This is a genomic window from Sphingomonas sp. KRR8, from assembly GCF_023559245.1.
Taxonomy (GTDB): domain Bacteria; phylum Pseudomonadota; class Alphaproteobacteria; order Sphingomonadales; family Sphingomonadaceae; genus Sphingomicrobium.
The window spans coordinates 1,569,558-1,625,701 of record NZ_CP097462.1 but is presented as its reverse complement, the minus strand read 5'-3'; the positions used below and the strand labels follow the sequence as shown (position 1 = coordinate 1,625,701).

Genomic DNA, 56,144 nt, shown 5'->3' with positions numbered 1-56,144 from the left:
CGGCACGAGCACCACGTCCGTCTCCTTGCCCAAGTGACCTTCGCACGCTTCGGAAAAGCTCTTCGCGATGCCCTTGAAGATGTCCCAGTCGCTGCGCGCGCCCCAGGCCGGGTCCACCGCCTTGGACAGCGGGTGGATGAAGGGGTGCATGTCCGAGGTGTTGAGGTCGTTCTTCTCGTACCAGGTCGCGGTCGGAAGGACGATGTCGGCGTAGACGGCGGTGGTCGACATGCGGAAGTCGATGGTGACCAGCAGGTCCAGCTTTCCTTCGGGAGCGTCCTTGTGGAACACGACCTCCGTCGGCAGTTGCGCGCCTTCCTGACCCAGGTCCTTGCCCTGCACACCATGCTGCGTGCCGAGCAGGTGCTTGAGGAAATACTCATGCCCCTTGCCCGACGAGCCGAGCAGGTTCGACCGCCACACGAACAGGTTGCGTGGGAAGTTCTTGGGATTGTCCGGGTTTTCGCAGCTCAGCTTGAGCTCGCCGGACTTAAGCTGGCGGGCGACCTTGGTGCCGGCTGCCTCGTCCTTGAGGTTGCGGCCGATCTCCAGCGGGTTCGTTTCCAGCTGCGGCGCGGAGGGCAGCCAGCCCATCCGCTCGGCCCGGACGTTGAAGTCGATCATCGTGCCGGACACGTCGACATCGCTGGTCGGCGACGCGATCTCTGACGTTGCCAGTTTCTCGTAACGCCACTGGTCGGTGTGCGCGTAGAAATAGCTCGTCGCGTTCATCTGCCGCGGCGGGCGGTGCCAGTCGAGGGCGAAGGCGAGGGGCGCCCAGCCGGTCTGGGGGCGAAGCTTCTCCTGCCCGACATAATGCGACCAGCCGCCGCCCGACTGGCCGACGCATCCGCAGAACACCAGCATGTTGATGATCCCGCGGTAGATCATGTCCATGTGGTACCAGTGGTTCACACCGGCCCCGAGGATGATCATCGACTTGCCGTTGGTCTTCTCGGCGTTGGACGCGAAGTCGCGGGCGGTGGCGATGATCTGGTCGCGCGGCACGCCCGTGATCTGCTCGGCCCAGGCCGGCGTGTAGGGTGTGTCGTCGTCAAAGTCCTTGGCCGCCAGGCCGCCGAAGCCCCGATCGACGCCGTAGTGCGCGATCAGCAGGTCGTAGACGGACGCGACCAGCGTCTCGCCTTCGACCAGTTGAAGCTTCTTCACCGGCACCTTGCGGCGCAGCACGTCGCCGTGCGTGGTGGAGGTGAAATAAGGGCTCTGCGGGCCTGACCCGAAGTAAGGGAAATCGACCTCCGCGAGCTCGTCTGCCCGCTCCTTCAGGCCGAGTGCGAGCTTGACCTCACGCCCATCCTTCCCGTCGCGACTTTCGAGGTTCCATTTGCCCTTTTCACCCCAGCGGAAGCCGATCGAGCCGAGCGGAGAAACAATCTCGCCGCTCTCCTCGTCGATCGCGACGGTCTTCCACTCGGCGTTGTTGGTCTCATCGAGGGAGCCGTCGAAGTCCGACGCGCGGACAAAGCGTTCCGGCACATAGCCGTCGCCGCGCTCCACCAGGCGGACCAGCATCGGCATGTCGGAGTAACGGCGGCAGTAATCGTCGAAGTAGGCCGCCGTCCGATCGACGTGGAATTCCTTGAGAATGACGTGGCCCATGGCCATCGCCAGGGCGCTGTCGGTGCCCTGCTTGGGCGCCATCCACAGGTCGGCGAACTTGGATGCCTCTGAATAATCGGGGCACACGACCACCGACTTCGCGCCCTTGTAACGGACCTCCGTGTAGAAATGCGCGTCGGGCGTGCGGGTCTGGGGCACGTTCGAACCCCACAGCATCAGGAAGGTCGAATTGTACCAGTCCGCGCTCTCGGGGACGTCCGTCTGCTCGCCCCAGGTCTGCGGGCTTGACGCCGGAAGGTCGCAATACCAGTCGTAGAATGACAGCGGGGTACCACCGATCAGCGACAGGTAGCGGGCGCCCGCCGCATAGCTGATCATCGACATGGCGGGGATCGGCGAGAAGCCGGCGACCCGGTCGGGGCCATAGGTCTTGGTGGTGTAGACGTTGGCGGCGCCGATGATCTCGTTCGCTTCCTCCCAGGTCGCGCGGACGAAGCCGCCCATGCCACGCGCCTTCTTGTACTCGGCGGACTTGACCGGGTCCTCGACGATGGCTTTCCAGGCGAGCACCGGATCCGGCTGCTCGCCTCTAACCGTGCGCCACATCTTCAGCAGCCGCTTGCGGATCATCGGGTGCTTCACCCGGTTCGCGCTATACAGGTACCAGCTGTAGCTCGCCCCGCGGGCGCAGCCGCGCGGCTCGTGGTTGGGAAGGCCCGGGCGGGTACGCGGATAGTCGGTCTGCTGGGTCTCCCAGGTGACGATCCCGTCCTTGACGTAGATCTTCCACGAACAGCTGCCGGTGCAATTCACGCCATGCGTTGAGCGTACGATCTTGTCGTGGCTCCAGCGTCCGCGATAGCCGTCCTCCCAGCTGCGATCCTCATTGGTGACCACGCCGTGGTTGTTGGAGAAGGTCCCCACGTTCTTCCGGAGGAAGGTCAGGCGGTCCAGGAAATGGCTCATGTACGTCCCCACTCGGAAGTCGAAATCGCGATTGTTTCGCGCCGCTTCTATGAGCATGAAGGGCTAGGCCCGTTGATCTGGATCACCGATACGGAAATGTCCCTATCAGCGGTCCGGCCTGGCTTTCCGGCCCATGCACAAAGGGCGCTCCCACCTTGCGGTGGAAGCGCCCTGTTCGTCGACGCTCAGAGGCCGCGACCCGCGGCGCCGCCGAAGCGATTGTGCGGTCAGGCCGGGACCGGCTCCGGCACCGGCGGCCTGGAGGGGGCCTTCGGCTTGGCGCTGGTCCGAGCCACCGACATGGGCTGACGGCGCAGATAGAACAGCCAGGTCACGGCCGCGCAGCTGGCGTAGAAGGCGACGAAGCCCCACAGCGCGGAGGTCGCCGATCCAGTCAGTGCGATGGACGAGCCGTACGCCTTCGGAATGTAGAAGGCGCCATAGGCCGCGATCGCCGAGGTGAAGCCGATCACCGCTGCCGACTCCCGCTCGGCCTGCTGCTGGCGATGCGCGGCGGGCAGTTCCGGCGCCGATTCATCCACCGCCCGCCGCATGATCCCGGGGACCATCTGGAAGGTCGAGGCATTGCCGACACCACTGACCAAGAACAGGGTCACGACCATGGCGAAGAAGCCAGGGAAGCTGTGCGCGCCAAGGAAGTAGACCATCCCGATGGTGGCCGCGATCTGGGCGACGAACACCCACAGGCTGACCACGGCGCCTCCCAGCCGGTCGGCAAGCCAGCCGGTGCCTGCCCGCGACAGGGCTCCGACCAGTGGTCCGACGAAGGCGTACTTGAGCGCATTCACCTCGGGGAAGGCCAGCTTGGCGAAGAGCGGGAAGCCCGCCGACATGCCGATGAAGGTCCCGAATGTGCCGGTGTAGAGCCAGCACATGATCCAGGTGTGGGCGCGGGCGAAGATCGTCGACTGGTCGGCGAAGCTCGCCCGGGCCGAGACGATGTCGTTCATTCCGAACCACGCCGCCAGGGTTCCAGCCAGGATCAGCGGAACCCACACGAAGCCGGCGTTCTGCATCCACAGCTGGGTGCCGGCAGCTGCGCTCTGGGAGTGACCGCCGAGTGCGCCGAACAGGCTCATGGTTATCGCCACCGGCACCAGGAACTGCATGACGCTGACGCCAAGGTTGCCCAGCCCGGCATTGATCGCCAGCGCGTTGCCTTTCTGCGACTTGGGGAAGAAGTAGCTAATGTTGGCCATGGAAGAGGCAAAGTTGCCGCCGCCCAGCCCGCACAACAGCGCCAGCACCAGGAAGATCAGGTACGGCGTCTGCGGGTTCTGCACCGCATAGCCGATGCCAAACGCCGGCACGAGCAGGGAGGCGGTGGAGAGGGTGGTCCACAGCCGCCCGCCGAAGATCGGCACCAGGAAGGCGTAGAAGATCCGCAGCGTCGCACCGGACAGACCCGGCAGCGCGGCCAGCCAGAACAGCTGGTCGGTGGTGAACTTGAAGCCGATGGCTGGCAGCTTGGCCACGACCACGCTCCACACCATCCACACCGCGAAGGACAGCAGGAGGTTGTAGGTCGATATGGCAAGGTTGCGCCGCGCCACCGGACGGCCCTTGCTCTTCCAGAAGGCCTCATTCTCCGGCTGCCAGTCGGCGATCGGTCCGGCGACGGGGGCCGGCAGCTTCACGCCAGCCTCGCCCAGGCCCTGCATCTCGGGAAGCTGGGGAAGTGCGGCCTCGTTGCCTTGACGAGCCGCCGAATTCTCCATCGTACGGATCGAAACATGCATCCAGATCAGCGCGACCGTGACGATGGCGAACAACAGGACGAAGCAGCTGGTCCACACGCCCGTAACGTCCAGGAGGACGCCGAAGGTCAGTGGCAGGACGAAGCCGCCAAGCCCGCCGACCATGCCGACCAGTCCGCCGACCGACCCGACATGGCTCGGGTAATAGACGGGGATGTGCTTGAAGACGGCGGCCTTGCCCAGGCTCATGAAGAAGCCGAGCGCGAACAAGGTGATCAGAAAGGGGATCAGGCTCATCTCAGTGTGAAAAGTGATCGGTCCCTTCACGCCCTGGATGAGGTAGGTGGTCGGCGGATAGGACAGCATGAACAGGCAGACGACGGACACCGCGAAGGTCACGTACATGACCGCCCGCGCGCCGTAACGGTCCGACAGGGTGCCGCCGTAGATGCGGAACAGGCTGGCGGGGACCGAATAGAATGCGGCCAACATGCCGGCGGTCTTCACGTCCAGGCCGTAGGCCCCAATCAGGTAGCGCGGCAGCCAGAGGGAAAGACCGACAAAGGCGCCGAAGACGAAGAAGTAATAAAGGGCGAAGCGCCAGACCTGGAGATTGGCGAGGACTGCCAGCTCCCCTTTCATGGTCTTGCGGGCACGCACCTTATTCGCCCCAGCGCGGTGGTCGGGATCCTCCTTGGTGAAAAGCAGGAACAGGCCCGAGGTGACGATCAGTGCCCCGGCCCAGATCTGCGCAACGGACTGCCAGCCCGCAGCAACCATCACGAATGGAGCCAGGAACTTCGTCACGGCCGCGCCAACGTTGCCGGCCCCGAAGATGCCGAGCGCGGTTCCCTGCTTTCCACTGGGGTAGAAGCTCGACACATAGCTGACGCCGACGGAGAAGGCGCCCCCCGCGATGCCCACGCCCAGGGCAGCGATCAGCAATTGCGGATAGGTGTGCGCGTAAGATGTCAGGAAGGTGGCGACGGCGGCGAGCACCATGACGCCGGCCATGACCTTGCGGCCGCCAAACTGGTCGGACCAGATGCCGAGGAACACCCGGGTGAGCGAACCGGTGAGGATCGGCGTGCCGACCAGCAATCCGAACTCCGTCTCGGAGAGGCCGAGCTGCTGCTTCAAGCCGAGGCCGATGATGGAGAAGATGGTCCAGACCGCAAAGCAGACGGTGAACGCAGCCGTACTCGCGCCCAGAGCCATCTTCCGCTCGGAGTTGGTGGTCACCTCGTGCCTGTTCATCGCTGTTCCCCGATAAGGGTCATGGCCCCGCGAAGAAGTCGCGGGAGTCTCTCGCAGCATGACCTCTCACCTTCGGCCTTTCATGCTGTTGATCTGCATCAAACGTTGAGTCAGGGATGTTACGGATAGGGAGTCGGTCGGCATGAGCAGCGACGGAAGCGAGATGAGCGAAACGCCCGAGGTACCGCTTCCCGGAACGGCCGGTCAGATCGCTCAGGAGCAGCCCGACCTCTGGGCAGCCTTCCAGGCGCTCGGCGCCGCGACCAGCAACGCGGGTCCGCTGGACGAGCGCACGCGCCGCCTGGTCAACCTGGCACTGGCCATTGGTGCCGACAGCGAGGGCGCGACCCACAGCCATGCGCGCCGGGCGCTCACCGAAGGAATTGGTCCGGAGGAGATGGATCAGGTCGCGTTTCTGGCGATCACCACGTTGGGATGGCCCCAGGCGGTTCGCGGGCTGACCTGGATCCGTGACGTCACCTGCGACGGCCACCGCGGCGGAAGGCAGCGCGCCTAATAGAGGTGAAGCAGCTTGGTCCCGGCGACCAGCAGCACCACGCCCAGTGCCTTCAACACGACAGGCGCCCTGAACCTGATGCCCAACGTCGTGCCAATGGCTGCCCCGGCCAGTACCGCCCCGGCGTAGAGCCAGAGGTGAGGCGGCAGGGTCTTTACCGCCGCCATGTTACCCAGCAGCCCTGCCGTCGAGTTGCACAGGATGAAGACGGCCGCGATGCCGCTGGTCGGCTTGGGCGCGGACCAGGCGAAGAACAGCAGCAGCGGTGACAGGAAGATGCCGCCGCCCGTTCCGGTGAGGCCACTCAACAGCCCGATCACGCAGCCGAGCAGCACGCCAAGCCAGATGGGCGGGTCGTGGGTTTCATTAAGCGCCCGGATCTCCCGCGGCCACAACAAGCGCACCGCGGAAACCAGCAACACCCCCCCGACCAGCAGCTTGTAGGTCTCACCCGGAAGCTTGAGCCAGCCGCCAAGGAAAGCGAACGGCATCGCCCCAATCAGGAACGGCCACAGCGTCCGCCAGCGGAACTGTCCCGCGCGAATGTAGCGAGCAGAGCCGAGCCCGGCGACGATCAGGTTCAGCACCAGCGCGGTGGGCTTCATCACCGCTGGAGGCACGCCGAACAGCGCCATCAGCGCGAGATAGGCCGACGCCCCGCCGTGACCGACACTGCTGTACAGCGCCGCACCCACCAGCATCAGAAAAGCAAGCAGCCATACGCTATGATCGATGGCGGCCGGCACTGCTCTGCTCAGCCCCCAGTGACGCTCATGTGCCGAGCCAACGCCGGCTTCGCTGCCGCGATGTTGAAGTCATGTCCCTTGGGCTTGCCGGCGAGCAGCACGTCCAGCGTGGCATTGACCCGCTCGGTCCCTCCATCCCGGAGGAGGTCGCGCAGCTCGACCTTCTGGTCATGGCCGAGGCAGCCGTAGACCGTGCCCGTCGCGGCGACGCGGATGCGGTTGCAGCCGGCGCAGAAGTTCTCACTAAGCGGGGTTATCAGGCCCAGCTTCACGCCGCGTCCGTCCACCTGCCAGTAGCGCGCAGGCCCACCCGTACGATGGAACGACGGGTGCAGCGTGAAGCGTTCCTCCAGCCCTCGCCGGACCGCGTCGAGCGGCAGGTAATGGTCCGTGCGGTCGGCCTCGACCTCCCCCAGCGGCATGGTCTCGATTAGCGTCAGGTCGTGACCTTGCGCGTCGCACCACAGCAGCATGTCGGCGATTTCGTCCTCGTTCAGACCGGCCAGTGCCACCATGTTGATCTTGACGTGCAGGCCCGCGTCCCGCGCGGCGGCAATCCCCCGCAGCACCTGACTCAATTCGCCCCGCCTGGTGATGTGAGCGAAGCGCTGCGGGTCGCGCGTGTCCAGGCTGACGTTGACGCGCCGCACGCCCGCCTCCGCCAAGCCGCCCGCGACTTTCTCCAGCTGGGTGCCGTTCGTGGTGAGCGTGAGTTCCTCAAGCCCCTGGCCGATCCTCCTTCCCAAGGCGCGCACCAGGTCCATGATGCCTCTGCGCACCAGTGGCTCGCCGCCGGTCAGGCGAAGGCGCTTGACCCCCCGCGCAATGAAGATGTCGGCCAGCTCGACGATCTCCTCCAGGCTGAGGATGTCCTTTTTCGGAAGGAAGACCATCCGCTCCGCCATGCAATAGCGGCACCTGAGATCGCATCGATCGGTGACGGATAGCCGGACATAGCTGATGCGCCGCCCGAAGCTGTCGATCATACCGGCCTGGCTCATGAGACGCCTTCTAACGCAAACGAACGACCGCGATAGGCGCGGTCGTTATCCAACGGCTTGATGGGGATCGAACAGATTTGGGGCTGCCTCACCCGCACTTGGAATAGCCGCATTCAAGGCAGGTGTTGCACCCTTCGCTCTTCACCAAGCTGGCGGATCCGCATTGCGGACACGCGGGCCGAGGCGCGGCGGCCGCGACCTCCGGCTCGGGTCGGGGCGCCACCACGGTCTCCCGAGGCGAAAGTCCGGCAAGGTGGCGCTCGATGATGTCGCCGATAGCCGCCAGCAGCGATGGGACGTATTTGCCGTTCATCCACGCCCCTCCGCGCGGGTCGAACACAGCCTTCAGCTCTTCCGCGACGAAGGCAACGTCGGGCGAGCGGCGGAAGATGGCGGAGATCATCCGGGTCAGCCCGAGTGTCCAGGCGTAATGCTCCATGTTCTTGGAGTTGACGAAGATCTCGAACGGCCGCCGCTCGGGTCCTTCGCCGACATCGTTGATGGTGACGTAGACGGCATGGGCACTGTCGGGCCACTTGAGCTTGTACGTGGTGCCATGGAGCGCTTCCCCGCGGGGCTCCAGCGGCGGGTGAATCGCAAGGCCTTCCGCCTTTTTCTCGCTGACGGTCGAAAGGATCGAGCCGGTGATCGCGTTGGGCCGGTAAGTCGTCATACCCTTGCAGCCGAGCCGGTAGCCTTCGATGTAGATTTCGGCGAAGTCCTCAAAGGCGATGTCCTCGGGGCAGTTCACCGTCTTGGAAATGCTGCTGTCGATCAGCTCCTGCGCCGCCGCCTGCATCGCCAGGTGATCGGCTGGCTTCAGTGTCTGTGCGCTGACGAACAGGTCGGCCGGCGGAATGGCGTCGCCCTTTACCGAGCGCCAGACGTGCATGGCATAATCCTCGACCTGCTCCGTGCGGGTCGAGCCATCCGGATTGCGGATGCGCCGCTCGTAGCTGTAGGCGAACACCGGCTCGATGCCCGACGACACGTTCCCGGCGAGCAGCGACGTCGTGCCGGTGGGTGCGATGGACGTCAGGCAGCCGTTGCGAAGGCCATTCGCCTCGATCAGCGACCGGGTTTCATCATCAAGCGACAGCAGGTTGGGCGTGTCGAGCATCGCCGGGTCCCAGACCGGACACGCACCCTTGTTGGCGGCAAGAAGCGCGGACGCACGATAGGCCTCGCGTTTGATCACGCTCAGCCAGCGTTTGGTCAGCGCCACCGCCTCCGCACTGCCATACACGGCGCCGGTGAACAGCAGGGCGTCGGCAAGGCCCGTGATCCCCAGGCCGATCCGTCGCTTGGCCTTTGCCTCCGCCTCCTGCGCCGGCAGGGGATAACGGGAAATGTCGATGACATTGTCCAGCAGGCGGACTGCCGTGCGCGTGAGCTCGCCCAAATGCTCCTCGTCGAGCACAGCGTCGGGCTCGAACGGCCGATTCACCAGCCGCGCAAGGTTGAGCGAACCCAGCAGACAGGCGCCATAGGGCGGCAGCATCTGCTCCCCGCACGGATTGGAGGCGCTAATCGCCTCGCAATGGGCCAGGTTGTTGGCCAAGTTCACCCGGTCGATGAAGATGACTCCGGGCTCCGCACAGTCGTAGGTCGCACGCATCAGACGCTCCCAGAGCGCAGTTGCACCAACCATCCGGTAGGTCCTTCCGCCGAACACGAGCGGCCATTCGGCGTCCGCCTCTAGCGCTTGCATGAAGGCGTCCGTCACCAGCACCGAGATGTTGAAGTTGCGAAAGCGGGCGGCGTCGCGCTTGCTGTCGATGAATGCCTCGATGTCGGGGTGGTCGATGCGCAGACAGCCCATCATGGCGCCGCGCCGCTGCCCGGCGGAGATCACCGTCCGGCACATGGAATCCCAGCAGTCCATGAAGGTCAGCGGACCGGACGCTTCCGCTCCCACGCCAAGCACGGGCGCACCGCTCGGCCGCACCGTGGAGAAGTCCATGCCGACGCCGCCGCCCTGCTGCATGGTGACGGCGGCTTCCTTCAGATGTTCGAAGATGCCGTCCAGGCTGTCGGGCACGGTGCCCATCACGAAGCAGTTGAACAACGTCACGGTGCGCCCGGTCCCGGCGCCCGCGAGTACCCGTCCGGCGGGGATGAAGTGAAAGTCGCGGATCGCCTCCTCGAAGCGGGCGGCCCAGGCCTCGCGCACGCCGGGCTCCTCTGCCTGCGCAACAGCTTCCGCCACCCGCGCGGCGGTCTCGCCAAAGCTCGAGTCTCCGTCGCCCTCGATCGGTCGGAAGCGGTACTTGGCGGTCCAGATTTCCTCGGCGATGGCGATATCGAACATGGCGCTTTCACCCAATATCTTGTGTCTGAGCGTCATACTCACCGCAACATGAAGGATGAATGATCCAGATCATTGCGCGTCTCGGCAAGGCTCACTTCTCGCCCTTCCGAGGACTCGCGAGAACCGGCAGATAGGCCAGCAGGAACAGGGCAAAGGCGGCGATGAACAGCAGGGCACTCGCCCGGATGAGCTCGGTGTAGTGCTCACTGAGGAGTGGCGCCGCGACCCGGGTCACCGCCGCTGCGGTGATCAGTCCGAACAGCAGCTGAGTCGGCCCATTCGCCTTCAGTGCTCGCCCAGTATGGCCCAGGCTTGCCCGGGTCATCACCGCCAGAATCATCGAGGCCGCGGCCCCAACCATCAGCGCATGGATGGCCACCGACCGTGGCAGCTGGTCTGTCAGGATGCTCGCCCCCAGCAGGGCCAGCCCCACCGGCACCCACAGGAAGGCCACGTGCAGGATCAGCACCAGCCGGTCCGCCGCTGTCCGGCTGCCCTGCCAGCGTAGCAGCCGCAGCAGCTGCAGCGCCGCCGCGAACAGCAGCAGCAGGCCGGTCAGCTTGAACTCGGGCGCCGCCGCCCAAAAGAGAAACGCTATCGCCGTCGCGCCGATCGTGACCAGATCGAAGGGGCCTGGCTGCGTCGGCAGGTCCTTGGTCTCGCCGCGCTTGGCGAGCCAGTTGCGGGTGAAGCTCGGGATAATTCGGCCCCCGATCAGGCTGATCAGCAAAGTGATCAGCCCGATCCCCAGCCGCACACCAAGGAGCGGGTCCGCGACCAGGCCCGCCATTCCGGCGTGGTCCAGCCCGCTCGCGACCGCCAGCAGCAGCATGGCCGCGGCCACCGGCACATTGCGGTTCTTGGCCGCCAGCACCTCTTGCAAGGCAATGAGGCCCAGCACGAGCGGGAAGCTCACATCCACCGCCGCCGCCGCAGCCGGTCCAATCACCCCCGACCCAAGCATCGCCGCCCGCCCGGCCAGCCACAACAGCACCAGTCCCGCGAGCGGCGAACCGGCGATCGGGAGACGGCCGGTCCAGTTGGGAATGGCGGTAAGCATGAAGCCGGCCACGGCCGCAACGACAAAGCCGAACAGCATCTCGTGCCGGTGCCAGGCGAGCGCGTCTGGAACAGGCAACGTGATCGCTCCCGCCAGGCTACAGAGCCACAGCACCAGCGCCACCAGCGCCCATGCCGCGCTAACGAGGAAGAAGGGCCGGAACCCACCGCGCAGGAACGCGGGGGACTCCGCCATGCGCCGCTGGCGTAAGGCCAGCATCTGTTCGCCACGGGTCAGCATCGTCGATGAATGGCAGGAGGGGCGAAGTGGCGTGATGCGGAGTTGTACCTAATTGCCGGAGCAATGATTCGGAGCAGACATCCTCAGCCCGGCTGAACTAATTGCTGGAAGGCTGTTTCGGCGCCCGAAAGCAGACCGTCCGCTCACGGCCATTTGCCGACGCTCAGGCCGCAGACACTCCGCATGCCTGCTGTTGGTGGGAACAGGACCGACTGCTCCCCGGCGACCACTTACGATTTGCCGACGTTCGGCCGTGGCGACCTTGGTGAACGAACGTCCGCTCACCTTTTCAATTCGGTCATTCCCGATCGACCGTCGCGCGTCGGTAAACGTGCCGCCACCCATCATGGTGGCGCCGCGCTTCGATCGAAGGAGCCTGCCCAAATGACATGCAGCTCACTTGATCTTGCGAGTTATTCGCAATAACATGTTTGACCATCGGGGGGGTAAATCTTGCGTCATCGTCATTTGGCCGGCCTCGCGTCGGCCCTCTTGTTTGCAGCCTCGCCAGCTTGTGCAGGTGAGCTTGCGACCAAGGTCTACTCACCGGTGCTGGAGCCGGGGCAAACCGAAATAGAGTCCCGCTATGGCCGCCTGGTCGGTGGCGAGGATGCTCGCGAAGATGACCTTCTGGTCGAAGTGGCACACCATCTTTCCAAGCGCTTCTACGGTGGCTTCGAACTTGCCACCCACCGCGACCCAAACGGCTCGCGCGAGATCGAGTCCTTCGGCGTCGAAGCCATCGTCAGCTTCGGCAAAGTCGCGGGAATTCAGTCTGGTGTGCTCGTCGAATATGCCGCCAATCGACATGGTCGCGACGCCCTCGAGACCAAGTTGCTGCTTGAAAGGCCGATCGGAGAGTTCGACGCGCGCTTGAACCTCATTGCGGAGAAAGAACTCAGGGCAGGGGGTCCGCTTGAATTCGCTTACGCTGCGTCGGCAGACACCGAAGTCGCCGACGAGTTTCGGCTCGGTGTGATGGCGCTCGGCGAACTAGGCTCGTCCAGGCACCTGACCACTCACGGCGAGCATTTCGTTGGCCCCAACCTCAAGTACGAGCTCGAACCCAAGGAGGGTGGGGGAGAGCTTGGATTCGAACTCGGCTACCTGTTTGCCCTCGGCGAAGCCCGCGACGACGCGCGCGGACTGCTCCGGCTGCAGGTCGAGTACGGCTTCCGCTTCTAGGCGCCGGCCAGAATCAGTCGCGTTCACCCGTCTGCGCGAGCAGCGACGCATCCCCGAGAAAGCGCGTGCCCAGCAGGCCCGCCGCCAGCGCGCTGAGCGGGCCGCCGCGCGCCTCGTCGGCATCGAAGCTGACGTCGGCCACGTTGATGACTGGCTTGCCGCTCTGCTGCAAAGCGCCGTTGAGGCGCTGGAGGTCACCGGACTGAAGCGCCGCGAAGTCCCGTTCCACGTCGGTTAGTTCGCGCTCGAGGGCTTCCACTCGCGCAAGCTGATAAGCGGTCGGGGCGCCGTCAGTGGTGGTGATCGCACCGTAGACCGTATCGGTATGTTCGCGCAGCCGCTCTTCACCCGTGATCGCGCCACCCTCGGTGGTCGCCGCGATCTGCTTGCGTAGTACGTCACCGCGCTCCGCTACTTTCTCGGCAAGCTCCCGCGTGGGGGCGGGTGCACCCTTGTCGTCAGCGATCCGCTCGGCACCCTCACGAGCGGCGGCGATCTTGGCGGCAAGAGTACTCATCCGCGAGAAAAGCGACTTCACCCGCTCGGCCGCGTCATACTGTGCCTTGCGATCCGCGAGCGTGTAGGTCGCGCGGCGATCGAGCACGACGTCGAGCGGCATCGTTTCCGCTACGCCATTCTTGGTGATCCGCACCGTGTAACGACCCGGCATGACTCGCTGTCCCTGCGTCGAAGCGCCCGCGATGGAGGCGGCCGGCGGGACCTGCGGCGGCTTGGTCAGCATCGACCAGCTGATGCGGTTCAGCCCCTTGCGCCGAGCGGCCGGCAATTCGTCCACCACCGCGCCATTCGCGTCCAGGATTTCGACCTTCATCCGACCGATGACGTGCCGGGCGCGCTGATAGTAGCTGATCTGCGCGCCGTCCGGCGGGTTCTGACCGGCGTAGGTGGCATCCCCCTCGGCCCAGCCACCGCTGCCGCGCAGGCGCTGTTCGACCGGCCGGGACGGAATGAGCTTCAGGTCGGCCGCCAGTGTGGATGCATCGAGGCTGCGCAGCGGTGAGATGTCGTCGACGATCCAGATCCCCCGCCCGTGCGTCGCCAGCACCATGTCGTCGTCGCGAGTCTGGAAGGCGATGTCGCGGACCGCGACGTCCGGGAAGCCGGTTGGCTTGAACCGCGCCCAGGTCGTACCCCGATCGATCGAAGTGAAAAGACCCTTCTCAGTTCCAAGGTACAGGATCGACGGACGCCTGGGATCTTCCTTGATCACCCACGCATGGCCCGTCACGGCGTTGGTTCGGGCGCCGACGATTGGCTGCCAGCTCCGGCCGTAATCGGTGGTCCGGAACACGTAGGGGGCAAAGTCGCCATAGGTGTGGCGATCGATTGCGACATAGGCGGTCCCGGCGTCGCTCCGGCTCGCCTCGACCCACGAGACCCAGCTGCCGGCGGGCACCTTGAGGTTGCGGGTGAGATTGGTCCAGTGCGCCCCGCCATCACGGGTCAGCTGGACATTTCCGTCGTCCGTTCCGACCCAGATCTGCCCGGGCGAGAGCGGACTTTCGGAGATGGAGTAGATGGTGGCGTTGGTTTCCGCGGCGCTGTTGTCGACGGTGATCCCACCCGACTGCTCCTGTTTTTGGCGCATCGGGTCGTTGGTCGTGAGGTCGGGCGAGATGCGATCCCAGGTCGCACCATGATCACGCGTGCGGAACAGGAATTGCGACCCGATATACAGCACGGACTTGTCGTTCGGAGACAATGCGATCGGCGTGTTCCAATTGTACCGGAGCTTTTCCTTGTAGCCCGGTAGCGGCTGGATCGACCGCCCCGTCAGTGTCCGCCGGTCGATGCGCGCAATCGTCCCGCCCTGATATTCGGCGTAGACGAAGTTGGGATCGGTCGGATCAGCGAACGTCCACATGCCGTCGCCGCCGTACACATTCTCCCACCGCGAGTTGGTGATGCCGCCGGGATATTCCTGATCGCCGACCCAGCTCGAATTGTCCTGAAGCCCGCCGTAGACCTGATAGGGATCACGATCGTCGACGCTGACGTGATAGAACTGGCTGATTGGGAGGTTATACCCCTTCCACCATTTGTTGGCGCCATCATGGCTGAACCAAAGTCCGCCGTCGTCCGCGCCAACCAGCTCCTTGCTGTTGTTCGGATTGATCCAGACGTCGTGCCAGTCGCCATGGCTGGCGCCGGCCGCGTTCGCGAAGCTCTTGCCGCCGTCCTCCGAAGCGATGACCGAGAAGCCCATCTTGTAGAGCTTCTGGTCGTCCTTGGGATCGACCACCAACCGGCTGAAGTAGAATGGTCGCCAGACCATGCCCTGGCTGCGGTCCCGCTCCTCCCAAGTGCGCCCACCGTCGCTCGACGCGAACAGCGCCGAACGGACATTCTCGATGAAGGCGTAGATCATCTTCGGGTTGGACGGTGCGAAGACCACCTCCACCCGGCCCCACGGACCTTTCGGAAGGCCCGATCGGGTGGAGGAATCAAGCGGGACCCAAGTCGCGCCGCCGTCCTGGCTTTCCATCATGCGGCTACCGGACGGAGCGGTCGGCCCTTCACCGCCAGAACGGAAGGTCCAGCCCTTGCGCCGGAAGTCCCACAGGCCCGCCAGCAGGTGCCGCGGGTTCGCGGGATCGAGCGTCACCGACGAACAGCCGGTCGAAAGGTTCGAGCCCTTGAGCACCAGGCTCCAGGTCGCACCACCATCGAGGGTGCGGTAGAGGCCGCGATCGGCACTGTCGCTCCACAGGGCGCCGGGCGCGCAGGCATAAACGATGTTGCTGTTCGTGGGATCGATCGCGATTTTCGTGATGCGTTCGGTCCGGGGGAGCCCCACGCGGGTCCAGTTGTCGCCGCCGTCTGTCGACTTCCAGATGCCGTCACCGATCGAGACGGAATTGCGTGTCCACGATTCTCCCGTGCCCACCCAGATGGTCTTCGGGTCCTTGGGATCGATAGCGATGGCGCCAATCGACTGCGACCCGGCCTTGTCGAATACAGGGCGGAAAGTCGTTCCGCTGTCTTCCGACTTCCATACGCCGCCAGAGGCCGCGCCGACATACAGCGTGACTTTTCCGTCAGCCTCCTGGTGACCAGCAAGCGCGGCGATGCGCCCCGACATGGTCGCCGAACCGATGTTGCGGATGCCAAGGCCGGAGACGGTGCCCGAGTCCACGGTCGGCGTGGGTGCGGCTGGGCTGGCGGCCATCGCGGCGGTGCTGCTGGCGGCGAGAAGCAGCGCGGTGATCGAAATGCGCATGGGCATCATCCTTCTCAGTGCGCCGGGGAGGACTTGGCCGGGCTTGCCGGGGTTGTCGGTTGGGGCGGTTGTGGCGTTTGCGACGGTTTCTGCTCCGACGCATCGGGAGCGGCCGGCGCGGCTCGGGCTGCGCTTCCGCCGGGTTGTGCGAAACTCGCCGGGTCGACCTTCGGGTTCGCCACCGCCGACGCAATCAGGATCCGCACTCGCTGGCCGGGCTGAGTCGGCTGCCAGCTGTCGATCGCCATCGGGAAGTAGACACCGCCGACCTTCTCATAGTCGCCATACTCATAATCGGTGACGGTCTGCGCCCCGCGCACCTGCCGAGTCTCGGTCGCCCGGATCTCAAGGAAGGTGTCCGGATCAAGGAGGTAATCATATTGATCGCCGTCCTTCTGCCGGACCTGCAACTTGTAGGCGTTGGTTCCATCGAAGTCTTCGCGACCGAGGTAACGAACGGTCGAGCCGTCGCGTAGCGATGCCAGCAGCACGCCGTCGATCAGGGCTGCGTCGGCCTGCGCGCGGGCCTCGTCGGTGGACATCCGCTCGGCATCTTTGCGGCCCTGGAAAGGATTGATCTTCCAGGCCGACTGACCGTCATACGCTTGCACCACCGTGAGACCCTGGACGCTGAGGTCGTCACGCACCCGGTCGCCGCCTGCTCCACCCCGGGCGCGGACCTCGTGATAGGTGAGCTGGAAGTCGCCAGGGGCAATGAACTTGCCGTCGAACTGGAGCGCGTTGATCGCGGCCAAGGCCGAGGCGCCCCCACGAGCGGCCAAATTCTTGGCGACAAGGTCTGCGGCGCTCGGCTCAACCGCCGAAGCTGGAGCCGACATGGCCAGCAGGAAACAAGCTAAACCAGCAGCGCGAGCGTTCATGCGGCGTCCCCCTCGATGTCGGCGAAGAGTGCCCATCATCCACGGCTAGAGCAAGCAAACTCTCGTTAACGACCGGCTCGGACGAAGCCGTACCCCATCGGCCCCTGCTGCCGCCTCCGATCCGCCGGCAAACGCTTGCCCATCGTGCTGAGGCTCGCCAAGGCAAAAGCATGTTTGAACTCGATCAACGCCGGTTCAACCGACTTGCGCTTGGCGCGATGCTGCTCGGCTTCCTGTTGCTTGCGGGGGCTTTTGGCGCCGCCCTCGTCAGCCAGGCAATTGACCAGCGCAGCAACCAGTGGGTTCAGCACACCTTTCGCGTAGTTGATGAACTTAGCCGGCTCGACCTGGCTGTCGAACGCAGCGAAACGGCGGCTCGGGGCTACGTCATCCGCCCCGATGTCAAGCGACGCCAGACCTTCCAACAGAACCGCGACCTTTTCGCGCCGGCGCTCGACAGCATCGGCCGCGAAACCAGCGACAATCCCGTCCAGACAAGGACGATCGCGCGGCTCATCCCCATGCTTGCCGATGAACGCGACACCCTTAATCGGATCATCGCCCTGACCGACCAGCGCGGTGCCGACGCGGCGCAGGCGGCGCTGGGGATTGAAATGGACAAGCGGCGGCTCAACGCCATTCGCGCCGTGCTGGCGGAAATGCGAGCGGAAGAACTTCGCCTGCTCCGCATTCGGATCGGGGACGCTAAGCGCGCGTCGGGCTGGTCCCAGCTCGCGTTGCTAGTCACCGGGCTACTGCTCGGCTTGCTTGGCCTCGTGACCTTCCTCACTGTTCGCCGCTATACCGGACAGCTCGAGGGCGCCCGCGCGCGGGTCGACCAGCTAAACGCTGGCCTCGAAGCACGCGTCCGGGAACGCACCGCCGAACTGAGACGGGTGAACGCCGAGTTGCAGCGCTTTGCCTACATCGTGAGCCACGACCTGCGCTCACCTCTCGTCAACATCATGGGTTTCACCGCCGAGCTCGACACTTCGGCCAAGGCGCTCACGGGATTGATCGACAAGGTCGATGCCGAGGCGCCCCAACTGGTCGATGAGCCTGCGCGGCTGGCGGCGCGGGAGGACCTGCCCGAAGCGGTGAGTTTCATCCGTGCCTCGACCCAAAAGATGGACCGGCTCATCAACGCGATCCTGCGCCTCTCCCGAGAGGGTCGCCGCAATCTTCGTCCCGAGCGGCTGGACCTAGGTGAGGTGATCCCCGGAATTGCCCGGACCTTCGAACAGCAACTGAGCGCCCTCGACGCAAGTGTGGAGGTCGGCAAACGGATGCCTGTCATCGAGCAGGACCGGGTGGTGATCGAGCAGATCGTCTCCAACCTCGTCGACAATGCTCTCAAATACGGCGTGGAGCGCGGCGGCCACATCCGCGTCGGCGCGGTGACCAGGGGTCCAATGACCGAAATCAGCGTCAGTGATGATGGCCGGGGAATCGACCCCAAGGACCATGAGCGTATCTTCGACCTGTTCCGGCGTGCCGGAAAGCAGGACGTGGCCGGCGAGGGGCTCGGCCTTGCCCACGTCCGCGCGCTCGCTTACCGGCTCGGAGGTTCGATCGACGTCAGCTCGCAGGTTGGCCAAGGTGCGACTTTTCGTTTAGTTATCCCAACGATTTACCGCGAACAGGAGCCTGAAGCTTGAACCAGCAGCGACCCGTCAGCATCGTCATGATCGAAGATGACGAGGGCCATGCGCGGCTGATCGAGAAGAACATCCGGCGCGCGGGCATCTCCAACACGCTGAAGCACTTTCTCGATGGCGGAAGCGCGCTCGACTATCTGTTCAACGACCCCGAGGGGCCGTGCAAGAACGGACCGGCGCTGGTCCTGCTGGACCTTAACCTGCCCGACATGAGTGGGACCGAGATCCTCGAGCGTATCAAGAGCGACCCCGCGCTGAAGCGGACGCCCGTGGTCGTTCTCACCACGACCGACGACAAAGTCGAGATCGAGCGCTGCTACGACCTGGGTGCGAACGTCTACATCACCAAGCCGGTGAACTACGAGAGCTTCGCCGACGCCATCCGTCAGCTTGGGCTGTTCCTGTCGGTGATACAGGTCCCGGAACCCGACGCCGCGTGAAGCAAGCGCGTCGCATCCTCTACATCGACGACGATCCCGGTCTGTGCCGCCTGGTGCAGAAGTCGCTCGAGCGTCAGGGCTACCGGGTCGCTACGGCGAACACCGGCGATGAAGGCCTCGCCCTGGCCGCGGCTGGCGGCTTCGACGTGATCGCCGTTGATCATTACATGCCGGGGCAGGACGGGCTGGAAACGCTCACCGCCCTGCGCAAGCTGCGTGACTGTCCGCCGGTGGTCTATGTCACCGGATCCGAGGAGAGCCGGGTCGCAGTGGCGGCGCTCAAGGCGGGTGCTGCTGACTATATCGTCAAGTCGACCGGCGGCGACTTCGTCGAACTTCTGGAGCAGAGCTTCGATACGACGCTGGCAGCGGTTCGGCTGCAGCAGGAGAAGCTCGCCGCCGAGCAGGCGCTGAAAAGCTCGAACGAGCGGCTTCAGGCGCTCCTTCGGGAGGTCAATCACCGGGTCGCCAACTCGCTGCAGATGGTGTCCGCCTTCGTCCACATGCAAGCGCGCGACGTCACCAACGAGGCCGCACGCGAGGCACTGCGTGACACCGACAGCCGGATTAAGGCGATCGCCCAGGTGCACCGCCGGCTCTACACGTCGGACGACGTCGAAAGCGTGGCGATGGACGAATATCTAGCGGCCATCGTGGCTGAGCTGCAGGATACCTGGTCGACCCCTTCCGCGCCGCGCCCGATCCGGCTGCAAGCCGACCAGCTGGTCATGAAGACGGATCATGCGGTCTCGCTTGGCGTCGTGGTCAATGAGTTGGTCAGCAACGCCTGCAAGTACGCCTATCAACCCGAGGAGCCGGGCGAGATAAGGGTCAGGCTTGCCGGCAAGGTGCCGAGCGGCTTCCGCTTGGAGATCGAGGACGACGGTGTCGGCATGCCGGCGGGTGCCAAGCCAAAGGGCAGCGGCCTAGGCTCCAAGATTATCCATGCGATGGCTCGCAGCCTGTCGGCCAGCTTCGCCTACGAAGCCTCACCCGCCGGTGTCCGGGCGGTACTCCAGGCCGCCTGATTCAGGCTGGCAAGCCGCCGGTCTGCCGCAGGGCTTCACCCAGTGCCAGCGCCGCCGATGTCGCGAGATTGAGCGAACGCACCTCCGCCCGCATCGGCAGACGCACCCTGGCATCGCAAGCCTCGGCAACGATCGCGGGAACCCCTGCGCTCTCCTTGCCGAACAGCAGCACGTCGTCTGCTTCGAAGTGGAAAGTGTAGGCATCTTCCGCCGCTTTGGTGGTGAAAAGGATCAGCCGGCTGCCCGCGAGTGTTTGCTTGAAAGCGTCGAAATCCTGATGGCGAGTGACGCTGACATGATCGATATAGTCCATGGCGGTCCGCCGGACTCGGCGGTCATCCCAGGCGAAGCCCATCGGCTCGATCAGGTCGATTGCCGCGCCCAAGCAAGCGCCGAGCCGCAGCACCGAGCCGACATTGCCAGCGATTTCAGGTTCGAACAGCGCGATCCGCATCAAGGCTGACTGGCCAAGGAGCGGGTCGCGCGCAAGTCCGGCCGCTAGGCGACCGTTGCGCTCGACGCCGTGAGGGTGCGTTGAACCAGCCCCTTCAGATCGACCCGCGCCTTCAGCCGCGCGGCGAGCAGGGCTGTGCCGCTGACCTTGCGCTGGACAAACAGCAGCGTGGCGGGCGGCAGGTGCCAGCTGTCCCGGTCAGCGGCGATCGCCATCCCTTGCTCGCGCAATGTGGCGACAAAGGCGCGGTCGCCAAAGTCAAAGGGTCCGGGACGCTCGAGCACCTCGAGGATGACGCGAATCATCTGGTCAATGAGCGCGCCATGGCGCTCCACGGCCAACGCTCCTAGGAATCCGGCCGCGACCGCCGCCTCGCGGATACGCGGGACGTCGCCATCGAGCAGCGCCGCCAAAAGCCGGGCGTAGCCGGCGGACACCGGCGCTTCGACCTCTTGCGCCGCTCCGAAGTCGAGCAGCACGAGGCGGCCCGTATCAGGCTGTACGCGGTAGTTGGCGAAGTTGGGATCGGTCTGCATCAACCTGAATTCGAACAGCTCGCGCAGAACCAGTTCGACCAGCTCCGCAACGGCGGTGTCCCGTACGCTTTGGTCGGCTTCTTCCAGCGTCTCGATCGGCTTTCCCCCGACAAAACTCATGGCGAGCACGTGACCATTACTGAATTCCGGATCGAGCGTTGGCACCACAAAGCGCCCATCGTTCGCCAGCAGCCGGCCGTAGCGCTGCAGATAATTGGCTTCGCGCCGATAGTCCGCCTCGCGCGCCAGCTGCTCCTTGGCCGCGGTCAGCAGCGGGGCAATGTCGAGCGCGGACGGCAGCAACCCCGATAGCCGCAGCAGGGTGGCGACATTCTCGACGTCGGCGTCGATGCTGTCCGCGACGCCGGGATATTGCACCTTGATCGCCAGTTCGCGGCCGTCCCGTGTCGTGGCCCGATGCACCTGCCCAATCGAGGCGGCGGCGATTGGAGTGGCGTTAAACTGCCGGAACTGTGGCCGCCAGGGCGTGCCCCACTCCCGGTTCAGCACCTGCTGCAACTGCTGAGGCGGCATTCGATAGCCCTGGTCGCGAAGCCGGGCGAGGATGGCGCCAAGCTCGTCGGGCAGGAACTCGCCGGCGTCGAGCGAAATCATCTGCCCCAGCTTCATCGCGGCACCGCGCAGGTGCGCCAGCCGGTCGGCCAGCCGCCTCGCGTTGGCGGGGGTAAGCAGCATGTCCTGCACGCTCGGCCGCTGTCCATCGGCCAGCCGCCGCGCGCCTTCGGCGATCATCCCGCCAGCGACCCCGCCAGCCAGCCGCCCGAACTGGCCAAAACGCGCCAGTCGGCCGCGCGGCACGGATCGATAATCGTCGTCGCTCATCCGGCGGATATGGGGCGGGAGCGATCAACCGCTACCGGGTCTTAAGTCCCTAGTTGCGGTGCCTCCGGCGCAATACGTCGGTGACGGCCGTCCAATCGGTGCCGCGCGCCTGCAGCAGCACGGTCAGGTGAAACAACAGGTCGGCGATCTCCTCGGCGACACCGGTCTCATCTCGGGTGACCGCCGCCAGCGCCACTTCGACGCCTTCCTCGCCGACCTTCTGCGCGATCCGCTCGACGCCTTCCTTGAGCAGCCAGCGGGTGTAGCTGGTGTCAGGTCCCGCCTTGGCGCGGTCGGCCACGACGGCGGCCAGTTCAGCCAACCAGCCTGGTCCGATGGGCTCGCCGCCGAAGCAGCTTGGAGTACCTTCATGGCAGGTGGGGCCACTCGGCTCGGCCAGCACCAGCAGCGCGTCAGCGTCGCAATCCTCGTGCACGCCCACGACGGTTAGCCTGTTGCCGCTCGTTTCACCCTTTTGCCACAGCCGTCCCTTGGACCGGCTGAAGAAGGTCGCGAAGCCAGTCTCCAGCGTGGCCGCCAGCGCCTCCCGAGTCATGTATCCGAGCATCAGCACCCGTCCGCTTGCGGCATCCTGCACCACGGCGGGCAACAGGCCGTCCATCTTCGCCCAGGCAAGCCCGTCGAGATCGGCGGCGGTCAGGGGCGAACGTCGATCCCGCACGTCGTGAGATACTCCTTGAGTTGAGGGATCGCGATTAAGCGATCGTGGAAGACGGTGGCGGCCAGTGCGCCGCTCGCGCCGGCGGCAAGCACGTCGCGAAAATGCTCGGGTGCACCAGCTCCACCGCTGGCGATCACGGGCACCGGCACCGCTTCGATCACTGCGGCCGTATGTTCCACATCGTAACCAGTGCGTACGCCATCGCGGCTCATGCAGTTGAGCACGATCTCCCCCGCGCCTCGGCTGGCGGCTTCGCGGACCCACTCCTGGGTGCGGCGGCCTGCCGCGCGGCTCATCGACGGATCGCCGGTGTATTGCTTGACCTGATAGTCTCCGTGCTCATCCCGCAGGCTGTCGACTCCGACCACCACGCACTGGCTGCCGAAGTCGCGCGCCAGTTCCTCGATCAGCTCCGGCCGCTCCAGCGCAGGTGAGTTGACGGACACCTTGTCGGCTCCGGCCTCGAGCACGGCGGCGGCCTGGTCGCGCGTGCGGATTCCGCCCGCCACGGCGAACGGGATGTCGATCAGCCGAGCCACCCGCCGAACCCAGTCGAGATCGACGCTGCGTCCCTCTGGGCTGGCCGAGATATCGTAGAACACCAGTTCGTCGGCCCCCGCCGTGACATAATGAGCGGTATGCTCCTCGATAGAGCCCATGTCGCGATGGCCTTCGAAGCGCACGCCCTTGACCACGCGGCCGTCGCGTACGTCCAGGCAGGGGATGATGCGGCGGGTGGGCATGGCGTTAGGCGAACAGCTCCTCGGGCGCGATCCGACCTTCCCACAGGGCCTTCCCCACGATCACGCCATCGGTGGGGAGGTCGGCGATGTCGCCGAGCGAGGAAATACCGCCACTCGCCTGTATCGCCAGGTGCGGCAATTGCTCGACGGCCTGTTCGTAAAGCGCCTCGTTGGGGCCCTGAAGCATGCCATCCTTGCCGATGTCGGTCAGCAGCAGGTGACGCGCCTCGGGGAAGCGTGCGGCGACGTCCCACAGACTGATTCCGCTCGCCGCCTGCCACCCGTGCGTCGCAACCAACGGCGTGCCATTCTCGACCCGAACGTCGAGGGCCAGCGTGATGCGGTCCGGCCCGAAGCTGTCGAGCATTGCGGCGACGAGGTCAGGCCGGGTGACGCACAGGCTGCCGACCACTGCTCGCTCCACCCCCGCGTCGAAGAGCCGGGCGACATGGTCGGTCGAACGGATGCCGCCGGCGACCTGCAGCTTGAGGTCACCCGCGCGCGCCAGCTTGCCGATCAGGTCGTGTTGCACCGGTTCACCCACGCGAGTGCCGTCGAGGTCGACGATATGAGCCCAGCTTGCTCCGGCCGCGGCGAAGCGGGCGAGGGCGGCGGCGGGCGCCTCGTGGTAGAAGGTCGATTCCTCGAATTGCCCCTGACGCAATCGCACCGGGCGGCCACCCATCAGGTCCATGGCGGGATAGATGATCATGCGGCGAGCCAGCCTTGCAGGAAGCGGGCACCGGGTTCGCCTGAGCGCTCGGGGTGGAATTGCGCGCCGGTCAGCCGGCCGGAGCGGACGACCGCCGGAATGGCGCGGCCGTATTCGGCGCTCGCAACGGTGGCCGGACCATCGTCGCAGGCAAAGCTGTGCGCGAAATAGACGTGGTCGCCGTTCTTGAGACCGCAGGCATCGCCGCGCACCTCCAGCGGGCTCCAGCCCATGTGGGGCACCGGGCGGCCCGCAGCGGGCGCGAGCTTGCGCACGCGCCCGGGCAGCAGGCCAAGCCCTGCGGTGTCCTCCTCCTCCGTCGCTTGGAATAGCAATTGCATTCCCAGGCAGATGCCGAGCAGTGGCTGCGGCAGTTGGACGAGCAACCGGTCGAGCCCACGTGCTCGCGCCTGACGCATGGCATAGCCGGCGTGTCCCACCCCCGGCAGCACAAGCTTGTCCGCCAAGCGCAGCACCTCGGGATCGCCGCTGATTTCCGGAGTCACGCCCAGCCGCTCGAAGGCGATCGCCACCGAGCCAAGGTTGCCGTAACCAAGGTTGACGCAGACCAACCTCACAGCACACCCTTGGTGCTCGGCAGCGCGTCGCCGGAACCTTCGCGCGCAACCGCCTGCCGCAGCGCCCGGCCGAACGCCTTGAAGCAGGCCTCGACCTTGTGATGGTCATTGTCACCGTCGACCCTGACGTGGATGGCCGCGCGCATCGAGTCCGCCAGGCTGCGGAACAAGTGGGGCGTCATCTCGGTCGGATAGTCGCCGATGTGGCTGGAGGAAAAGCTGCCCTCGAACCGGCAAAAGGGCCGACCGCTGAGGTCGATCAGCACTTGTGCCTCGGTTTCGTCCATCGGGAGTGCAAAGCCGAACCGCCCGATCCCGCGCTTGTCGTCCAGCGCTGTTCCGAGCGCCTGGCCAAGCGCGATCGCGCAATCTTCCAGGCTATGATGAGGATCGATCTCCAGGTCGCCGTCGCAGGCGAGCACCAGGCTGAAGTTGCCGTGGGCGGCGACCTGGTCGAGCATGTGGTCGAAGAATGGAACGCCCGTTGCGATCCGCCGCGGCTCGGCCCGGTCGAGGTCGACGGCGACGGCGATTCTGGTCTCCTTCGTGTCGCGCACCAGTTCCGCCCGGCGCGCCGGCCGCTCGACCCCAACCGGAACCCCGAACGCCCGCAGCGCGGCGTCATTCTCCTCACGCGTGCCGATCGTGAGCCGGACTCCGCCCGGCGCCGCATTCTCGCGGAAGCGCACGCGAATGCCGAGCGCGTCGAGCCGCCTGCTGAGCCCCGCGGCATCATCGACCTCCACGAACAGGAAATTGCCTTGGCTCGCGTGCAGCCGGCGAACGATGGGTGAGCGTTCCAGCAGTGGCGCCAGCCGTGCCCGCTCGGCCTTGAGTTCCTCTATTCGCTCAAGATGGATCGCCCGCCGCGCCGGTGCCAGGGACGCCTCGGCGGCCTCGATGCAGAGCGTTGGAAGCGGGTAGGGTGGCGCCGCGCGGCCGACCATGGCGATGATGTCCGGCGGACCGATCAGTCCGCCGACTCGCGCACCGGCCAGGCCGAACGCCTTGGACAAGGTCTTCAGCACGACCAGGTTGGGACGCCGATTGGCTTCACTGGCCAGGCTCGGAGTGTCACTGAACTCCAGATAGGCCTCGTCGAGGACGATCAGCGTGTCGGGCAGCGCATCCGCTACCCTCAGCACATCGGCCGGATCGACTGGCGTGCCCGTGGGATTGTTGGGCGAACAGATGAAGGCGAGCTTGAGGTCGGGCTCCCCGGCCACAGCGGCGATCAACCGCTCCGGCTCGAAGGCGAAATCATTGCCGAGCCGCGCCTCGATCACGCGCGCACCCTGCAACCGGGCGAAATGGGCATAGGCAGAAAAGGTCGGGAGGCAGACGCTGACCGCATCCTGGCCGCCGCGGCAAAAGGCACGGATCAGGAGGTCGATCGCATCGTCGCCGCCGCGCGTAACGAGGAATGATGCGGGCGCCACACCGTACAGTGCCGCCATTGCCGCGCGCAGCCGGGCCGGCTGCGGCTCGGGATAACGATTGACCCCTTTGGGTCCGAGCGGCGGGTAGGGGTTCTCGTTCGCGTCGAGCTTGATCGCGTTCGCGCCGAACGGATCGGCGGCGCGCCCGCCAAGGTCGAAGGCGGGTAGCGAAAGGATTTCCGGCCGGGCGAGGCGTTCGGCCAGGCTCATGCGACGACCTTTGCCAGGCGCGCATCCGCCGCCCGAGCGTGCGCCTCCAAGCCCTCCAGCCGTGCCAGCGCAGCCGCCGCGGGCGCGATAGCGCGGGTCGCTTCCTCGGTCACTTCCTGCACGGTCATCGCTTTCATGAACGTCAGCACCGACACACCGCTCCATGCCCGCGCCGCGCCGTCGGTCGGGAGGACGTGGCTCGAGCCGGCGCAGTAATCGCCAAACGTCTCGGCCGCCCGCCGCCCGGCAAAGATCGATCCCGCGTTGCGGATCAGCGGCAGCAGCGCGGCTGGGTCCGCTACATTCAGCGAAAGATGTTCGGCGGCATAGGCATTCGCCACGTCGGTTGCCTCAGCTAGGCTATTGCAGAGGATCAGGCGGGCGGCCTCGAGCGAGCGTTCGGCGATGGATCGCCGGGGCAGATCGGCCACCTGGCGCGCGACTTCCCGCTGGACCGCCGCCAGCAGGTCCGCCGAAGTCGCCGCCAGCAACACCTGCGCCTGAGGGTCATGCTCCGCCTGGCTCAGCAGGTCAGCCGCCACTACCGCCGGATCAGCCTCGTCGTCCGCAATCACCATCAGCTCCGACGGGCCCGCCGGCATGTCGATTCCCGGGCCGCCGGGCAGCGCGCTGACCTGGGTCTTGGCTTCGGCGACCCACGCATTGCCCGGTCCGCAGATCTTGTCGCAGCGCGGGATCGGCCCCGCACCAAAGGCCAGCGCTGCCACCGCCTGTGCGCCACCGACCGTCCAGACCGCCTCGATGCCGCAATAGTCGGCGGCCAGAGCGACCAGCGGGTCGAGGCTTCCGTCGGTGCGCGGCGGAGTTACCACTAACAGCTCCCGCACTCCGGCCGCCCTTGCGGGCAGCGCCAGCATGAGCAGCGTGGAGAAGAGCGGCGTCGCGCCGCCGGGCACATAAAGGCCGACCCGGTCGATGGGCCGCCACAGCTTGCGCACTGCCAGCCCTGGCATGGTCTCGACCGTCAGGTCGGCCGGCCGGCTCTTGGAATGAAAGGCGCGGATGTTGGCGACCGCAAGCTCGATCGCGGCGAGCTGCTCATCAGACAATTGCCGACGGGCCTCCGCCGCCGGTGCAGCCACCGGCACTAGAAAGGGCGGCGCGCCGTCGATACTCTCCGCCACCCGGCACAGCGCGTCCCAGCCGCCGGCACGAACGTCCGCGACGATGGCGCCGACGCGTGCCTTCAGCGCCTCGTCCGAACGACCGCCCGGCCGCGCCAGCAATGTCGTGCGCTCCGCCGGCGAAAGATTGCTCCAAACTGCCTGCTTCACAGCATCATCTTCTCGATAGGCAGGACCAGGATGGCCGATGCTCCGGCCGCCTTGAGGTCGTGCAACGTCTCCCAGAACACCGATTCCTGGCACACCGCGTGGACCGCGAAATGCCCCGGCCGCCCATGCAACGGCAGGATGGTGGGGGCTTCCGCGCCGGGCAGCAGGCGGGTGATCGCCGGCAATGCCGTGCTCGGCGCGTTGAGCATGATGTACTTGGCGTCGCGGGTGCCGATCACGCCCTGTAGTCGCTTCCACAGCCGCTCCGCCTGGTCCTGCTTGGGTCCGGTGATAGGGCGGCGGGTGCGGATCAGGACCGCCTCGCTCTCCAGCACCGTCTCAACCGCCTTCAAGCCATTTGCCTCCAGCGTGGCGCCGGTCGAGACCAGGTCACAAATATAGCCGGCGATCCCCAGCCGGGGCGCGAGCTCCACCGCACCATTCATCTTCACGGCTTCCGCGTCGATCGCGCGTTCGGCCAGCCAGGCCTCGACGATGTTGGGGTAGGACGTCGCGATGCGCTGGCCCGCCAAGCTCTCCGGACCGCGCCATTGCGCTCCCTCCGGCGCTGCCAGCTTGAGCGTGCAATGGCCAAAGCCCAGCTGCGCGATTTCCTCGCAGCGCTCCTCGCCTTCCTCGAGTGCGAATTCCCGAAGGACATTCTGGCCCACGATCCCGAATTCGCACGCGCCGTCCGCGACGAAGGTCGGAATGTCGTCGTCGCGCACGAACATGAGGTCGGCAGGAAAGTTCTCGATCCGAGCCGCGAGCGCGTTCTTGCCGTTGGCGATCCGCAGGCCGGCATGCGTCAGTAGCCCGCGCGACAGGTCGGACAACCGGCCCGACTTCTGGATGGCAATATGCAGCCGCTCCGCATCAACCAGCATTGGTCGCCTCCAGCGCGTCAAGAGTTTGACGGTAGCCCTGATGGGGCTCCTGCCGCAGGAAACGCGCGACGCGGACAATCGTCGTCGTGCTGACGCCCGTGGCGTCGTGGATGTCGCGATAGCTCATGGGCGTGGAGTCGAGCAGTCGCGCGACGTGCCACCGCTCGGCCAGCGTTCGCACCTCGGCGGGCGTGCACAGGTCGGTCAAAAAACGGCGCATTTCCGCTGCCGTGCGCGGCACCATCAAGGCTGCGCACAGGTCATTGGTCAATTCGGAGAGGTCGCGGCTAGGGTTCATCTTGTTACAACGTGCTAGAACAGTAGCACGCATCTAGGCAGGTCGGAGCGGCGGTTCAACCCCCCGTCCGGCCGCGTCCAGCCGCCGAGAATAAGATTGTCAGGCCGCCTGCTTCAGCTGCGCCGAGACATGGTCGAACACCGCGACATGCATCGGCTTCTCGAATTCGAGGCCCGCATCCCACTCCTCGTGCCAGCGAACCCAGCTTAGTAGCGGTTCGATGCCGGGCACGGTGATCCACAGCAGCTGCCCGTCCTGCACCCGTTCGCGAAGTGCGATCCGGCAGCCATGCTGCGACAGGTCCTGGAGCGGAACCTCATAGGCCATCTCCCTAGGCTTGCGGAAATAGACGTGCGCGGGCAGCGGCTCACGAAGCCCGCGCCGATGTTCCTCTTGTTCCATGATTTGACCCCGTCAGACTCGGCTTACTGGTTTCTGAAATGCCGGAACTCTGCCGATTTCCACAGCGCGGAGTCGGGGCCGTCCGAGTTCGGGACGGATGACGGCGATGCGACCTCGCGCTAAGCAGGGCCCATGCCGCTCTATGCTCTCGACGATGTCGCCCCGCAGCTTGCCTCCGACGCCTGGGTCGCGCCATCCGCCGACCTGATCGGCGACGTCCGCCTCGGAGCACGCGCCAGCGTCTGGTTCGGGGCCGTGATCCGCGCCGACAACACGCCGATCATACTGGGTGAGGAAAGCAATATCCAGGATGGCGCTGTCTGCCATTCCGATCCCGGTGCACCGCTCACCATCGGGCGGGGCGTCACGATCGGGCACCAGGCGATCCTGCATGGCTGTACTATTGGGGCCGGCGCGCTGATCGGGATGGGGGCGAGGGTGCTCAACCACGCGCTGGTCGGCGAACGCTGCCTCGTCGGCGCTGGTGCACTGGTGACCGAGGGCAAGACCTTCGAGCCCGCCATGCTGATTGTCGGCTCACCGGCGCGCGCCGTCCGTCCGCTGACCGACGCCGAACTCGCCATGCTGGCGGGCTCGGCTGCTCATTACGCGCAGAAAGCGGCCGTTTACGCGGCGGGCCTCAGTCAAGTCCGCTAGGTCACAAGCCTGACACTTGGCGGCGGGCTCCGCCTTGCCCACCTTGGCGGACATGATCGACATTCGCCCCTTCAGCTCGCTCGGCCACGCCAATCACGGCTGGCTCGACGCCCACCACCACTTCTCCTTCGCGAACTATTACGACCCCGCCCGCATGGGCTGGGGCGCGATCCGCGTGTGGAACGACGACTGGATCGCCGCCCAGAGCGGCTTCCCGCCGCACCCGCACAAGGACATGGAAATCGTCACCTACGTCCGCACTGGCGCGATCACGCACCAGGACTCGATGGGCAACAAGGGTCGCACCGGCGCTGGTGACGTGCAGGTGATGAGCGCGGGCACGGGCGTCACTCACGCCGAATACAACCTGGAACAGGAGCCGACGACTCTGTTCCAGATCTGGATCGAGACGGACCGCAAGTCAGCGCCGCCAAGCTGGGGTGCCATGCCCTTTCCGAAGGACGCCCGCGCCGGCAATTTCCAGCTTCTCGCCAGCGGCAACGCCGATGACGGCGTGCTCACCATCAACGCCGACGCAAAGATCCTCGGAACGACGCTCAGCGCTGGAAGCACGATCGAGCTGGAGGCCGACTCCGCTCGTCACCTCTACTTGGTCCCGTCGGGCAAGGTGCGGGTCAACGACGTGGCCGCCAGTCCGCGTGACGGCGTGGCGATCACCGGCGAGGCCCGTGTGACCATCACCGCCGAGGAAGACGCCGAGCTGGTGCTGGTCGACGCCCGCTGACGGCTGCGCGCGCTTGTCTGACGGCGGATTAGCGGGCATTAGGCGCCGCTGATCCGCCGGCCCGGACGCGGGGGCGTCCGTGGGGGTTCCGGCGACCCACTTGCAAGGTTGTTCCAAGTTGCCCGTGTCCGGCGTCCGTCGCCTGTTCCTGTTCCTGCTGCTGAGTGGCCTTGCGTCCGTTGTCACGGCGCAAAGCAACGTGGTCGCGCCGCCGCCACCGTCCCGCGCGGATACCGTCGGGCCGGAGCAGCTGCGCGACTTCGCGCTGCCTGGCACTCGCGAGCAGCCAACTCAGCAGGACGCTCCCGCCGCGACCACGCCCAGCGGTTCGGCGCCGGTCACCACCACCACGCTTCCGCCTGCCAGCCGCGCGCCGGCGCCGGCGCCGACTGCCACCGCCCCGCGCCAGTCGGTCCCTTCCGCGCAGACTTCGTCCTCGCCCAGCCGCCCGGCCAACACGGTCAGCGTGCCGCTTCCGCAAGCCGAGGCTCCCACCTCGTCGACCACTTCGACCCAAGCCTCGTCCGGGTCCGCGCCGCTGGTCCTGCCGCCAGCGACCGCCGCGCCGGAAGCGCCGCCGACCCAGTACGAGCCGACACCGTCCGTGTCGGCGCCTGCTGCAAGCGAGGGGTCCGACAGTGGCTGGAGCAAGCTGCTGCTGCCCCTTCTTGGACTAGTCATCGCTGGCGCAGCACTGGCCTGGTGGTGGCCGCGCCGCCGCCGTGCCGGCGTTGAAGACACCGGCTTCGGTCAGCTCGCCTTCGCTGGCGCGCCGGCGGGCGCCATCACCGAACCCGCACCGACCGCTCGTCCCGCACCGGCGCCTACGCCTACGCCTACGCCTGCGCCTGCCCCTCAGCCCGAGGCACCCGTCCGCGCGCCTAGCGTCGGCCTGGTCAGCTCACGCCTGCGCGCCTGGCTTGACCTGGAGCTCGGAATTCGGGTCGCCGCCATCACGGAGGACGAGCTTCGGCTCGAGGTCGAGATCCTGATCGCCAACAGCGGCAGCGCCCCGGCGCGCGAGATCGCGGTGGAAGCCTTGCTGATCAATGCCGGTCCCGAGCAGGGCAAGGAGCTTACCGCCTTCTTCGCCCGGCCCGATGCTGACGGTTTCGCCAAGGACACAGTCGCGCCCATGGGCCAGATGGCGCTTGCGGCAACGCTCACGATGCCGCGAGGCGCATTCCAGGAATATGCGGTCGCCGACGGCAAGGTCGTCGTGCCGATCATCGCGCTCAACGCCGGCTACAAGGCCGGTTCGTCGCGCGGCCGGACGTCGGCGGCGTTCCTCGCCGGGCGGGCGGGCGCAGACCCCGAGAAGCTTGCGCCGTTTCCCACCGATCAGGGTGCCAAGGGCTTCAGTCGCCTGGGCCTGCGGCGGCTGCCGGAACAGGTGCGCCGCTAGGCCTTCAGGTCAGCAATTGTCCTCGACCGGAGCGCCGGGTGCGTTCTTGCGGAGAGATTCGATCGCGTTGGTCGCGGAGGCCTTGCTGCTATAACCCTCCGAGGCGAACATCACTTCGCTGTTGTGCTTGAAACGGACCCGATACTCGCCCTTCTTGTCCCTCAGAATCTCGAACTTGTGCGCCACGTCGCCCTCCTTTGTTGCGGGAGGTCAATGATGGTACATTGACGAGCCATGCGCCAGTAAACTTTCCGTGAATTTGGGGCTAAAGCACGTCGCTGTTGTAATGGTGCCAGGCAAGCACCGCCGCCGCCCCTCGATAGGGCCGCCACGGCTCCGCGAGGTCGCGCAACCGCTTCTCGGACGGCCGCTCCTCATGGCCCAGCAGCTTGCCGAGCGCGACCTGCACCGCAAGGTCGCCGGCGGGGAATGCGTCGGCCCGCCCTTCCGCGAACAGCAGATAGATTTCCGCCGACCAGCGTCCGATGCCTTTGATCCGGGTCAGCAGCGCGATCGCTTCCTCGTCGTCGGCCGGCAGGTTGGCGAGGTCGAGCTCGCCTGACAGGACCAGCCCGGCCAGGCTTCGGGCATAACCGGCCTTCTGCCGCGACAGCCCCGCCAGGCGCAGCTCGTCGTCATTCGCCGCCATGATGGTGGCGAGCGACGGCGGATCACCGTGCAGCGCCACCAGCTTGTTCCACATCGAGCGTGCGGCAGAGACGCTGACCTGCTGGCCGACGATGGTGCGAAGCAGCGTCGTGACCCCCGGCTCGGAGTTCCGCGGCTCGGGCGGACCCAACCGCGCGATCACGTCATCGAAGGCCGGCTCGGTCGATCGCAGATGGTCGATCGCCTTGCTCAGGCTTTCGCGCGTGCGGACCATCAGGCGACACTGGCGGCATAAAGCGCCACCGCCGCCGCGTTGGAGACGTTCAGGCTCTCCACCGCGCCGCTGATCGGCAGCCGAGCCAGCGCGTCGCAATGCTCCCGCGTGTTGCTCCGCATCCCGGGTCCTTCCGCGCCAAGCACCAGCGCGACCCGCTGGGGCCCAAGCGCATCCTTGAGGTCGGTGGTCGCCTCACCGGCCAGGCCGATCCGCCAGAAGCCCGCCTCGGCAATCTCCTCGAGTGCCCGGGCCAGGTTCACCACCCGAGCCCACGGCATCCGCTCCAGCGCGCCGCTCGCGGCCTTGGCCAGCACCCCGCTCTCGGACGGGGAATGCCGGTCCTGCGTGACGATTCCGATCGCCCCGAACGCAGCCGCCGAGCGCAGGATCGCACCGACATTGTGCGGATCGGTAACCTGGTCGAGGACGAGGAGGATTGCTTTCTCGTCCGCCTGGCTCAGGATGTCGCCAAGCCATATGTCCTCCAGCGGCTCGACCTCGATCACCACCCCCTGATGCGGCGCGTCGTTCGGCACCAGACGGCCCATGTCCGGCCCTTCAGCGTAGACCAGGGGCAGGTCCGACGGGAACTGCATGAAGGCGGCTGTCTCGCGGGTCGCCCAGGCTTTCAGGACCTTGCGCTCGGGGTTGTCGAGAGCGGCGGCGACGGCATGCTTGCCCCACAGGCGAGGACGGTTGGCACTGCCGTGGCTTTGATGCGATTTCTTGCGGCGGGTCATTCCGCCTCTTGCTTAGGCGACGCCCTCCGCGTCAAGCGCGTAGCCGGCGCTGCGCACCGTGCGAATGAGGTCGGGATCACCCAGCGCCAGCCGCAGTCGGCGAATATGCACGTCCACCGTGCGCAGCTCGATCTCCTCGCTGTGCGGCCATACCGTCTCAAGCAATTGCTGGCGCGAGAAGACCCGGCCGGGATTCTCGAGGAAATGACGAAGTAGGCGGTACTCGGTCGGCCCGACCGATACCGGCTTGCCGTCGCGGCGGACCCGGTGGGCGGTAAGGTCCATCTCCAGCCCGGAATAGTCGAGCTGCTCGGCCGCGAGCGCGGGCCGCACTCGGCGCAGCACCGCCGACGCCCGCGCCACCAGCTCTTTCGGACTGAACGGTTTCGTCAGGTAATCGTCGGCGCCGGTCTCCAGTCCGCGGATGCGATCGTCTTCCTCGCCGCGGGCGGTCAGCATGATGATCGGCAGGTGCGCGGTCGACTGGCGACGTCGGAGCCGGCGGCACACCTCGATCCCGCTGATGCCTTCGATCATCCAGTCGAGGATGATGATGTCCGGCCGGGTCTCTTCGGCCAGGATCAGCGCTTCCTCGCCGTCGCCGGTGCGGGTGATGGTGAATCTCGCCCGTTCGAAGTGGAAGCCGATCAGCTCGGCCAGGTTGCGGTCGTCCTCGACCAGCAGCAGCCGCTTGGCGTTCACGAGTGCGCCAATCCTTCGCCGCCCTTGGCGCGCTGCTCCATATGTTCCCCCGTTGCCGCGTAATAGACCATCTCTGCAATGTTGGTCGCGTGGTCGCCCACCCGCTCCAAGTTCTTGGCGACGAACAGTAGGTGCGCCGCCTGGCCGATGGTGTGCGGGTTTTCCATCATGTGCGTCAGCAGCGTCCGAAAGATGCTGTCGTAGAAATCGTCGACCGCCTTGTCGCGGGCGCAGACCCGAACGGCAGCCTCCGCGTCACGGTTAACGAAGGCGTTCAGCACATCGTGCACCATCTGGGTCGCAATCCGCGCCATTTCGGGCAGCAGCGACAATGGCTCGATCTTGCGCACATCTTCCAGCAGCGGAACGCGCTTGGCGATGTTCTTGGCATAGTCGCCGATCCGCTCGACCACGCCCGAGATCTTTAAGGCCGCGACGACGTCCCGAAGGTCACCGGCCATCGGCGCACGAAGGGCGATGAGCCGGATGACGCGCTTCTCGGTCTCGACCTCCAGCGCGTCGATCTTCTTGTCGTCCTCGATGACCGCGTGCGCACCGTCGAGGTCGCGCTCCGTCAGGCAGCGCATCGCCTCGATGATGCCATGTTCCGCAAGCCCACCCATCTCGCTGATGAGCGCGCGCAGCCGGTCCAGATCCTCGTCGAACGCCTTGAGCGTATGTCCTTGGGTCGCCATCATGTGTCTATGCTCCCACTCAGCCGTAGCGGCCGGTGATGTAATCCTGGGTGCGCTGCTCGCGCGGGTTGGTGAAGATGTCGCTGGTCTTGCCATATTCGACCAGCTCGCCGAGGTGGAAGAAGGCGGTCCGCTGGCTGACCCGCGCCGCCTGCTGCATGTTATGGGTGACGATCGCGATCGCATAGCGACCGCGCAACTCGTGGATCAGCTCCTCGATCTTGGCGGTGGCGATCGGGTCGAGGGCAGAGCATGGCTCGTCCATCAAGATGACTTCGGGATCGACCGCGATGGCCCGCGCAATGCACAGCCGCTGCTGCTGCCCGCCCGACAAGGCGGTGCCGCTCTCGGTCAGACGGTCCTTGACCTCGTCCCACAGTCCCGCGCGCCGAAGGCTGCTCTCGACAATGGCGTCAAGGTCGGTCCTGGTCGGCGCAAGGCCGTGAATACGCGGCCCGTAGGCGACATTCTCGAAGATCGACTTGGGGAACGGGTTTGGCTTCTGGAACACCATTCCGACGCGTGCGCGCAGCTGGACCACGTCCATGTCGGGCGAGTTGATGTCCTCGCCGTCCAGGCTGATGTGGCCGGTCACGCGCGCGCCGGCGATCGTGTCGTTCATCCGGTTGAGGCAGCGCAGGAAGGTCGACTTGCCGCAGCCCGACGGGCCGATGAAGGCGGTGACTTTGTCGTCGTGGACCGTGATCGAGACCGACTTCAATGCCTGCTTCTCGCCATAGAAGACGCTGACGCCGTCAGCCTGCATCTTGGGCGTACGCTGTCCGTCAGGCTCGGCGGCGCTTGGATTGGCTGCCACCGCATCGTCGAGGTGCGGAGCGGGCTCGGGCTGGCGGGGGCCGTCGACCACCGTCTCGTGCTCGGCTTCCGCTGCGATCGCGGTCGAGGGAAAGGGCACCGGCGTGGTCGGCGTGATCGGCGTCTGTTCCTTGGTCATCACCATCAAACCTACCAGCGTCGTTCGAACTTGTTGCGGAGATAAATAGCCAGTCCGTTCATCAGCAGCATGAAGATCAGCAGCACGATGATGGCGGCGCTGGTTTTCTGCACGAACGCGCGGTCGACCTCGTCCGACCAGAGGAAGATCTGAACCGGAAGAACAGTCGCCGGATCGGTGATCCCATGCGGCGGAGACGCGATGAACGCGCGCATTCCGATCATCAGCAGCGGCGCGGTTTCGCCGAGCGCGCGGGCCATGCCGATGATGGTGCCGGTCATGATTCCCGGCAGCGCCAGCGGTAAGACATGGTGGAACACCACCTGCATCTTGCTTGCGCCGACGCCCAGCGCTGCGTCGCGGATCGACGGCGGAACCGCCTTGATTGCGTTGCGTCCGGCGATGACGATTACCGGCATGGTCATGAGGGCAAGCGTCAGGCCGCCGACCAGCGGGGCGGAGCGCGGCAGGTCCATGACGTTCAGAAACACCGCCAGGCCGAGCAGGCCAAAGATGATGGAGGGCACCGCCGCCAGATTGTTGATCGACACTTCAACCAGGTCGTTCCAGCGGTTCCGCTCGGCGAACTCCTCCAGGTAGACGGCGGCCAGCACGCCAACCGGGAAGGCCAGCGCCATGGTCACGATGATGGTGAAGAAGCTCCCGCTAAGCGCACCCCACACGCCCACCTCGCTCGGGTCGGTCGCGTCCGAGGCGGTGAGGAAAGTCCCGCTGAACCCGCCGATGCCCTTGACCGTCATGGTGATCAGCAGAAACGCGAGGAAGCCGAGGCTCAGCAAGATGGTCGCCAGTCCGAGCAGGCGAAAGCGCCGCTCCGCCGCATAGCGCCGGGCCACACGCTGCTTCATTGCTGGGCTGGCCCAGCGGCTTTCGGAGGACGACTTACTCATAAGCTTCCCGATACCGGCGCACGACCGTCAGCGCGATGAGATTAAGGAGCAGGGTGACGATGAACAGCACCAGCCCAAGCGCGAACGCCGCGAGGGTCTTGGCGCTGTCGAACTCCTGATCGCCGGTCAGCAGCTGAACGATCTGAGTGGTCACGGTGGTGACACTGCTGAACGGATTGGCGGTGAGATTGGCGGAAAGGCCCGCCGCCATCACCACTATCATCGTCTCGCCAATCGCCCGGCTGACAGCCAGCAGCACACCGCCGACCACTCCAGGCAGCGCCGCCGGGAGGATCACCTTGCGGATGGTCTCCGACCGGGTCGCGCCCATCGCCAGGCTGCCGTCGCGCATCGCCTGCGGGACAGCCGCAATGCTGTCATCGGCCATCGAGCTCACGAAGGGAATGATCATGATGCCCATCACCAGTCCCGCCGCGAGCGCGCTTTCGCTGCTCGCGTTGCTGAGGCCGATCATCACGCCAAAGTCGCGCACCAGCGGCGCCACGGTCAGTGCGGCGAAATAACCATAGACGACAGTGGGAACGCCGGCGAGGATCTCCAGCACGGGCTTCAACACCTTCCGCACCTTGGGCGCCGCATATTGGGTAAGGTAGATGGCGCTCATCAGACCGAGCGGGATAGCCACGATCATGGCGATCACCGCGCCGATGAACACTGTTCCCCAGAAGAGGGGAATGGACCCGAACGCACCCGAGGAACCGGCCTGGTCGGCGCGTATGGCGGTCTGCGGCGACCAAGTGGTCCCGAACAGGAATTCGGTGACCGAAACCTTGGAGAAGAAACGCAAGCTCTCGAACAGCAGCGAGAGCACAATCCCGAGGGTCGTGAGGATCGCGATCAGCGAGGCTGCGACCAACAGGCCCATAAGCCATTTCTCGACCCCCGCACGAGCGCGCAGACTGGGCCGGATCCGGGTCACGGCCCAGCCCGCGCCGGCGAGTGCCAGCAGCAGCGCAAAGCCGCAGCCGATCAGCGCATAGCGGGTCAGCGCCTCATGGTAGACCGGTGCAATCGCTGCTGCCTGCGGGCTCATGGCGGAGGCGATCTGCCCGGTGGCCAGCTGATAGGCTTCGTTCAGGACGTTGTTACGAGCAAGGTCGAAGTCCGGAAGCTGCCGTCCTGCTGGGCTCGACAGCACCGCCTGATTGACGAGCTTGCTCAGAAGGGGTGCCCAGACTGCCAGGAACAGGAGCGCGGGGACTGCCGCCCAGAGAAATGCGAAGCCGGCGTGGTAACCTGGCAGGCTGTTCAGGCGACTGCGCCCGCTGCCCACTCCGCGCAGGGCGCTTGCCCGTGAGCGGGCAAGCGTTGCGGCAGCCGCGGCGACGGCGAGGACCAGCAACAGTGCCAGGAGCACGCTCATGGCGCCGTTGTTTCCTTTCCGCCGCGCTTACTTGAGGGTCGCGGGATCGAGCGGCTTGAGCGCCGCCGCCTGCGCCGTCGCCGCACTGGCATCGGCAGCAGCGAACGGCACCAGGCCGCGCTTCTCCAGCAGACCACCCTTGCCCCAGTTCTGGGAATAGAGCGCAAGGAACTTGGCGATGGCCGGCTTTGCGGCCACATGCTCCCCCTTCACATAGAGGTACAGCTTGCGGGCGCCCGGGTAGCTCAGGCTCTGGATGGTCTCTTCCGTCGGCAGAACGCCGCCCAGCTCGACCGGCCGGATCTTGTCGGCATTCTGTTCGAGGTAGCTGTAGCCGAGTACGCCCAGCGTGCCGCTATCCGCCTCGACCTTCTGCACTAGCAAATTGTCGTTCTCACCGGCCTCCACGTAGGCTCCGTCCTCACGAATCTTCGTGCAGACGTCCTTGTGGCGCGGCTCGTCGCTCTTCTTCAGGGCGACCATCGCCGGATCGCTTTCGCAACCCTTGGTGAGGATGAGGTCGGCCAGGCTGTCGCGCGTGCCGCTGGTCGGCGGCGGTCCGAGCACTCGGATCTTCACCGGCGGAAGCGCCGGGTTCACGTCGCGCCACGTCTGCGCCTTGTTCGGCCCCTTGCCGAATGGGTTGGCGGCCAGTGCCTTGTAGATGTCGGCAACCGTGAGCTTGAGCGGCTGTGCCTTGTTCGATTCGATCAGGGTGAGCCCATCGATGCCGATCGGCACCTCGATGATCTGCTTGGCGCCGGCCTTGGCGCAGTTGTCATACTCGCTGCGCTTCATGGCGCGCGAAGCATCGACGATATCCGGGTAATTCTGGCCGACTCCGGCGCAGAACAGCTTCATGCCAGCGCCCGTGCCGGTCGACTCGACGATTACGCTGGTGCCCGGGTTGGCCTTCTGAAAGGCCTCGGCCATGGCGGTGGTGAACGGGTAGACGGTCGACGAACCGACAATCTTGATCTGCGAGGCGGTATTCGCGCTGTTGCTTCCGCAAGCGGCCAGCATCGCCGCGGCCGGCAGTGCCCAGATGATCTTTTTCATGTTGCCCTCGAATCCCTTACCAGCAGACCAGCGGCCTGTTGGGGCCGCCCTAGCGACGGCTAAGCCACTTGAGCATGACGGTTCGGTGAAGCTTTTATGACAGCGTTCTCAGGCAAGCGGCAGATGAACGGACACGACGGTTCCCTGGCCGATCTCGCTGTCGATCTGCAAACGACCGCGGTGGCGTTCGACAATATGCTTGACGATCGCCAGGCCAAGGCCGGTCCCGCCGCTGTCACGGCTCCGCGCGGCGTCGACGCGGTAGAACCGCTCGGTAAGGCGCGCGATGTGCTTGCTGGCGATACCCTCGCCATGATCGATGACTCGAAACAACGCTTCGCGTCCGTGCTGGCTCACCTCGACCTCGACCGAACGGCCGGAAGTCGGGCAGCCATATCGGATGGCGTTGGCGACAAGATTGTCCGCCAACTGGAGCAGCTGGGCATGATCGCCGAGCACGACCGGGCGGTTGCCATCGCTAGTGACCTCCACGGTTGCGCCTCGTTGTTCGGCAAGTGGTCCAGCGTTGACTGCTGCGGTGAGCGCGACCTCCCGAAGGTCGACCTGCTCGGACGGAACGCTGAAACGCTCCGACTCGATTCGGCTGAGGCTCATCAGGTCGCCGACGATGCGCAACATCCGGCGGGCTTCGCTGTGGATTGATTCGGCGAAGCGCTGGCGAAGTTCCTCAGGCAGTTCGCCTTCATCGGCCAGCGTTTCCGCGTAACCGATGATGGTCGCGAGAGGCGTGCGTAGCTCGTGACTGGCGTTGGCGACGAAATCCACCCTGGTCTTTTCGGCTGCTCGCAAGGCCGAGCGGTCCGACAGACGTACCAGCAGCAGCCCCTCGCCGACTGGCCGGACGACAAGGCCCCAGGTCCGTTCGAATCCCCCGATGCCATTCACTTCAAGTTCGGCGGCGCGGCCAGCGTGGATCGCCGAGAGAGCCTGGGGCTGGCGAACAGCCAAGCGCACGTCACGGCCGACGATCGCCTCGCCGAACAGGGTGATCGCGGCGGTATTCGCCGCCACCGTGCGCTGCCGCTCGATAAGCAGGGACGGGTCGTCCGCCGCATCGAGCAGGGCACGGACGAGGGGGGGTGGATCGGTCATTCGGCCGCTTCTTAGCTGAGCAGCCGAGGCAAGGGCTAGGCCACGACGCCAGGAGAGGACGGCCGATAGCGCTCGCTGCGCAACGCCGCCGCGATCAGGATGAAGAGAATGGGATAGGACCAGAAGCGCATCGCTGCCGCGTAGGCGATGTCGACAAGGTTGGGCTGAAGCAGCCGCAGGCCATGCCCCAACACTGTCGTAAGCTGCAGACCCGCGACCCACAGCGGCCAGAAGCGTCTGGTGGTCAGCGCCAGCCCAACGAACGCCGCAAGGACGGCGATATCGATCAGCGCCACGCTGACGGCGATCTGGCTATGCAGGTTCATCAGCGCCGTCGAAAGCAGCGAAGCCGCGAGGGAGATAACGGCCGCGAGCCGCGTCTCGCGATCACCGCGGGCGAACGCTGCCGCAACAGCCACCAGCACGAGCGCGTAATATAAGGCGATACGAAGCATGGTGCCGCTCGGCCATACAAGAAGAGGAGACAGACCGATAGCGCGGCCTGCCTCCTCTCGAGATACTGCAGGAATGATTTGCTTAGCTGACTGCGCGCAGCTGGGCCGTGCTTGGCGGGCATTCCATGCCGTCGCCGAAGGCCTCGGTGCGCAGGCCGGGGATCTTGTTCTTGGCGTCGAGCAGAACAAGGTGAGCCTGCCCCATCCGGCCGCGAGCGGCGACCAGGCCGTTCAGCGCGCCGGCAACTTCCTCAAGCGCCTCATGGCCCGTGGAGACCGCCACTCCGGTGCAGGAGCGGGCGCGGATCAGGCGGGACTGGAGCTCGGCCAGTTCCATCAACGCGGCTTCGATACTGTCCTCTACCGCACGCACCTGGCTGGCGACGGCGTGGGCGGATTGCTCGATAAGTTGTTTACGCATGACTTCTCCGCGCCGGGCAGCACTGCCACCCGGTCTTGTTGAAACTGCGCCAATCGAGAGGTGCGTAAGGCCTAGCGCGCGACTAGTCTGGCGAGGCTTTCAAGCCCCGCGAGATACATGCCCGCGGAGAAGCTGGCGCCCATGGCGATCGCAAGGACCCAGAGCAGTCGCTGGCCCACGCTCATCTGATTGCGCGGATTGTTCCTGGTTGACCACGGCAGAACCAGCGAGGACCGGGGCTGTGTTGCCCCCTGCTCGGTTTCGAGAACTTCATCATCCCCGATCCCCACTGCACGATCAGCGTGCCGAATCTGAAAACTGATCGCCCCGTCTTGATGTCTGGGTCCGGGGGTTGGGTCGATATACGGCGCTTGATGTATCAACCGCTGATATGGCTCGGCCAGCGCCACAAGCCTTGCGGCATCTTGCCGCCGACTGACGCCGAGAAGGCGGATGGCGGTGCGGATACGCTGATCGACCGTGTGGGACGAAATGCCGAGAAGGGTGGCAATCTCTTTGCTGCTGAGGTGCTGGTCGACCAGTCTCAGCACCTCGAGCTGACCTGCGCTTAGTGCCTTGATGCGCTCCGCGGCCATCTTCGCTTCTTCGCTCGCCTGGACCGGGCGATCATCTTCCAACACCAAGCCGTCCCCGAACTGCTGATACACGCAAGTTCCTTTCTACGCGTCACTCATGATGAGCCCACTGCCAAGCCCACGACTCGGTTTGTGGATAAATGACTAGGGTAATGATGTCAGATGTAGCCCCAGCTAACCTAGGAAAAATGCTCACCAGGTCAGGAATGGTGGAGAGGGCTGGATTCGAACCAGCGTACGCTTGCGCGGGCAGATTTACAGTCTGCTGCCTTTAACCACTCGGCCACCTCTCCACGAGGCGCGGGGGCGCTCTTGGCGGGGGGGCGTCACGCTGTCAACGCTCCGGCGGGCTTTATCGGCCCTTGAACAGGCCGCCGAGGACGCCGCGGAGCAACTGGTTGCCCAATTGACGTCCGATGGAGCTCGCCGCGGAGCGGGTCGCGCTCTGGATCGCCTTGTCGAAAGCTGTAGGCTTGGCGGCCTCGCGGGCTTGGCGGTCGGCTTCACGCTGGGCCTGCAGCCGTTGGCGATCCTCCTCCTTCTGCGCCGCCGCGGCCGCCCGCGCATTCTGCGCATCGATCCGGGCCTGCTCCTTGGCCTGAACCGCCGCCTGACGGGCTGCTTCATCTTGCGCCTTGGTTGCCGCGGCGGCCGCGGCTGCCTCGTTGGACTTGGCGGCCAGGATCTCCTCGGCCGATTCGCGATCGACAAGCTGGTCGTACTTGGTACCGATGGCGTCGGTGGTGAGCATCACTCCGCGCTCCTGCGGCGTGAGCGGACCAACGCGGGTCGAGGGTGGCTTGATCAGGACGCGCTGCACCGGCTCGGGTGAGCCGTCCGGTTGCAGCAATGAGACCAGCGCCTCGCCGATCTTCAGTTCCGTGATCGCACTCGCGACATCGACATTCGGATTGGGCCGGAAGGTGTTGGCCGCCGCCTGCACGGCCTGCTGGTCACGCGGGGTGAAGGCATTGAGCTTGTGCTGAACGCGATTGTTGAGCTGCGCCGCCACCTTGTCGGGAATGTCGATCGGATTCTGGGTGATGAAATAGACGCCCACCCCCTTGGAGCGGATCAGCCTGACCACTTGCTCCACCTTTTCCAGCAGCGCGGGCGGCGCATTCTCGAACAGCAGGTGCGCTTCGTCGAAGAAGAAGCAGAGCTTGGGTTTGTCGGGGTCGCCAACCTCCGGCAAGTCCTGGAAGAGCTCGCTTAGCAGCCACAGCAGGAAGGTCGCGTAGAGCCTTGGCGAGGCCATCAGTTTGTCGGCGGCAAGGATGTTGACCAAGCCGCGACCCTGATCGTCCGTGCCCATGAAGTCGGCAAGCTCCAGTGCCGGCTCCCCGAAGAAATGGTCGCCGCCCTGGGAGCGCAACTGCAGCAGTGATCGCTGGATCGAGCCGATCGACTGCTTGGTGACGTTGCCATATTGGAGCGTGAGCTGGTCGGCGTCCTCTCCGCAATGCACCAACATCGACTGGAGGTCGTCCAGATCGAGCAGCAACAGCCCGTCCTTGTCGGCGACCGTGAAGGCAATGTTGAGCACGCCTTCCTGCACCTCATTGAGGTTCATCAGCCGTGCGAGGAGAAGCGGACCCATTTCGCTGACGGTGGTACGGACGGGGTGGCCCTGCTCGCCAAACAGGTCCCAGAACTGAACGGGGACGTCGGCATATTGCCAGTCGGTCATGCCGACTTCCTGTGCCCGCGCGGCGAAGGTCTCGTGCAGCTTGGACTGGGGGGAGCCGGCCATTGCAAGGCCGGACAGGTCGCCCTTCACATCGGCGACGAAGCAGGCAACGCCCGAGCGGCTGAAGCCCTCGACAATGCCCTGCAGCGTGACCGTTTTGCCGGTGCCGGTCGCGCCGGCGATCAGCCCGTGACGGTTCGCCCGCTTTAGTTCGAGGGCCTGGGGATTGGCCCCGCCGCTCTCGGCGCCGATGAAGATAGAAGTTGAACCGTCGGCCACGCTGCGCTGCTCCGTCGTCGTTACGGCGGAGAGCCTAGCGTGGCTGACTAGCTGACGCTAGCGGGCGAGATCGATCCCGAAGAACGCCTCGGGGTTCGCGCCGCGCTTGACCAACAGCAGGACCGAGGTCCGACCGGCCCGCCGCGCGGCGTCCACCTGCGCCACGATCTGTGCCGGAGTGGTCACCGCCTGCTGATTGACGGAGATGATCAGATCGCCGCGCTGCAGGCCCTTCTCGGCGGCATCGCTGTCGGGGTCGACCTTGGCGATGATCACACCGCGGGCCGTCGCCGGCAGATTGACTGCCCTGGCGATGTCAGGTGTCAGCACCTGCAGCGACAAGCCAAGCGAAGTGGTGCCCGGCGTCGCTTGCGTGTTGCCATTGGTGGTGCCCTGGTCATTGAAGCCGCCGCCACCCGCATTGGCCTGCTTGGCGAGTTCCTCCTCGCTCGGCCGCTGGGCGACGGTGACCTGCACCGTCTGGCGCCGGCCCCCGCGGAAGATCTCCACCGGCACGCGTGCGCCGACTTGGGTGTTGGCGATCAGATAGCTGACCGTCTCGTCGGCAGTCACGGCACGGCCATTCACGGATAGGACCACGTCACCCTGCTGCAGGCCGGCCTTCGCCGCCGCGCCGCCGGGCACCACGGAACGGACCAGTTCACCACGATCCTTGGGAAGACCCAGGCTGCTCGCGATGCCCTCATCGAGCGGCTGTAGGCCGACACCGAGGTAGCCGCGCTGCGGGGCCTGGCCCTTGCGGAGGCTCTCGATGACCGGCTGTGCGAGCTCGGCCGGGATGGCGAGGCCGATGCCCACATTGGTCCCGGTCGGGCTGATCAGCGCCGAGTTGATGCCGATCACATTGCCCTGCATGTCGAACATCGGGCCGCCGCTGTTGCCCATGTTGATGCTGGCGTCGGTCTGGATGTAGCGGTCGTAAGCGCCAACGCCAGTGATCCCGCGATGCAAGGCGGAGACGATTCCGGCCGTGACCGTTCCGCCCAGGCCATAAGGGTTGCCGATCGCGATGACCCAGTCGCCCACCCGGGCGCGGGTGCTGTCGCCCCAGTTCACGTAAGGCAGGTTGCTGCCTTCGATCTTCAGAAGGGCGAGATCCGACGGCACGTCCCGGCCGACGATCCGAGCCGGAAATTCACGCCCGTCGGGCATTTTCACCGAAACCTGGTCGACGACGCCTTTGCCGCCCTCACCCTGGATAAGGTGGTTGTTGGTGACGACATAGCCGTCCGGCGAGATGATGAAGCCGGAGCCGAGCGATCCCGTCTCACGGGTGCGCGGCTGGTTGCCACCACTGCCGCCCTGGTCAGGCACCGGGGCGCCGAAGCGGCGGAGCAATTCGGCCATGGGGTCGGCGGCCTGCTGCTGCACGGGCACGCGCTGCTTGGTCGAAATGTTGACCACTGCCGGGGCAAGCCGGGCCGTCAGGTCGGCGAACGACGCGGGGGCACCTGGACGGGGCGCCATCTGTGATGGCGCATTCTGAGCGACCTGAGCTCCTACTGGTCCGGTCGCGATCGAAAACGCCGATCCCCCGATCAACAGGGCTGCCGCGACACCATAGGCATAGCGCACTTTGGGAAACTCCTTCGGCGACGTCATTACAAACACCTCACGAATTGGCCTTGTTTTAAGCTGCTAGGTCAAGCGGCTGAACGGCCATTGAACAATCGACTAGCGGCCCGCTCCGCCGCGGAATTGGCGCAGGAATTCATTGTCGGGCGACATGATGATCTGGGTGCCGGCCGGCTTGGTCTGGCCATCTCCCAGGAACGTGGTCTGGTAGCTCTGCATCGCCCGATAGAAATCGTAGAACTGCGGGTCCTTACCAAAGCTTCCGGCATAGGTCTGCGCCGCTTGGGCGTCGGCCTGGGCGCGGATGATCTGCGCGCGCTTGGCCCCCTCGGCCCGGATTGAGCGCGCCTCCTGCTCGCGCGCGGTGCGCATCCGCTGGAACGCGCTTTCCAGCGGCGAGCCTTCGGGCAGGTCGGTCTTCTTGATCCGAACATCGATGATCTGCACGCCATACTGGCCCGCGACTCGATTGAGGCCGCGCTGAACATTCTCCATCGCGCCCTCACGCTCAGGGCTAAGCAGGCTGGCGAAGCTGCGCTTGCCAAGCTCGTTGCGCAGTTCCGAGCCGAGGATCGGGCGAAGCGCCAGGCTGACCCGGTCCTCAGATCGCGCGCGGATATAAAGGCGCAGCGGATCGATGACGCGGAAGCGGGCGAAGGCATCCACCTGAAGCCGGAGCTGGTCGGTCGAGAGCACCTGCTGCTGTTCCATGTCGACATCGCGCACCCGCTTGTCGATCCAGACCGTGTTCTCGAAGAAGGGCAGCCGCCAGTTGATGCCCGCCTGGGTCTGGCCGAGCACCCGGTTGGGCGCGCCAAAGCGGACGATCAGCGCCATCTTGGTCTCGGGCACCACGATCACACTCAGACGCAAAGCGATGAGAACGATCAGGGCGATCATCGCCGCCAGGATCGGGCGGCGGGTGATGGCGCCGATCACTTGGCGCCTCCCTGCGGAGCCTGGCCCTGCTGGACAGCAGGCGGCGTTCGCGATCCCGCCGACGGCAGCGGCAGGTAAGGCGTGACGCCCGGCGCCTCGATGATCGTCTTGTCGACCTTGCCCAGGACATTCTCCATCGTCTCATAATACATGCGGCGGCGGGTCACTTCGGGGGCCAGCTTATATTGCTCGTAGATGCGGTCGAACGCACCGGCCTCGCCCAGCGCCTTCTGGCGGAGCTGAAGCGCATAGGCGTTGGCGGAGTTGATGTAGCTGGCCGCCTCCTGCTGGGCTGCCGTCACATCCTTGAAGGCTTCGTTGACGGCGGCCGGCGGGTCTGCCTGCTTGATCGCGACGCCCTGGATAGTCACGCCCGCCTGATAATGGTCGAGGATGCGCTGCATCTCCTCCTGAACCCGCGCTTCGATGTCGCCGCGCTTCTGACCGATCGAATCGTTGAGCGTCACCGTGCCGATCACCGCGCGCATCGCACTTTCCGCGACCTGCTCGATCGTCGCATCGGGGTTCTGCAGCTTGAAGATGTAGAGCTCGGGATCGCGGATGTTCCAGCGAACCGAATAAGCGATATCGATGATGTTCTGGTCGCCGGTCAGCATCAGGGTCTCGGAACCGGCCGAGCCGAGATCGATGTTGCGGATGTTCTCCACATCGACCTTCTGCATCTTCTCGAGCGGCCAGGGCAGCGTCAGCCCGACGCCCGAGCCGACGGTCCGGTTGTAGCGGCCAAGAGTGGTGACCACCCCGCGCTCTTCGGGGGCAATGCTATGAAAACTGGTGAACACCAGCCAAGCCGCCACCAGCGCGAGCCCGGCCCAGAACAGCAGTCCGCCGCTCGGCAATTCGAGCCCGCCGCCGCTGCGTCCGCCGAAGTTGCCGCCGCCACCTCCGCCGCCAAAGCGCTCGCGTCCGCGGCGAAGCAGATCCTCGAGGCTCGTCGTGGGACCGCCGCTACCGACATTGCGACCACCGCGCTCCGGCTCCGACCAGGGGCTCCGCGGGCCTTCGCGCGGCGGATCTCCCTCGCCGGGGCCCGACACCGGGCCCCACGGGCTCTTGTTGTCAGCGAAAAGGCCGCGAGCGCGCGAAACCCACCCCAGGATAACCGTCATGCCCGCAGATATAGATGGGAGCGGACAATTTAACAGTGGGCTCCGCAGAAACCCTGGATTGCGCCGCCCCCCGCCTGTCCCTAGCTCCCGCTAATGTCCCTTGAACAAGTTCTTCGCGCTGGTGCCGACGGCGCTCGCGTTCGCGCCGTGCGCACCAAGGAGGGTGTCGCCACCATCGTCGCCGATGCGTCCGGCCTGTCCTCCACTGAACGCACCGGGCTCGAAGCCCGCCTGCGCGAAGCCGCTTTGGCCACCCGCGAGGTCCAGGAAGCGCGCGTCGCGCTGACTGCCACCAAGTCCGGCCCGGTCCTCATCGCAGTCGGCAGCGGCAAGGGTGGGGTGGGCAAGTCGACCGTCGCCGCCAATCTGGCGGTTGCACTGGCGGGCATGGGCAAGCGCGTCGGGATGATCGATGCCGACATCTACGGTCCCTCGCAGCCGACCCTCCTCGGCACCGACGCCAAGCCGGAGGCGGAGGACAAGAAACTCATCCCCGTCCGCACCCCGAGCGGCGTCAGCCTGTTGTCCGTGGGGCAGTTGGTGAGCGCCGGCCACGCACTCGCCTGGCGGGGCCCGATGGCGTCCGGCGCGCTGATGCAATTGGTCGAGGGCGACTGGTCGGGTCACGACATATTGATCATCGACCTGCCGCCCGGCACCGGCGACGTGCAGCTGAGCCTCGTTCAGAAGTCGAAGCCAGCTGGAGCCGTGATCGTCTCGACCCCCCAGGACCTGAGCCTGATCGACGCGACGCGCGCCATCGACCTGTTCCGCAAGACCGATGTGCCAGTGCTCGGAATCATCGAGAACATGGCCGGCTATGCCTGCCCTCATTGCGGACAGGCGTCCGACCCGTTCGGCCAGGGGGGCGCCGAAGCGGCCGCGCGCGCTCTGGAGGTGCCATTCCTCGGCCGGCTTCCGCTCTCGGCCAGCTTGCGCGAAGCCTCCGACGCGGGCCAGCCACCGGCGGCGGGAGCGGGCCCCGCCGCCGACGCCTTCCGCGATCTCGCTCGCGCCGTGCTGGCGCAGCTGGAAACAGTCCGCAGCTGAAGGGTTGAGCCGCCATGCCCCTGACCCGCGACGAAGACCTGGCCGCTTTGCTTTCGAGCAGTCGCACAATTGCCATCATCGGTGCCTCCGATGATCCCGGCCGCCCCAGCTATGGCGTCGGCGGCTGGCTTACCGACCACGGCTGGCGCGTGATCCCCGTCAACCCGCGCATCACCGGTGAGCGGGTTCACGAGGAATATGTCTGGCGCGACCTCGGCCAGGTCGGCGTTCCCATCGACATCGTCGACGTGTTCCGCCGGCCCGAAGAAGCGATGGACGCGGTGGAGCAAGCGATCGCCGTCGGTGCGAAGGCGGTCTGGTTTCAGCTGGGCGTAGTGAACGAGGCGGCGATCGCCCGCGCCGAGCAAGCTGGTCTCCAGACCGTTGTCGACCGCTGTATCAAGGTCGATGCCGCGCGCTTGCGGGTCAGCCCGCCGCCACCGTCATCTCAGGAATAAGCACCGTCGGCGCATCGATCCCGCGCCGATATTCGAGGTCGCTTCCAGGTTCGAGTGTGGCGAACATCTCGAGCAGGTTGGAGGCGATGGTGATCTCCGCCAACGGCCGGACGATCTCGCCGCCCTCGATCAGGAACCCCGCCGCTCCCCGGCTGTAGTCGCCGGTGACACCGTTGACGCCTTGGCCGATCAGCTCGGTCACCAGGATGGCGCGCGGGAACGCCGCCAGCAGTTCCTCACGGCTCCGTGTGCCCGGCAGAAGCGCCAGGTTCGACGGAGCCGCGCCAGGCGCGCCACCCACGCCGCGGCTGGCATGGCCGGTCGGGATGATACCCAGCTGCCGAGCTGCGGCACTGTCGGTCAGCCATGTCGTGAGAATTCCGTTCGCGATGAGGTCCATCTGCCGCGCGGGCAGGCCCTCGCCATCGAAGGGGCGGGAGCGGGAACCACGAAGCCGGTGCGGATCGTCGCGGACCGTAACGCCGGGCGCGAAGATACGCTCGCCGAGCCTGCCCAGGAGGAAACTCGTCTGGCGGGCGATTGCGCTGCCGGTGATCGCCGCGCTCAAGTGGCCGAGGAGCGACCCAGACACGCGCGGATCGAATAGCACCGGATAGCGCCCTGGTTCCGGTTTGGCCGGAGCGACCCGCGCCGCGGCCCGCTCTCCCGCTTCGCGGCCGATCTTTTCGGGCTCGTCCAGATCTTCGAGGTGGCGCACACCGTGCGAGGCATAATCGCGCTGCATGGCCGCGCCTTCGCCAGCGACCACGCTGGCGGAGCAGGAGAAACCGCTCGACCGGTACGCACCAGCGAACCCGCCGGAGGTTGCCAGTGCAATCGTGCTTGCCAAGCTACCTGCCGAACCGCCGTTGCTGTTGGTCACTCCTGCGACGGCGCGCGCCGCCTGCTCGGCACGCAGTGCTCGTTCCCGCAGCGCGGCGGGGTCCGGATCGCTTGGGTCGTAGCTATCGAGGTCGGGCGCCTCTCCCTTGAGCAGCAGATCGGCGGGCGCCAGGCCGGCGAAAGGGTCGTCGGGGGCTTCGGCCGCCATGGCGATTGCTCGGCTCACCAGCTCGTCCAGCGCCTCGTTGCTGAAGTCCGCGCTCGAGACGCTGGCTGAGCGTTGTCCGTTGAACACCCGCAAGCCGATGTCCCGGTCATCCGACCGCGACACATCCTCCAGTTCGCCCAGCCGTACCGACACGGAGGTCGAGCTGCCGGCCACCAGCATGGCGTCCGCGCCGGTGGCGCCCGCCTTCATCGCGCGCTCCACGAGGCTGGTGGCGATGTTCTTGGCGTCGTCGGGATTGAGCATGCGGGCGATGTAGCGGTTAGGCGGCGCTGCTCAACCCCACGACCAGCATTGCCCCGAACACCAGCAGCCCAGCGAACCTGTTCGACCGGAACAGCCGAAGTGCTGATTCGCCATCATCGGGGTCGGCCCGTCGGATCTGCCCTGCCAACTGAATCGCGGCAGGAAGCAGCGCCACCAGCGCCAGCCAGTCTGGCCGGACGGCCCACAGGGCTGCCGCCCAGCCAGCGAGCGCCAGCACGTAACAGACGCCCACGCCCAGCCGCACTCGCCGTCCAAGCCGCCGGGCCGAACTGCGCACCCCCACCAGGGCATCGTCCTCCTTGTCCTGCACGGCGTACAGAGTGTCATAGCCGACCACCCAGGCGACGCTTCCCAGCCACAGCAGGATCGGCGCCCAGCTCACTGACCCCGTTACCCCCGGCCATCCCACCAGCGCACCCCAGCTGAACACCAACCCGAGCCATGCCTGCGGCCACCAGGTGATGCGCTTCATAAAGGGATAAGCGGCCACCAGCCCCAGGCTGCCCAGCGCCACGAACTGGGCCGTCCGCTCCAGTTGCAGCAGCACCACGAGTCCGATGAGGCTCAAGGCAACCAGCAGCACCCACGCCGACCTGGGCGACACCCGCCCGCTTGCCAGCGGCCGCAGCCGCGTGCGCTCCACCTGCCGGTCGAGGTCGCGGTCGATAAGGTCGTTGTAGACGCAGCCAGCCGACCGCATCGCGAATGCGCCCAGCGCCAGCCAGGGGAACAGCGCCCAGCGTCCCTGAACCCCCGCCAGCGCCACGCTCCAGGCGCAGGGCCAGTAGAGCAGCCAGGTTCCGATCGGCCGGTCGAGGCGCATCAGGCTGGCATAAGGCCGCGCGGCCACGGGCAAGCCGCCGATCAGTCCCTGACGTTCGCTGTCGGGGACCAGGTCATCGTGGACCGAAGAGGGGATAGTGCCAGTCACGCTCGCCGATTAGCGCCTCGCATTCCGGCTGTCGCGCCTCTCAGAGGAACCAGGCGAGCGGTCTTGAACAATAGGATGCTGTCTGCTTCCTGGGTTTCGGCGACGTGCGGCGATTCCTTCCCTCAACGTGCTGCCGAAGTTTTCACCGCGCCAGAGCAGGCGGAACCAGGGAAACTTGGAAACTTCGCCGGGCCGCCCGACCCATCGGCACGGAACGGAAGCTACGAGGCGGGACTTTTGCCCGAACTGTGCTAGGCGCTCGAACGACGACCGGTGGCGCCTCCAATCGCGCGACCGGCAGGAGATAAGAACACCCATGGGTTACAAGAATCCGACCTTCCAGGACCGCGCCGGTCAGGCTGCCGACGCACGCGCCAAGGCGCTGGAGAAGCTGCGGAGCAAGCCCGCGGTCGATCCAGCAGTCGCCGCCGAGCGCCTGGCGGCGGCCGAGCGCAAGCAGACCGCGCTGGCCGAGAAGGCCGCTGCCAAGAAGGCTGAAGCGCAGGCGAAGGCCGAGGCAGCGGCGCAAGCCAAGGCCGAAGCTGCCGCCAAGGCTGCCAAGCCGGTGCTGACCGATGCCGAGAAGAAGGCCGCCCGCGACGCCAAATACGCGGCCCGCAAGGCACGCCGCTAACCCCGCACGTGGCCGCGACGCCCGCCTGGCCACCGCGCAGCCTGCCGCGTCTGTTCGTGCGGCCCTCCCTCGGGGAAGGGGCCAGCGTGGCGCTCGATGCCGCGCCGGCAAACTATCTTGGCAACGTCCTCCGGCTCGGCCCTGGGGGCGAGGTGCTGCTGTTCGACGGCGCGTCGGGCGAATGGCTCGCGCGCATCGTCGAGGCGGGGAAGAAGCGAATGCTGCTCACCGTGGAGCGGCAATCGCGACCGCTCGAGCAGGTGCCCGACCTCACCCTTGCCTTCGCACCCGTGAAGCGCGCCCAGACCGACTGGCTGGTGGAAAAGGCGACCGAGCTTGGGGTCCGCCACCTGCAGCCGGTAATGACCCGTCGTACTGTCGCTGAACGGGTCAAGCTCGATCGGCTGGAGAATATCGCGATCGAGGCGGCCGAGCAGTGCGGCCGGACGCTCCTGCCGACTCTGGCCGAGCCGATCGCGCTGGCTGCCTTCCTCACTGTGCTCGACCGTCGGCTGTATTTCGCCGACGAGACTGGCGGCGCGCCCACCGCGGAGGCGATGACGCCCGGCCCAGCCGCGATCCTGATCGGGCCGGAAGGGGGCTTCACGCCCGAGGAGCGTGCCCTCGTCCGGGCACACCCCCGCGCTGTTGCCATATCCCTGGGCCCGCGCATCCTGCGCGCCGAAACGGCGGCGGTAGCCGCGCTCACCGCCTATATGGCGCTGGCCGGGGACTGGCGCTAAGCGCGCAGTCAACATGACTACGCGAACCGACCTCAGCGAGAGCCCCCTCATCGAAGGTCGTGACGACCTTCTTTCCGTCTTCTCCGGCGGCGAAAAGCCCGCCGAGCGCTGGCGGATCGGCACTGAGCATGAGAAGTTCGTCTATCGCACGTCCGACCATCGTGCGCCGAGCTGGGATGAGCCCGGCGGAATCCGCGATCTGCTGCTCGGCCTGACGGAGTTTGGCTGGAGGCCGGTGGAGGAGAACGGGAAGATCATCGCGCTTTCCGGTGACGACGGTACTATCAGTCTTGAGCCAGCCGGACAGTTCGAACTGTCGGGCGCCCCGCTCGAGAATTTGCACCAGACTTGCGCCGAAGCCGCTCGTCACCTCGCCCAATGCAAAACTGTCGGCGACCGCTTGGGCCTTGGCTTCCTTGGCTTGGGCATGTGGCCCGACAAGACCCGCGCCGAGCTGCCGATTATGCCCAAGGGTCGCTACAAGATCATGCTCAGCCACATGCCGCGGGTGGGCTCGCTTGGCCTCGACATGATGCTCCGGACATGCACGATTCAGGTCAATCTCGATTATTCGTCGGAAGCCGACATGGCGAAGAAGTTTCGCGTGGGGCTGGCGCTTCAGCCGGTCGCCACGGCCTTGTTCGCCAATTCGCCGCTGACCGAGGGCAAGCCCAACGGCTACAAAAGCTTCCGCAGCCACATCTGGACCGACACTGATCCGCACCGCACCGGCATGCTGCCATTCGTGTTCGAGGATGGCTTCGGGTACGAGCGCTACTGCGATTACGCCCTCGACGTGCCGATGTACTTCGTTTTCCGCGATGGTCAGTACATCGACTGCGCCGGCGAGAGCTTTCGCGCCTTCCTCGATGGCAAGCTCCCTCAACTGCCCGGCGAGCGCCCGCGGATCAGCGACTTCGTTGACCATCTCTCGACAGCGTTCCCCGAAGTTCGCCTCAAGAGCTTTCTGGAGATGCGCGGCGCCGATGGCGGCCGCTGGGGCCGCATCTGCGCGCTGCCGGCACTCTGGGTCGGCCTGCTTTATGATCAGGGCGCGCTCGACGCCGCCTGGGACCTGGTCAGGGACTGGACCATCGATCAGCGGCAGCAGCTGCGCAGCGACGTTCCGGCGCAAGCGCTTGAGGCGACGGTGCCGGGCGGACGGACCATGCGGGAATTCGCCGGTGAAGTGCTCGACATCGCCGCCGCTGGGCTCACGGCGCGCGCGCGGCTCAACGGGGCAGGGGACAATGAAGGCGGATTTCTTGATCCGCTGCGCGAGGTGGTCGCAACCGGCGTAACGCCCGCCGACCGCCTGCTCGCCTGGTACAACGGCGAGTGGGCCGGTGATGTGTCGAAGGTCTACGACGAGCTGAGCTTCTAGGGCACAACGAAAAAGGGCCGCCCCGGCGGGGCGGCCCTCTCTCGTTTCGCGGATGGACGGGTTTTTACCCGAGCATTTCCTGCTCGAGCTTCTTGGCCATTTCCTCGATGTTCTCAGGCGGCCAGCCCGGGATGTCCATGCCGAGGCGCAGCCCCATCGACGCCAGCACTTCCTTGATCTCGTTCAAGGACTTGCGGCCAAAGTTCGGGGTGCGGAGCATTTCCGCTTCCGTCTTCTGCACCAGATCGCCGATGTAGATGATGTTGTCGTTCTTCAGGCAGTTGGCCGAACGAACCGACAGTTCCAGCTCGTCGACCTTCTTGAGGAGGTAGCGGTTGAGCTGGTTCGTGTCGGTGGTCGTCTCCGGCAGCGCGCTGCCACCGGCGCTCGGCGTCGCGGCCTGGCCGATCATCGGCGAGGCGGAACGGATCTGACCATCGTCGAAGCCGACGAACAGCGCGAGCTGATCCTGCAGGATGCGGGCGGCATAGCCCAGCGCGTCCTCGGGCGTGACCGTCCCATCAGTCTCGACCGTCAGGGTCAGCTTGTCATAGTCGAGTTCCTGGCCGACCCGGGTGTTCTCGACCTTGTAGGCAACCTGGCGAACCGGGCTGTACAGCGCATCGACCGGAATGAGGCCGATCGGTGCGTCGGCCGGGCGATTCGAGGCGGCCGCGACATAGCCCTTCCCGATGTCCGCGATGAGCTCCATGTTGAGCGTCGCACCCTGATCGAGATGGCAGATGACCAGCTCAGGATTGGTGATCTCGATGTCGCCGGTGGTCTGGATCTGGCCGGCGGTGACCTCGCCGGGGCCGGTTGCGGTCAGGTGGATCCGCTTGGGACCTTCACCTTCCATCCGGATCGCCAGCTTTTTGATGTTGAGAATGATGTCGGTGACATCCTCACGCACACCAGCGAGGCTCGAGAACTCGTGCAGCACGCCCTCGATCTTGATCGACGTGACGGCGGCGCCCTGGAGCGAGCTCAGCAGCACGCGGCGCAGCGAATTGCCGAGCGTCATGCCGAACCCGCGCTCGAGCGGCTCGGCCACGAACACTGCCTTGCGGCGCACGTCGGTGGTTGCCTTGCGCTCGAGGGCGTTGGGCTTCTTGAGTTCCTGCCAGTTCTTTGCGTTGACGGCCATTTTGCTTCCTTGGCAGCGGGGCCGCGACGTCTCGCATAGCCCCTGTTATCTGTTGTTCGTGAACCCGGCCTACGGTTTCCCGTGGCCGAGAGCCTCAGACGCGGCGGCGCTTGCTGGGGCGGACGCCGTTGTGCGGGATCGGGGTCACGTCACGGATGGAGGTGATGGTGAAGCCCACCGCCTGCAAGGCCCGAAGGGCGCTTTCGCGGCCTGACCCCGGACCCTTGACCTCGACCTCGAGCGTGCGAACCCCGTGGTCGGCGGCCTTGCGGCCCGCGTCCTCGGCGGCAACCTGAGCGGCGTAAGGCGTCGACTTGCGGCTGCCCTTGAAGCCCATCATGCCGGCCGAGCTCCAGGCAATCGCATTGCCCTGCGCGTCGGTGATCGTGATCATGGTGTTGTTGAAGCTGGCGTTCACGTGAGCGACGCCGGCCGAGATGTTCTTGCGCTCGCGGCGGCGAAGGCGCTGTGGTTCGCGTGCCATATCTGGGTGTTCCTACAATCCGAGTGTTGCGTTTCGCTGGCGGAGGGCTGCCTCCGGCGAAGTAGCTGCAGCGCGACCATCCCCCGGATGGTCGCTGTGTCAGTTACTTCTTCTTGCCAGCGATCGGCTTGGCCTTGCCCTTGCGGGTGCGGGCATTGGTGTGGGTACGCTGGCCGCGGACCGGCAGGCCCTTGCGGTGGCGCAGGCCACGGTAGCAGGCAAGGTCCATCAGCCGCTTGATGTTCATCGCGGTCTCACGGCGGAGGTCACCCTCGACTGTGTGATCGGCGTCGATCGTCTCACGGATCTGCAGAACCTCCTGGTCCGTCAGGTCCTGGACGCGGCGCTCGGGCGCGATGTTCAGCTTGGCGGTGATTTCCTTGGCCTTGGTCTGACCAATGCCGTGGATGTAGGTGAGCGCGATTTCCACGCGCTTGTTGGTGGGGATGTTGACCCCGGCAATACGAGCCATGCGGTTCCGTTCTTCCTTGTTAGCTCCACAGGGCAGCGTTGCGGCCACCCCATCTCGACGCTTCCTCCCGCATCCCGGATCCTCGCGCTAACGCGAAAACGGCGCGCGCACGAATGCGCCGCCGGACACCGGGGTAACGGGATGAAGGCCAAATAGGATTCGCACCGGCCAGAGTCAACAAAGACGTGACTTTGCGACTTGCGGTTGATTACAGCGCCACTCGATGGAGCGCCTTTCC

General features: G+C 65.9%; 54 protein-coding genes, 1 tRNA gene and 1 pseudogene (2 of these 56 cut by a window edge). 14 read left to right on the top strand and 42 right to left on the bottom strand.

What is annotated here, in order from left to right:
- On the bottom strand, positions 1-2,547 hold the 5' portion of the coding sequence (locus tag M8312_RS08180) for a nitrate reductase subunit alpha (protein WP_250117225.1). Its footprint begins 1,182 nt before the window's first position; only the first 2,547 of its 3,729 coding nucleotides appear in the window; it begins with the start codon at positions 2,545-2,547; its stop codon lies off the left edge, out of view.
- 227 nt (positions 2,548-2,774) lie between these two features.
- Positions 2,775-5,522 (bottom strand): nitrate/nitrite transporter, encoded by a 2,748-nt coding sequence (locus tag M8312_RS08175; protein WP_284070165.1) that lies wholly within the window; start codon positions 5,520-5,522, stop codon positions 2,775-2,777.
- Between the two features lie 142 nt (positions 5,523-5,664).
- Here M8312_RS08175 and M8312_RS08170 point away from each other — a divergent pair, with 142 nt between their 5' ends.
- Positions 5,665-6,039 carry a carboxymuconolactone decarboxylase family protein gene (locus M8312_RS08170; protein WP_250117224.1) on the top strand — a complete coding sequence of 125 codons (375 nt, stop codon included), beginning with the start codon at positions 5,665-5,667 and terminating at the stop codon, positions 6,037-6,039.
- Here the strand turns inward: M8312_RS08170 and M8312_RS08165 are convergent.
- The 4 genes from M8312_RS08165 to M8312_RS08150 form a co-directional block, all read right to left on the bottom strand.
- Positions 6,036-6,785, bottom strand: coding sequence for a sulfite exporter TauE/SafE family protein (locus M8312_RS08165; RefSeq protein ID WP_250117223.1), 750 nt, complete (start codon positions 6,783-6,785; stop codon positions 6,036-6,038). The two genes, M8312_RS08170 and M8312_RS08165, sit on opposite strands and share 4 nt — an antisense overlap.
- Positions 6,786-6,793: 8 nt before the next feature.
- Positions 6,794-7,786 carry a GTP 3',8-cyclase MoaA gene (moaA, locus tag M8312_RS08160; protein WP_250117222.1) on the bottom strand — a complete coding sequence of 331 codons (993 nt, stop codon included), beginning with the start codon at positions 7,784-7,786 and terminating at the stop codon, positions 6,794-6,796.
- 88 nt (positions 7,787-7,874) lie between these two features.
- Positions 7,875-10,133 carry an adenosylcobalamin-dependent ribonucleoside-diphosphate reductase gene (locus M8312_RS08155; RefSeq protein ID WP_250117221.1) on the bottom strand — a complete coding sequence of 753 codons (2,259 nt, stop codon included), beginning with the start codon at positions 10,131-10,133 and terminating at the stop codon, positions 7,875-7,877.
- Positions 10,134-10,188: 55 nt separating this feature from the next.
- On the bottom strand, positions 10,189-11,352 hold the full coding sequence (locus M8312_RS08150; RefSeq protein WP_250117220.1) for an NnrS family protein: 1,164 nt from the start codon (positions 11,350-11,352) through the stop codon (positions 10,189-10,191).
- Between the two features lie 513 nt (positions 11,353-11,865).
- On the opposite strand from M8312_RS08150, the gene M8312_RS08145 reads away from it, so the two are divergent.
- The gene (locus M8312_RS08145; protein ID WP_250117219.1) at positions 11,866-12,582 is read left to right on the top strand and encodes a hypothetical protein; all 717 of its coding nucleotides are present in this window, start codon (positions 11,866-11,868) and stop codon (positions 12,580-12,582) included.
- Between the two features lie 13 nt (positions 12,583-12,595).
- On the opposite strand, the gene M8312_RS08140 is transcribed toward M8312_RS08145, so the two are convergent.
- Positions 12,596-15,823: a WD40/YVTN/BNR-like repeat-containing protein gene (locus M8312_RS08140; protein WP_250117218.1), complete on the bottom strand. Its 3,228-nt coding sequence runs from the start codon at positions 15,821-15,823 to the stop codon at positions 12,596-12,598.
- Between the two features lie 14 nt (positions 15,824-15,837).
- A complete protein-coding gene (locus tag M8312_RS08135) occupies positions 15,838-16,704 on the bottom strand; it encodes a LolA-like protein (protein WP_250117217.1) in 867 nt (288 codons plus the stop codon).
- Between the two features lie 170 nt (positions 16,705-16,874).
- Between M8312_RS08135 and M8312_RS08130 the strand changes: the two genes are divergently transcribed.
- The 3 genes from M8312_RS08130 to M8312_RS08120 are packed head-to-tail and all read left to right on the top strand — an operon-like array spanning position 16,875 to position 19,830.
- Complete coding sequence (locus M8312_RS08130; protein ID WP_250117216.1) at positions 16,875-18,362, top strand: sensor histidine kinase; 1,488 nt, start codon at positions 16,875-16,877, stop codon at positions 18,360-18,362.
- A gap of 26 nt (positions 18,363-18,388) precedes the next feature.
- The gene (locus M8312_RS08125) at positions 18,389-18,802 is read left to right on the top strand and encodes a response regulator (protein WP_250119741.1); all 414 of its coding nucleotides are present in this window, start codon (positions 18,389-18,391) and stop codon (positions 18,800-18,802) included.
- Positions 18,799-19,830, top strand: a complete 1,032-nt coding sequence (locus M8312_RS08120; RefSeq protein ID WP_250117215.1) for a response regulator — start codon at positions 18,799-18,801, stop codon at positions 19,828-19,830. The genes M8312_RS08125 and M8312_RS08120 overlap by 4 nt, the downstream gene beginning before the upstream one ends.
- A 1-nt stretch (position 19,831) precedes the next feature.
- Here M8312_RS08120 and M8312_RS08115 read toward each other — a convergent pair whose 3' ends face one another.
- The 11 genes from M8312_RS08115 to M8312_RS08065 all read right to left on the bottom strand — a co-directional run bounded on the left by M8312_RS08115 (position 19,832) and on the right by M8312_RS08065 (position 28,909).
- Positions 19,832-20,284 (bottom strand): tRNA (cytidine(34)-2'-O)-methyltransferase, encoded by a 453-nt coding sequence (locus tag M8312_RS08115; RefSeq protein WP_250117214.1) that lies wholly within the window; start codon positions 20,282-20,284, stop codon positions 19,832-19,834.
- Positions 20,285-20,328: 44 nt separating this feature from the next.
- Positions 20,329-21,663 (bottom strand): ABC1 kinase family protein, encoded by a 1,335-nt coding sequence (locus tag M8312_RS08110; protein WP_250117213.1) that lies wholly within the window; start codon positions 21,661-21,663, stop codon positions 20,329-20,331.
- A 49-nt stretch (positions 21,664-21,712) separates the two neighbouring features.
- Complete coding sequence (gene hisIE, locus M8312_RS08105; protein ID WP_250117212.1) at positions 21,713-22,345, bottom strand: bifunctional phosphoribosyl-AMP cyclohydrolase/phosphoribosyl-ATP diphosphatase HisIE; 633 nt, start codon at positions 22,343-22,345, stop codon at positions 21,713-21,715.
- Positions 22,321-23,088 carry an imidazole glycerol phosphate synthase subunit HisF gene (hisF, locus tag M8312_RS08100; protein WP_250117211.1) on the bottom strand — a complete coding sequence of 256 codons (768 nt, stop codon included), beginning with the start codon at positions 23,086-23,088 and terminating at the stop codon, positions 22,321-22,323. Before hisF ends, hisIE begins: the two co-directional genes overlap by 25 nt.
- Before the next feature lie 4 nt (positions 23,089-23,092).
- Entirely contained in the window at positions 23,093-23,800 is a 708-nt protein-coding gene (locus tag M8312_RS08095) for a 1-(5-phosphoribosyl)-5-[(5-phosphoribosylamino)methylideneamino]imidazole-4-carboxamide isomerase (protein ID WP_250117210.1), read from the bottom strand.
- Positions 23,797-24,378 carry an imidazole glycerol phosphate synthase subunit HisH gene (hisH, locus tag M8312_RS08090; RefSeq protein WP_250117209.1) on the bottom strand — a complete coding sequence of 194 codons (582 nt, stop codon included), beginning with the start codon at positions 24,376-24,378 and terminating at the stop codon, positions 23,797-23,799. The genes M8312_RS08095 and hisH overlap by 4 nt, the downstream gene beginning before the upstream one ends.
- Positions 24,375-26,027, bottom strand: coding sequence for an imidazoleglycerol-phosphate dehydratase HisB (hisB, locus tag M8312_RS08085; RefSeq protein WP_250117208.1), 1,653 nt, complete (start codon positions 26,025-26,027; stop codon positions 24,375-24,377). The genes hisH and hisB overlap by 4 nt, the downstream gene beginning before the upstream one ends.
- Positions 26,024-27,322 carry a histidinol dehydrogenase gene (gene hisD / locus M8312_RS08080; RefSeq protein ID WP_250117207.1) on the bottom strand — a complete coding sequence of 433 codons (1,299 nt, stop codon included), beginning with the start codon at positions 27,320-27,322 and terminating at the stop codon, positions 26,024-26,026. The genes hisB and hisD overlap by 4 nt, the downstream gene beginning before the upstream one ends.
- Entirely contained in the window at positions 27,319-28,209 is an 891-nt protein-coding gene (gene hisG, locus M8312_RS08075; protein ID WP_250117206.1) for an ATP phosphoribosyltransferase, read from the bottom strand. Before hisG ends, hisD begins: the two co-directional genes overlap by 4 nt.
- Positions 28,199-28,507, bottom strand: coding sequence for a YerC/YecD family TrpR-related protein (locus tag M8312_RS08070; protein ID WP_250117205.1), 309 nt, complete (start codon positions 28,505-28,507; stop codon positions 28,199-28,201). The genes hisG and M8312_RS08070 overlap by 11 nt, the downstream gene beginning before the upstream one ends.
- Before the next feature lie 99 nt (positions 28,508-28,606).
- Positions 28,607-28,909: a PilZ domain-containing protein gene (locus M8312_RS08065; RefSeq protein WP_250117204.1), complete on the bottom strand. Its 303-nt coding sequence runs from the start codon at positions 28,907-28,909 to the stop codon at positions 28,607-28,609.
- A gap of 132 nt (positions 28,910-29,041) precedes the next feature.
- On the opposite strand from M8312_RS08065, the gene M8312_RS08060 reads away from it, so the two are divergent.
- From M8312_RS08060 to M8312_RS08050, 3 genes are all read left to right on the top strand, one after another.
- On the top strand, positions 29,042-29,566 hold the full coding sequence (locus tag M8312_RS08060; protein ID WP_250117203.1) for a gamma carbonic anhydrase family protein: 525 nt from the start codon (positions 29,042-29,044) through the stop codon (positions 29,564-29,566).
- 52 nt (positions 29,567-29,618) lie between these two features.
- Complete coding sequence (locus tag M8312_RS08055) at positions 29,619-30,311, top strand: pirin family protein (protein ID WP_250117202.1); 693 nt, start codon at positions 29,619-29,621, stop codon at positions 30,309-30,311.
- 124 nt (positions 30,312-30,435) lie between these two features.
- Entirely contained in the window at positions 30,436-31,716 is a 1,281-nt protein-coding gene (locus M8312_RS08050; RefSeq protein WP_250117201.1) for a hypothetical protein, read from the top strand.
- 9 nt (positions 31,717-31,725) lie between these two features.
- Here M8312_RS08050 and M8312_RS08045 read toward each other — a convergent pair whose 3' ends face one another.
- The 18 genes and pseudogenes from M8312_RS08045 to hflK form a co-directional block, all read right to left on the bottom strand.
- Positions 31,726-31,902, bottom strand: coding sequence for a YegP family protein (locus M8312_RS08045; RefSeq protein WP_250117200.1), 177 nt, complete (start codon positions 31,900-31,902; stop codon positions 31,726-31,728).
- A gap of 79 nt (positions 31,903-31,981) precedes the next feature.
- Positions 31,982-32,599 carry a DNA-3-methyladenine glycosylase family protein gene (locus M8312_RS08040; protein WP_250117199.1) on the bottom strand — a complete coding sequence of 206 codons (618 nt, stop codon included), beginning with the start codon at positions 32,597-32,599 and terminating at the stop codon, positions 31,982-31,984.
- Positions 32,599-33,342, bottom strand: a complete 744-nt coding sequence (gene rlmB / locus M8312_RS08035) for a 23S rRNA (guanosine(2251)-2'-O)-methyltransferase RlmB (protein WP_250117198.1) — start codon at positions 33,340-33,342, stop codon at positions 32,599-32,601. Before rlmB ends, M8312_RS08040 begins: the two co-directional genes overlap by 1 nt.
- Before the next feature lie 12 nt (positions 33,343-33,354).
- The gene (phoB, locus tag M8312_RS08030; protein WP_250117197.1) at positions 33,355-34,044 is read right to left on the bottom strand and encodes a phosphate regulon transcriptional regulator PhoB; all 690 of its coding nucleotides are present in this window, start codon (positions 34,042-34,044) and stop codon (positions 33,355-33,357) included.
- The gene (gene phoU, locus M8312_RS08025) at positions 34,041-34,739 is read right to left on the bottom strand and encodes a phosphate signaling complex protein PhoU (RefSeq protein ID WP_250119740.1); all 699 of its coding nucleotides are present in this window, start codon (positions 34,737-34,739) and stop codon (positions 34,041-34,043) included. Before phoU ends, phoB begins: the two co-directional genes overlap by 4 nt.
- Positions 34,740-34,758: 19 nt before the next feature.
- On the bottom strand, positions 34,759-35,505 hold the full coding sequence (gene pstB / locus M8312_RS08020) for a phosphate ABC transporter ATP-binding protein PstB (RefSeq protein WP_250119739.1): 747 nt from the start codon (positions 35,503-35,505) through the stop codon (positions 34,759-34,761).
- 200 nt (positions 35,506-35,705) lie between these two features.
- Positions 35,706-36,563 (bottom strand): phosphate ABC transporter permease PstA, encoded by an 858-nt coding sequence (pstA, locus tag M8312_RS08015; protein ID WP_250117196.1) that lies wholly within the window; start codon positions 36,561-36,563, stop codon positions 35,706-35,708.
- Between the two features lie 34 nt (positions 36,564-36,597).
- Positions 36,598-37,989 carry a phosphate ABC transporter permease subunit PstC gene (gene pstC / locus M8312_RS08010; protein WP_250117195.1) on the bottom strand — a complete coding sequence of 464 codons (1,392 nt, stop codon included), beginning with the start codon at positions 37,987-37,989 and terminating at the stop codon, positions 36,598-36,600.
- Positions 37,990-38,016: 27 nt separating this feature from the next.
- Positions 38,017-39,048, bottom strand: coding sequence for a substrate-binding domain-containing protein (locus tag M8312_RS08005; RefSeq protein ID WP_250117194.1), 1,032 nt, complete (start codon positions 39,046-39,048; stop codon positions 38,017-38,019).
- Positions 39,049-39,156: 108 nt separating this feature from the next.
- A complete protein-coding gene (locus tag M8312_RS08000; RefSeq protein WP_250117193.1) occupies positions 39,157-40,161 on the bottom strand; it encodes a sensor histidine kinase in 1,005 nt (334 codons plus the stop codon).
- Positions 40,162-40,196: 35 nt separating this feature from the next.
- Complete coding sequence (locus M8312_RS07995) at positions 40,197-40,616, bottom strand: hypothetical protein (RefSeq protein ID WP_250117192.1); 420 nt, start codon at positions 40,614-40,616, stop codon at positions 40,197-40,199.
- 82 nt (positions 40,617-40,698) lie between these two features.
- On the bottom strand, positions 40,699-41,037 hold the full coding sequence (locus tag M8312_RS07990) for a hypothetical protein (protein ID WP_250117191.1): 339 nt from the start codon (positions 41,035-41,037) through the stop codon (positions 40,699-40,701).
- 71 nt (positions 41,038-41,108) lie between these two features.
- A complete protein-coding gene (locus tag M8312_RS07985) occupies positions 41,109-41,705 on the bottom strand; it encodes a helix-turn-helix domain-containing protein (RefSeq protein WP_250117190.1) in 597 nt (198 codons plus the stop codon).
- A gap of 135 nt (positions 41,706-41,840) precedes the next feature.
- Positions 41,841-41,926: transfer RNA gene (locus tag M8312_RS07980), tRNA-Tyr, on the bottom strand.
- A gap of 59 nt (positions 41,927-41,985) precedes the next feature.
- Positions 41,986-43,623, bottom strand: a pseudogene (locus M8312_RS07975) (helicase HerA-like domain-containing protein); the annotation flags it as partial.
- A 36-nt stretch (positions 43,624-43,659) separates the two neighbouring features.
- Complete coding sequence (locus tag M8312_RS07970) at positions 43,660-45,225, bottom strand: Do family serine endopeptidase (protein ID WP_250117188.1); 1,566 nt, start codon at positions 45,223-45,225, stop codon at positions 43,660-43,662.
- 72 nt (positions 45,226-45,297) lie between these two features.
- On the bottom strand, positions 45,298-46,134 hold the full coding sequence (gene hflC, locus M8312_RS07965; RefSeq protein ID WP_250119738.1) for a protease modulator HflC: 837 nt from the start codon (positions 46,132-46,134) through the stop codon (positions 45,298-45,300).
- Positions 46,134-47,267: an FtsH protease activity modulator HflK gene (gene hflK, locus M8312_RS07960; RefSeq protein WP_250117187.1), complete on the bottom strand. Its 1,134-nt coding sequence runs from the start codon at positions 47,265-47,267 to the stop codon at positions 46,134-46,136. The genes hflC and hflK overlap by 1 nt, the downstream gene beginning before the upstream one ends.
- 93 nt (positions 47,268-47,360) lie before the next feature.
- On the opposite strand from hflK, the gene M8312_RS07955 reads away from it, so the two are divergent.
- Both M8312_RS07955 and M8312_RS07950 read left to right on the top strand, forming a co-directional pair.
- Positions 47,361-48,317, top strand: coding sequence for a P-loop NTPase (locus tag M8312_RS07955; protein ID WP_250117186.1), 957 nt, complete (start codon positions 47,361-47,363; stop codon positions 48,315-48,317).
- 14 nt (positions 48,318-48,331) lie between these two features.
- Positions 48,332-48,775, top strand: coding sequence for a CoA-binding protein (locus M8312_RS07950; protein WP_250117185.1), 444 nt, complete (start codon positions 48,332-48,334; stop codon positions 48,773-48,775).
- On the opposite strand, the gene M8312_RS07945 is transcribed toward M8312_RS07950, so the two are convergent.
- Together M8312_RS07945 and ubiA are read right to left on the bottom strand one after the other, a co-directional pair.
- A complete protein-coding gene (locus tag M8312_RS07945; RefSeq protein ID WP_250117184.1) occupies positions 48,744-50,090 on the bottom strand; it encodes a TldD/PmbA family protein in 1,347 nt (448 codons plus the stop codon). The two genes, M8312_RS07950 and M8312_RS07945, sit on opposite strands and share 32 nt — an antisense overlap.
- 16 nt (positions 50,091-50,106) lie before the next feature.
- Positions 50,107-51,042: a 4-hydroxybenzoate octaprenyltransferase gene (gene ubiA, locus M8312_RS07940; RefSeq protein ID WP_250117183.1), complete on the bottom strand. Its 936-nt coding sequence runs from the start codon at positions 51,040-51,042 to the stop codon at positions 50,107-50,109.
- 316 nt (positions 51,043-51,358) lie between these two features.
- Between ubiA and M8312_RS07935 the strand changes: the two genes are divergently transcribed.
- From M8312_RS07935 to M8312_RS07925, 3 genes are read left to right on the top strand one after another with little or no spacing between them, the layout of a single operon-like run.
- Entirely contained in the window at positions 51,359-51,676 is a 318-nt protein-coding gene (locus M8312_RS07935; RefSeq protein ID WP_250117182.1) for a DUF6481 family protein, read from the top strand.
- A gap of 8 nt (positions 51,677-51,684) precedes the next feature.
- Positions 51,685-52,419: a 16S rRNA (uracil(1498)-N(3))-methyltransferase gene (locus M8312_RS07930; protein WP_250117181.1), complete on the top strand. Its 735-nt coding sequence runs from the start codon at positions 51,685-51,687 to the stop codon at positions 52,417-52,419.
- A gap of 13 nt (positions 52,420-52,432) precedes the next feature.
- Positions 52,433-53,803, top strand: coding sequence for a glutamate--cysteine ligase (locus M8312_RS07925; protein ID WP_250117180.1), 1,371 nt, complete (start codon positions 52,433-52,435; stop codon positions 53,801-53,803).
- A 64-nt stretch (positions 53,804-53,867) separates the two neighbouring features.
- On the opposite strand, the gene M8312_RS07920 is transcribed toward M8312_RS07925, so the two are convergent.
- From M8312_RS07920 to rpsM, 3 genes are all read right to left on the bottom strand, one after another.
- Entirely contained in the window at positions 53,868-54,950 is a 1,083-nt protein-coding gene (locus tag M8312_RS07920; protein WP_250117179.1) for a DNA-directed RNA polymerase subunit alpha, read from the bottom strand.
- A gap of 94 nt (positions 54,951-55,044) precedes the next feature.
- Positions 55,045-55,434, bottom strand: coding sequence for a 30S ribosomal protein S11 (gene rpsK / locus M8312_RS07915; RefSeq protein WP_114228536.1), 390 nt, complete (start codon positions 55,432-55,434; stop codon positions 55,045-55,047).
- Positions 55,435-55,537: 103 nt separating this feature from the next.
- Positions 55,538-55,906, bottom strand: coding sequence for a 30S ribosomal protein S13 (rpsM, locus tag M8312_RS07910; RefSeq protein ID WP_250117178.1), 369 nt, complete (start codon positions 55,904-55,906; stop codon positions 55,538-55,540).
- Positions 55,907-56,129: 223 nt separating this feature from the next.
- Between rpsM and M8312_RS07905 the strand changes: the two genes are divergently transcribed.
- A protein-coding gene (locus M8312_RS07905; protein ID WP_250117177.1) for a bifunctional riboflavin kinase/FAD synthetase crosses the window boundary here: on the top strand, positions 56,130-56,144 show its start. The gene runs 909 nt beyond the window's last position; the window shows 15 of its 924 coding nt (coding positions 1-15); its start codon is at positions 56,130-56,132; its stop codon lies beyond the right edge, outside the window.

What these genes read in the sequence shown, in the direction of transcription:
- rlmB (WP_250117198.1), bottom strand. Translation starts at nt 33,342, where the DNA reads ATGACCCGCCGCAAGAAATCGCATCAAAGCCACGGCAGTGCCAACCGT.
- M8312_RS08155 (WP_250117221.1), bottom strand. Translation starts at nt 10,133, where the DNA reads ATGACGCTCAGACACAAGATATTGGGTGAAAGCGCCATGTTCGATATC.
- M8312_RS08130 (WP_250117216.1), top strand. Translation starts at nt 16,875, where the DNA reads ATGTTTGAACTCGATCAACGCCGGTTCAACCGACTTGCGCTTGGCGCG.
- rpsK (WP_114228536.1), bottom strand. Translation starts at nt 55,434, where the DNA reads ATGGCACGCGAACCACAGCGCCTTCGCCGCCGCGAGCGCAAGAACATC.
- M8312_RS08170 (WP_250117224.1), top strand. Translation starts at nt 5,665, where the DNA reads ATGAGCAGCGACGGAAGCGAGATGAGCGAAACGCCCGAGGTACCGCTT.
- M8312_RS07945 (WP_250117184.1), bottom strand. Translation starts at nt 50,090, where the DNA reads ATGCTCAATCCCGACGACGCCAAGAACATCGCCACCAGCCTCGTGGAG.
- pstA (WP_250117196.1), bottom strand. Translation starts at nt 36,563, where the DNA reads ATGAAGCAGCGTGTGGCCCGGCGCTATGCGGCGGAGCGGCGCTTTCGC.
- M8312_RS08060 (WP_250117203.1), top strand. Translation starts at nt 29,042, where the DNA reads ATGCCGCTCTATGCTCTCGACGATGTCGCCCCGCAGCTTGCCTCCGAC.
- M8312_RS07950 (WP_250117185.1), top strand. Translation starts at nt 48,332, where the DNA reads ATGCCCCTGACCCGCGACGAAGACCTGGCCGCTTTGCTTTCGAGCAGT.
- M8312_RS07955 (WP_250117186.1), top strand. Translation starts at nt 47,361, where the DNA reads ATGTCCCTTGAACAAGTTCTTCGCGCTGGTGCCGACGGCGCTCGCGTT.
- M8312_RS08150 (WP_250117220.1), bottom strand. Translation starts at nt 11,352, where the DNA reads ATGGCGGAGTCCCCCGCGTTCCTGCGCGGTGGGTTCCGGCCCTTCTTC.
- M8312_RS08110 (WP_250117213.1), bottom strand. Translation starts at nt 21,663, where the DNA reads ATGAGCGACGACGATTATCGATCCGTGCCGCGCGGCCGACTGGCGCGT.
- phoU (WP_250119740.1), bottom strand. Translation starts at nt 34,739, where the DNA reads ATGGCGACCCAAGGACATACGCTCAAGGCGTTCGACGAGGATCTGGAC.
- M8312_RS07920 (WP_250117179.1), bottom strand. Translation starts at nt 54,950, where the DNA reads ATGGCCGTCAACGCAAAGAACTGGCAGGAACTCAAGAAGCCCAACGCC.
- M8312_RS08040 (WP_250117199.1), bottom strand. Translation starts at nt 32,599, where the DNA reads ATGGTCCGCACGCGCGAAAGCCTGAGCAAGGCGATCGACCATCTGCGA.
- M8312_RS08055 (WP_250117202.1), top strand. Translation starts at nt 29,619, where the DNA reads ATGATCGACATTCGCCCCTTCAGCTCGCTCGGCCACGCCAATCACGGC.
- M8312_RS07995 (WP_250117192.1), bottom strand. Translation starts at nt 40,616, where the DNA reads ATGCTTCGTATCGCCTTATATTACGCGCTCGTGCTGGTGGCTGTTGCG.
- M8312_RS08065 (WP_250117204.1), bottom strand. Translation starts at nt 28,909, where the DNA reads ATGGAACAAGAGGAACATCGGCGCGGGCTTCGTGAGCCGCTGCCCGCG.
- M8312_RS08135 (WP_250117217.1), bottom strand. Translation starts at nt 16,704, where the DNA reads ATGAACGCTCGCGCTGCTGGTTTAGCTTGTTTCCTGCTGGCCATGTCG.
- M8312_RS07970 (WP_250117188.1), bottom strand. Translation starts at nt 45,225, where the DNA reads ATGACGTCGCCGAAGGAGTTTCCCAAAGTGCGCTATGCCTATGGTGTC.
- M8312_RS07990 (WP_250117191.1), bottom strand. Translation starts at nt 41,037, where the DNA reads ATGCGTAAACAACTTATCGAGCAATCCGCCCACGCCGTCGCCAGCCAG.
- pstB (WP_250119739.1), bottom strand. Translation starts at nt 35,505, where the DNA reads ATGCAGGCTGACGGCGTCAGCGTCTTCTATGGCGAGAAGCAGGCATTG.
- M8312_RS08115 (WP_250117214.1), bottom strand. Translation starts at nt 20,284, where the DNA reads ATGCGGATCGCGCTGTTCGAACCTGAAATCGCTGGCAATGTCGGCTCG.
- hisF (WP_250117211.1), bottom strand. Translation starts at nt 23,088, where the DNA reads ATGCCCACCCGCCGCATCATCCCCTGCCTGGACGTACGCGACGGCCGC.
- hisG (WP_250117206.1), bottom strand. Translation starts at nt 28,209, where the DNA reads ATGCTGGTTGATGCGGAGCGGCTGCATATTGCCATCCAGAAGTCGGGC.
- hisB (WP_250117208.1), bottom strand. Translation starts at nt 26,027, where the DNA reads ATGAGCCTGGCCGAACGCCTCGCCCGGCCGGAAATCCTTTCGCTACCC.
- M8312_RS08095 (WP_250117210.1), bottom strand. Translation starts at nt 23,800, where the DNA reads ATGATCATCTATCCCGCCATGGACCTGATGGGTGGCCGCCCGGTGCGA.
- M8312_RS08005 (WP_250117194.1), bottom strand. Translation starts at nt 39,048, where the DNA reads ATGAAAAAGATCATCTGGGCACTGCCGGCCGCGGCGATGCTGGCCGCT.
- M8312_RS08000 (WP_250117193.1), bottom strand. Translation starts at nt 40,161, where the DNA reads ATGACCGATCCACCCCCCCTCGTCCGTGCCCTGCTCGATGCGGCGGAC.
- M8312_RS08140 (WP_250117218.1), bottom strand. Translation starts at nt 15,823, where the DNA reads ATGCGCATTTCGATCACCGCGCTGCTTCTCGCCGCCAGCAGCACCGCC.
- pstC (WP_250117195.1), bottom strand. Translation starts at nt 37,989, where the DNA reads ATGAGCGTGCTCCTGGCACTGTTGCTGGTCCTCGCCGTCGCCGCGGCT.
- moaA (WP_250117222.1), bottom strand. Translation starts at nt 7,786, where the DNA reads ATGAGCCAGGCCGGTATGATCGACAGCTTCGGGCGGCGCATCAGCTAT.
- M8312_RS08070 (WP_250117205.1), bottom strand. Translation starts at nt 28,507, where the DNA reads ATGAACCCTAGCCGCGACCTCTCCGAATTGACCAATGACCTGTGCGCA.
- rpsM (WP_250117178.1), bottom strand. Translation starts at nt 55,906, where the DNA reads ATGGCTCGTATTGCCGGGGTCAACATCCCCACCAACAAGCGCGTGGAA.
- M8312_RS08175 (WP_284070165.1), bottom strand. Translation starts at nt 5,522, where the DNA reads ATGAACAGGCACGAGGTGACCACCAACTCCGAGCGGAAGATGGCTCTG.
- hflK (WP_250117187.1), bottom strand. Translation starts at nt 47,267, where the DNA reads ATGACGGTTATCCTGGGGTGGGTTTCGCGCGCTCGCGGCCTTTTCGCT.
- M8312_RS08125 (WP_250119741.1), top strand. Translation starts at nt 18,389, where the DNA reads ATGATCGAAGATGACGAGGGCCATGCGCGGCTGATCGAGAAGAACATC.
- M8312_RS07935 (WP_250117182.1), top strand. Translation starts at nt 51,359, where the DNA reads ATGGGTTACAAGAATCCGACCTTCCAGGACCGCGCCGGTCAGGCTGCC.
- M8312_RS07925 (WP_250117180.1), top strand. Translation starts at nt 52,433, where the DNA reads ATGACTACGCGAACCGACCTCAGCGAGAGCCCCCTCATCGAAGGTCGT.